The sequence below is a fragment of the Bacillus sp. YC2 genome (assembly GCF_019891195.1).
Classification (GTDB): domain Bacteria; phylum Bacillota; class Bacilli; order Bacillales; family Bacillaceae; genus Bacillus.
Genome location: NZ_JAHXDO010000016.1, coordinates 1 through 54,831 on the forward strand (window position 1 = coordinate 1; position 54,831 = coordinate 54,831).

Below are 54,831 nucleotides of genomic sequence, written 5' to 3' on the forward strand. Positions count from 1 at the left end.
TTGCTTCTTTTATGTCAACAACTTTTTTCATGTTGTTTTTGAAGCATTTTGTTGTCAGCTGTTCATCAGCGACGAATAATAATATACCATGCTTTCTCTTTATAAAGCAAGTATTTTTTCTTCATTTTTTTTAAAAGCCGTAAATCGTTATATTCATCAGTACAGCTACATACGATGTAAGCAAGCATGGACAAGATAAGGAGGCGTCATCAGTGAACCACTTCTATGTGTGGCATATTAAACGGATCAAACAGTTACTCATTATTGTCATCGCCGCATTTGCAGCAGCCAGCTTTTTTTATATACAGCGAGCCGTCCCTCTTCCCGTATTTTTAACTGCTAACGGTCCGAAGGCGATTTCTAAAGGCGAAACAACAGCCCGCGAAGTCGCACTTACATTTGATATAAGCTGGGGTGACGAGAAGGCCGTCCCGATTTTAAACGCATTAAAAGCAAACGGCATTAAAAACGCCACTTTTTTTCTGTCGGCATCTTGGGCGGAACGGCATCCTGATACTGTAGAACGCATTATAAAAGACGGGCATCAAATCGGAAGCATGGGATATGCGTATAAGAACTATGTCAATTTAGAGGATCAGGAAATAAAAAGAGATATCCTCCGCGCTCAGACAGCTTTTAAAAAATTAGGAGTAAAAGACGTGCACTTATTGCGCCCGCCTACCGGACAATTTAATAAAAAAGTCCTCACCATTGCTCAGCAGTACCGTTATACAGTTGTTCATTACAGCATTAACTCGCAGGACTGGACGAATCCCGGCCCTGATAAAATCATTGAAAATGTAAACAGCAAAATAAAAGGCGGCGACATCGTTCTCCTGCACGCCTCTGATTCCGCGACACAAACGGAAGAAGCATTACCCGCTATTATCCGCGAGTTAAAGGAAAAGGGATTAAAAAATGTGACAGTCGGTAATCTTATCGCAAATACCGACGTCAAATCTTCAGAGGTGAAATAGCTACCTCCGGGCAAACTTCGGGAGCATTAATAATTGGAATGCATTGCAGCCCATCAGCGGAATCAGCATTAAATAGAGCCAGTCCTCATTATTCACTCTTAAAGCAGGAACCCATTCAAGCGCCGTAATGACCACCATTAAAAACAATGATGAAACAAATGTATTTTTCGAGGACTGCTTTTGTTTTATATACGCCGTCATTAAACCAACCGCAAGCAGCGCCAGCGGCAGCCATACGAATCCTGCAATCGAATCATCCCGCTCGCCGAAAAATAAAAATCTGACATACATTAAATCAAAAGCAACAAACAGAATGATGAACAGCTGAAGCAAGTTCCATAGCGAGCTTGACCTTAGGATCTCCAATGCGAAACGGTGCACCGTTAAAAATACGAAGAAACCCATTTGGCTGATCACACTAAAGATCATCCCCACTCCAATAAACCAAATCAGAACGGAGAAAATCTGACCGGCTTCAAAATTCAAAAAGAACCCCTTATATTCTCCCCATTTCAGCGCAAATCCCACGACGCTTGTAATAAGAGCGCCAACAGCTAAAATCGAAAAGAAAAATCGAACGAGCCCGCGGCTTTTCATCTCTTATTCATCCCCCTGACAATCGCGTTCAGCGATATTTTGTTATGTATAAATCCATTCCGATGAATCATATTAAAAGTAAGAACAAGTATGGAAAGGAGCTTATGCATGTCAAAAGCCAAAACGCTATTGATAAGCTGTTTTGTTGTGTTATCTGTAACAGCTTGTGCTCCAAAAGACCAAGCAGCGGATATGGATTATGACCAAACTAAAAAAATGGTTGTCGATATATTAAAAACTGATGATGGAAAAAAAGCAATTAAGGAAATATTGAATGATGATGCGATGAATGAGGCATTGGTGATTGATCAGAATGCAATCAAAAGTACAATAGAGAAAACCCTCACCTCTAAAAAAGGCGCAGAGTTTTGGAAAACCATCTTTGAAGACTCAAAATTTGCGGAAAGCTTTGCTAAAACATTGCAGCCTGAGCATGAAAAAATTATCAAAAAACTGATGAAGGATCCCGATTACCAGAAAAGTTTCATGCAGATCATGCAAGACCCCGGAATGGACAAAAAATACAACGAACTGGCTAAAAGCCAAAAATTCCGCAGCTATTTAGAAGAAGTCATCACAGAGACCCTTTCCAGCCCGCTTTTCAAAAAACAATTCGAAGATGAATTGAAAAAAGCAGCTTCAAGCTCTGGAAAAGAAAGCCAATAAAAGACCGGGACCACATGATCCCGGTCCCCTTTTTACTGATCAGCAGCTGTTTTTTCAATCACTTTCTGAGCGATGCCCATATAAATGTCGCCGATCGGGTGGCTTCTGTCATACACAGACGGTGCAAACTGGTCTTTATCCCAATCAGGCTGTTTTAACGGAATTCGGCCGAGCAGCGGCACATTCAATTCCTCCGCCAGCTTATCTCCTCCGCCTTGGCCAAAGACATATTCTTTTTCACCGGTTTTTGCACTTTCGTAGTACGCCATATTTTCAATGACCCCTACAACTTCGTGATCCGTTTTGATTGCCATTGAACCTGCTCTGGCTGCTACAAATGCAGCTGTAGGATGCGGCGTTGATACGATAATCTCCTTACAGCTAGGAAGCATCGTATGAACGTCCAGCGCAACATCTCCCGTGCCAGGAGGCAAGTCAAGAACGATATAATCTGCGTCTCCCCAATCAACCTCATGAAAGAAATTGTTCAGCATCTTGCCGAGCATCGGGCCTCTCCAGACAACCGGGGCGTTTTCTTCCACGAAAAATCCCATCGACATAACCTTTACTCCAAACCTTTCGACAGGGAGAAGTTTTTCTCCTTCCACTGTCGGACGAACCGTGATGCCCATCATATCAGGCACACTGAAGCCATATATATCAGCATCAATCAATCCGACTTTTTTGCCGAGCCGCGCAAGAGAAATTGCCAAGTTGACAGATACGGTGGATTTGCCGACACCGCCTTTTCCGCTCGCTACCGCAAGAAAGACCGGCGGATGGTCTCTATTCAGCAGAGTTTTGCTTTCAGCTGCCGGCTGGCTGAATTTCGCCAATATTTCCTGCGGCAATTCTTCAAACCGAAGTCCGACAGTTTCTGCTCCCGCTTCTTTAAGAACGGACACGATTTCCTGCTGAATATTCATTTGTTCAGCCGTCCCCGTTTTAGCCAATGCGACTTTCACACTGACGTGCCGTTTTTCCTGCTTTACCTTTACTTCCTTAACAGCATCCAATTCTCCCAGAGGTCTATGAAGAAAAGGTTCGCGCATTTTTCCGACTAGATTTCTTACTTCATCTTCTCTTATCATCGAACCCTCACCCTTTGTGTATTCGTTTACAAATGGTATTATACCATATATTAAATGCAGAATCGGCGAAAAACCCTCCTTACTCCGGAGGGTCTCCTTTCTCTGTAAAGTATCTCAATACGCCTTTATACACAGAGGATGCGATTTTATCCTGGTATTTAGGCTGGCCGAGCTTCTTGGCTTCTCCAGGATTGGATAAAAATCCGACCTCCACGAGCGCTCCCGGCTTTGTCACATTTTGCATTAGATAAATGCCGTGTATCCGTTTGGCCTTCCTTGTCGTATTCTCCAAATTGATTCTCAGCTCGTCTTGGATATATTTTGCCACTTTTTCATTTTCTTCGTATTTTCCATAGTAAAAACTTTGCGCTCCGCTCCATTTCGGCGACGGTATAGCATTTAGATGAATGCTGACGTAAAGCTCTGCCTCTGAATGGTTGATGAGTTCTACGCGTTTTCTCAGATCTTCCGCTTTGCGTCTGCTGTACCCTTTCATTCCTTCAGGGGCTAAGTCTGTATCAGTTTCTCTCGTCATCACGACCAGTGCACCCTGTTCCTGCAAATAGTCCCTTACCCTTGATGCCACCTCCAGCGTAATATCCTTTTCCAGCTTATTTCCTCCCACCGCGCCTCCATCCGGTCCGCCGTGTCCCGGATCAAGATAAATGATTTTCCCGCTCAGCGGCAGGCTCCACGGCCTCCAGGAATCATCATTATGAAATTGAAATCGAAATAAAAACAATAATATGATAAAGCCAAGTAAAAAACCGAGCCATTTCAGCTTTTTTCTCATACCTTTCCCTCCCGCTTGTCCCCGTTATTAATAAATATGGGACAGGGGCAGAAATTATGATTACCTCATGCGGAGCTTACATTGTTTTTCTCTTTCCAGAAATCCTTCCGTCCACCAGCTTTTAATAAATCGGCATGACGCTTCGTATATCTCCCTTTGTTCAATGGATGAGTACTGTTCATGCGTCCAACTGCAAAGATATTCAAAAAAGTCGAAACTCAATTCTTCTTCTTCCTTTGCGGACCGGGCATTAGCCCTTTGCATAGACTCCCCATAATAACCGAAGACGCCGAATCGGCCGCCTAATAAATACGCTTCAATCGCAAAATCAATGCATCCCTCACTCAGAATTCCTTTTTCGTCCTGCAGAAAGGGAAATAACGGGGTCAGACACGCTTTAACGGATTGGATAATTTTTGTAAGGGAAAGTTCCTTGAGTAAATTCTTCTCAAACTCAAAATCCTTCTGCCGTTTCACATCTAAAAAAGATAATACCTCTGCCATTGCCATGCACGCTCCTTTTTACTGTTATTTTGAAGTAAAAAGGAAAAAGCATGCTTTGTTGATAGTGGAAATGCTCCCAAATGAAGGAGTTTCATGATAAATAAAAGAATAAAGAGCAGAGGTGATGGTTATGAAAAAGCTGTTTCAATACAATTGGACGGTGCGGGATGAGTGGTTTAGGGTATGTGAGAAGCTGAGCCTAGAAGAGCTGACGAAACCGCGGACAGGCGGAATGGGGAGCATCTTGCGGACCTTGTTTCATATCATCGACGTCGAGCTCAGCTGGGCGCGTGCAATTTTAGGTAAAGATGATGTTTTACCCGTTGATTCTGATTTTACAAGCATTGAGGATCTCAGAAAGCTTTCTGAACAATATCGGGAGGATGTCATTGATGCAGTCTCCGGCAGAGGAGTTGATCTCGTTAAGCCGGGTTGGATGAACCAAACCTTTTCTAAAGAAGATATTCTCCGCCACATTCTTGCGCATGAAATTCACCATATGGGACAGCTGTCGGTTTGGGCCAGAGAAATCGGGATAGAGCCGGTTTCAGCTAATGTGATCAGCCGCCCGCGTCAGAAAGCCGCAAAAAAACAGCATCTCTGAAGGGATGCTGTTTTTTATAACTTTATGCTTCTTGTCACGGAATACGTATTAATGTATTCATCCAATACAAAACCGCCCTTGTCCTCATAAAATCCGGAAACCATGAAGCCCGCATCAATTTGGCCCTTTATTTGATCTTCTAACGAATGTCCGAATTCAAGCGCTTCTTTATTTTCAATAAGTTCCTTTACCTTTTCCTCTGTTAAATCCTTTTCGTCAGCAAATGGAATGGAATACTTTACTTTTAACACACCTTCCTGCTCCAGATCCATATCGAATAAAAACACGACAGGATTCACAAATCCGGAAACCAAAGTGCCGCCTTTTTTCAGCACACGATAGGCTTCTTTCCAGACAGGAAGGATATCATCAATAAAGCAATTTGATACCGGATGCACGATAAAATCAAATGTCTCATCATCAAAACAGCTAAGATCATTCATGCTGCCTTTCACAGTCCGGAGAGTCAGCCCCTCCCGCTCAGCGACCTTCCTGTCCTGTGCAAGCTGTTTTTCCGAATTATCGAATACGGTGACATCAGCTCCCGCAGCAGCCAGCACCGGGCCTTGCTGTCCTCCTCCTGAAGCGAGACAAAGAACTTTCAAACCATCTGGAGAAGGGAACCACTCCCTCGGAACATCCTTTCCGGGAGTCATTCTGATGCTCCAATTGCCCTTTTTTGCATTTTCAATAATACGTGAGTCAACAGCAACCGTCCATTCATTGCCCAATTCCACTTTTTTATCCCATGCCTTGCTGTTATGTATGACTAACTTATTCATTTATAACTGCGCTCCTTACTCTTAATGAATAGGGTATAACAAACAATTCTAGAAGAACGTTGAATACCCTTTAACAAATGAAAAAAATATACAAAAAAGCCACAACAATGAAGTTGTGGCTTTTGATTCCAAAACGATTAACGTTTTGAGAATTGAGGTGCGCGACGAGCGCCTTTAAGACCGTATTTTTTACGTTCTTTCATTCTTGAATCACGAGTAAGAAGTCCAGCGCGTTTAAGCGTCAAACGGTACTCCGGATCTGCTTCAAGAAGCGCACGAGCGATACCGTGACGGATAGCGCCAGATTGTCCGGCGAAGCCGCCGCCTTTAACGTTTACTAAAACATCATAGCTTCCAGCTGTTTCAGTAAGTGTTAACGGTTGTTTAATATCTTCGATTAATGCTTCAGATGGAATGAAATCAGTGATTTCACGATTATTAACGACGATACGGCCTTCTCCTGGAACTAAGCGAACACGCGCTACAGAGCTTTTACGACGGCCAGTACCGTAATATTGAACCTGTGCCAAATTGGTAACCTCCCTTTTAATTAACCGCGAAGTTCGTAAACTTCAGGCTGTTGTGCTTGGTGTGGATGCTCAGAACCACGGTATACGTTCAATTTCTTGAACATTTGACGACCTAGAGAACCTTTTGGAAGCATGCCTTTGATAGCAAGCTCAAGCATTTTCTCAGGGTAGTTTGTACGCATTTCAAGAGCAGTTCTTGATTTCAGACCGCCTGGGTGCATAGTGTGACGGTAGTAGATTTTATCAGTTAACTTTTTACCAGTTAACTCGATTTTTTCAGCGTTGATGATGATCACATGATCTCCAGTATCAACGTGCGGTGTGTAAGTCGGTTTGTGTTTTCCGCGAAGGATAGATGCAACTTCTGTAGAAAGACGTCCTAAAGTCTTGCCTGCTGCATCAACAACTAACCACTTGCGTTCAATAGTACTTGCGTTAGCCATAGGTGTTGTACGCATTTAATTCCCTCCTAAATGATCTGTCATTTTTTCATAAACTTCTGTTACGTTCTATTTCACAACACAATAAGTTCCGGGGCTTATCGTGGGGTTGAAATACATACCATATGATATCTTATAACTTTATGCAGACTCTGTCAAGAAAATGTTACACCTGGTTTAGTTGTCATAGCAAACGCTCCATAAATACAGCCCGTGTCCCGGTGCGGTGCGCCCTGCGGCTTCACGATTCTTCGCTTCCAGCATCGCTTTTACATCCTCAGGAGAAAATTTCCCAGCTCCTGTTTCCAGTAAAGTTCCGGCAATAATTCTGACCATATTATAGAGAAACCCGTTTCCCGCGATCCTCATTTGCAGGCCGTCCTCCGTTTCGGTCCAGTCCAGCTCATAAATTGTCCTGACTTTATCCTGAACCGCAGTGTCAGCCGCGCAAAAGCTTGTAAAATCATGTGTTCCTATGAGATAGCCCGAAGCCTCTCTCATTTTCTGCACATTGAGCTGATATGCAAAATGGTAAGCGTAATGCCGTTTAAATACGTCCGGGTGTTTCTCCGTATATACAAAGTAGCGATATTCCTTTTGGACTGCGCTAAATCGTGCATGGAACCCATCATCCGTAATTTCTGCTGTTTTGACGGCAATATCATCAGGAAGCAGTGCATTCAGCGCAAACGGCCATTTCTCAGCCGGAATAGACAGCGGCGTATCAAAATGAATGACCTGTCCTGCTGCGTGAACATCGCTGTCCGTCCGCCCTGACGAGACAACAGGCACTCTGTCTTCTGATTTGTGAATGACGGCCAGCGCCTTTTCGAGTTCATTCTGAACGGTCCGTTTTCCGGGCTGAATCTGATATCCGTTAAATAAATGACCGTCATAAGCAATGGTACATTTCATTCTCATACAGCAGCACCTCTAACTTCTTAAGAAAAACAATAAAGCGGCTAATACAATAAGGATCAGGATCGCTCCGGTATCCTTTCCGCTCCAGACAAGCTTTCTGTATTTCGTTCGTCCTTCGCCGCCCTGATATCCTCTCGCCTCCATGGCAACCGCGAGCTCTTCCGCGCGTTTAAAGGCGCTGACAAAAAGTGGGACGAGCAGCGGAACAACCGCTTTTATCCTGTCTTTCACAGGACCGCTGGTAAAGTCTGCTCCCCTCGCCATTTGCGCCTTCATGATCTTATCTGTTTCTTCCATCAGCGTCGGGATAAACCGCAATGAAATCGACATCATCAGAGCGAGCTCGTGAACGGGAAGCTTTACCTTTTTAAAAGGGTTCAGCAGCCGTTCCATACCGTCAGTGATTTCGATCGGCGTCGTTGTTAACGTCAGCAGCGTAGTCATGAAAATGAGGTAAACAAAACGGAGAGAAATAAAGATCCCCTGAACAAGTCCTCCCTCATATACTTTAAACCAGCCAAACTGAACAAGCACAGGCCCTTCATGCGTCATGAAAATATGCAGTAAAAACGTAAACGCCACAATCCAGATAATCGGTTTAAGCCCCTTCAGCAAAAATCCGAACGGCACACGTGTTAAAGCGATAACTCCGAAAGTAAATAAACCAAGCAAGGCATAGGTCTGCACATTATTTGCCAAGAAAACGATACATACAAACAGAAAAATGCTGACAAGTTTTGTTCTCGGATCCAGGCGGTGAATAAGCGATGATCCGGGAACATACTTACCGATAATCATGCTATCCATCATTGGTCTTTTTCCTCCTGAAAGAGAGCCTTAATTTCAGCAGCAGCATCTTGAAGCGTCAGCATGGGCTCCTTAAATGCTATTCCCAGCGAGGCCTCCAGCCGTCTCTGAAATTTGATCGTTTCCGGGAGATCCAGACCCATCTCAGCCATTTCTTCATCATTGGCAAACAAATCACGCGGACTTCCCGTCGCTTTAATGGTTCCTTTATGCATGACGATCATCTCGTCAGCGTAGCGGGCCGCGTCCTCCATACTATGGGTAACGAGGACGGTTGTCAGATTGCCTCGCTGATGAAGCTCATAAAACATGTCCATAATCTCCTGGCGCCCTCTCGGATCAAGACCTGCCGTCGGCTCGTCCAAAACCAGAACTTCCGGTTCCATCGCGAGAACGCCGGCGATCGCCACTCTGCGCATCTGCCCTCCGCTCAATTCAAACGGAGACCGATCCAAGATCTCAGCAGGAAGACCCACAAGCTGCAGCATCTCTTTTGCCTTCCGTTCAGCCGCCTCTTTTTTGACCCCGAAATTAATAGGGCCGAACGAGATATCCTTCAGCACGGTTTCCTCAAACAGCTGATGTTCGGGGAATTGGAAAACGATTCCGACTTTTTTCCGCAAGGCCTTAAGATCTTTATTCTTTTTACCGGCTTCCAGAGTCGTTCCGCCAAGCTCCAGCTGTCCTTTTGTAGGTCTCAGCAAACCGTTTAAATGCTGCAGAAGCGTTGATTTACCTGACCCTGTATGGCCGATGACGGCAACATAGCTGCCCTCTTTGATCACAGCATTGATATCATACAGAGCAAGACGTTCAAACGGCGTCTTGATTTGGTAGCGATGTTCTACATCTTTGATTTTAATGTCCACAGCTCATTCACCAGCCCTTCCTGAGTCAGATGGTTTTCTTTCAAAGCCAGTCCGCTTTCTTTCAAAAGCAGGCTGAGCTGGAATGAGAAAGGCAAATCAAGACCGATTCGAACCAAGTCTTCATTTAATTGAAAAATCTCTTCAGGCGAGCCCTCGGCATACTTTCTGCCGCCATTCATAACAATGATTCTGTCCGCCTTTGCGGCTTCATTCAGGTCGTGTGTAATCGAAATGACAGTGGCCATGCCCTGATCCTTTAAGCTCCTTACAGTATCAAGGACTTCTTCTCTCCCAACCGGGTCAAGCATTGATGTCGCTTCATCCAAGATCACAATATCAGGACGCGCAGCAATAACTCCCGCGATCGCAACTCTTTGTTTTTGGCCTCCGGAGAGATGGTGCGGCTCTTGATCAAGAAAATCCTGCATATTTACTTGTTTGACTGCCCAGTCTACTCTCTCAATCATTTCTTCCCGCGGGACACCATTGTTTTCTAAACCAAAAGCCACATCATCGCGAACCGTTGTTCCGACAAATTGGTTATCGGGATTTTGAAAGACCATCCCTATCTTTTTTCGGACATCCCATACGGAATCCTCCGTCAGTTTGATGCCGCCGACCTGGATGTCTCCTGCCTCAGGCAGAATCAAGCCGTTCAGCGCCCGGGCCAGTGTCGATTTACCTGAACCGTTATGACCTACGATGGCAAGCCATTCTCCTTCATATACCTGCAAAGATACACCGTCAAGCGCCGGCCTTTCTGCGTCTTTGCGGTAGCGGAATATGATGTCCTTTACTGATATGAGCTGTTTTTGATCCATGGGTGCCTGACCTCCTCTCAGCTATAGCTCTGCTTTTCTATCTCTTTATAAAAAGTTGTTGTATCTAAAAAAAGGGCATAGATCCAGTTAGAAACTGTCCCGCCCTTCTTTAGATACACAAAAATATGTGATTAAACCAATTCGATGATTGCCATTGGTGCACCGTCACCACGGCGAGGACCAAGCTTCATAATACGTGTGTATCCGCCTTGGCGCTCCTCATAACGAGTTGCAATGTCAGAGAATAATTTTTGAAGTGCATCTTGGTTATTTTCTTCATTAGCAACCTCGTTGCGAATGTATGCAGCTGCTTGACGACGAGCATGCAAGTCACCGCGCTTACCAAGAGTGATCATCTTTTCAACAACAGAGCGAAGTTCTTTCGCACGTGTTTCAGTTGTTTCAATTCTTTCGTTGATGATCAAATCTGTTGTAAGATCACGAAGCATAGCTTTACGCTGTGAACTCGTACGTCCTAGTTTTCTGTATGACATGTGATGTCCCCTCCTTTAATGGAATGCTGTTTCTAAATAAAAAACACACGAAAATCCTAGTTCACATGGAAACTAGTCAATCGTCTTTGCGAAGGCCGAGTCCAAGTTCTTCTAGTTTCGCTTTCACTTCTTCAAGTGATTTGCGTCCCAGGTTGCGAACTTTCATCATATCTTCTTCCGTCTTGTTCGCAAGTTCTTGAACCGTGTTAATGCCCGCACGCTTCAAGCAGTTGTAAGAACGGACAGAAAGATCGAGTTCCTCAATCGTCATTTCAAGAACTTTTTCTTTTTGATCCTCTTCTTTTTCAACCATGATTTCAGCATGCTGAGCTTCGTCAGTTAAACCAACGAATATATTAAGGTGTTCAGTTAAAATCTTTGAACCGAGTGCAATTGCTTCCTTCGGTCCAGTGCTTCCGTCAGTCCAAACATCAAGTGTAAGTTTGTCATAGTTTGCAACCTGGCCTACACGAGTGTTTTCTACTTGATAAGATAAACGAGAAACTGGCGTAAAGATTGAATCGATCGGAATCACGCCGATTGGCTGATCGTCTCTTTTGTTTGAATCAGCAGGCGTATACCCACGTCCTCTTTGAGCGGTAAGGCGAACTCGGAAACTCGCATTCTCACCAAGAGTCGCGATATGAAGATCCGGATTCAGGATTTCAACATCACTATCGTGTGTAATATCAGCTGCTGTTACAGTTCCTTCGCCCTGTACATCAATTTCAAGCGTCTTCTCTTCATCAGAGTAGATTTTCAATGCAAGCTTTTTAATGTGCAAGATAATCGTTGTAACATCTTCCACAACGCCTTCGATTGTCGAGAATTCGTGCAGTACACCATCTATCTGGATCGATGTTACAGCGGCACCAGGGAGTGAGGATAAGAGGATACGACGTAAGGAGTTACCCAGAGTTGTACCATATCCACGCTCAAGCGGCTCTACGACAAACTTACCAAATTTGGCATCGTCGCTGATTTCAACCGTTTCGATTTTTGGTTTTTCAATCTCGATCATTACTTAAAACCCTCCTTCAAAACGTCGAAACCTCGAATAGAATCATATGAGATTCCATCCGAAATTCCCCATTGTTTAGTCCCGTATGTGCTCAGGCAACGAGTCGGTGCATTCGTTTCATAAATAACTGTATCATAACCCATTATTGACAGGGACACAAAATCTATACAAACAAATTACACGCGGCGACGTTTAGGTGGACGGCATCCATTATGAGGAACAGGAGTTACGTCTCTGATAGCTGTAACTTCAAGTCCGGCAGCTTGTAGAGCGCGGATTGCAGCTTCACGGCCAGAACCTGGTCCTTTAACAGTTACTTCAAGAGTTTTAAGTCCGTGTTCGATTGAACCTTTAGCAGCAGTTTCAGCAGCCATTTGCGCAGCGAAAGGAGTAGATTTACGAGAACCTCTGAATCCTAGAGCACCGGCACTTGACCAAGAAATAGCATTACCATGAGTATCAGTGATCGTAACGATCGTGTTGTTGAAAGTTGAACGAATATGAGCAATTCCAGCCTCAATATTCTTTTTCACGCGGCGTTTACGCGTGTTTTGTTTACGAGCAGCAGCCATTGTTTAGGTACCTCCCTTACTTATTTTTTCTTGTTAGCTACAGTACGACGCGGACCTTTACGAGTACGCGCGTTGTTTTTAGAGTTTTGTCCGCGAACAGGTAAGCCGCGACGATGACGGATTCCGCGGTAGCTTCCGATTTCGATCAGACGCTTAATGTTAAGAGAAACTTCACGGCGAAGGTCACCTTCTACTTTCAGTTTGTCAATAACATCACGGATTTTACCAAGTTCTTCTTCAGTAAGATCACGCACACGAGTATCTTCTGAAACACCAGCCTCTTTCAAGACTTGCTGAGCCGTTGTGCGGCCAATTCCGAAGACATATGTTAAAGAAATAACAACACGTTTGTCACGTGGGATATCTACACCAGCAATACGAGCCATTCTCTGGGCACCTCCTTATTAATTATCCTTGTTTTTGTTTATGCTTTGGATTTTCACAGATCACCATTACTTTGCCTTTTCTGCGAATAACTTTACATTTTTCGCAGATTGGTTTAACTGATGGTCTCACTTTCATGTGTTTCCAACCTCCTTCAGTTTCCGGAGTGCTTTATTTGTAACGGTACGTAATCCTGCCACGAGTTAAGTCATATGGAGATAATTCTACCGTAACTTTGTCTCCAGGTAAAATGCGAATGAAGTGCATGCGGATTTTACCAGATACGTGAGCCAAAACCGTATGGCCGTTTTCAAGTTCAACTTTGAACATCGCGTTCGGCAACGTTTCGACTATCGTACCTTCCACTTCAATTACATCGTCTTTCGCCATTCAAGTGTTCTCCCTTCTTCAAATCAGTAACTTGCTCTCTGACAAATTTCAAAAGAGAAAATCTCAGTTATCCGTTTGTCACACGCCCTGTTTCGTTTATACTGTTCTGAACTTCCGGAGATACGCAATCATAAAGGGTTAATGATTGATATTCGTTTTCTAAGGAGAATGAAATGTACGCTTTTCTCCGTCTGCTATTAGTACATGCGATGAATACTCATTCCAATGACAGCAGCTAGCTGGTTTTTCTTCCGACCAATTGTAAACGTACAATCTGCCCCGGTGCGGAGAGAAAAACATGTGTCACGGAAATCCTTTCATCACCTAGACTTTTGTCAGTATATCAAAACCCGTTTCCGTAATCGCAATCGTGTGTTCAAAATGAGCACACTTTTTCCCATCTACCGTTACAACCGTCCAGTTATCAGCCAATGTTTTCACATAACGGCTGCCAGCGTTAACCATCGGTTCTATAGCGAGAACCATACCAGGCTTCAGCCTAGGTCCTTTGTTTGGCGGACCGTAATGAGGAATTTGCGGATCCTCATGCAAGTCTTGACCAACACCATGTCCGACATACTCCCTAACAACTGAAAACTGCTCATTTTCGACATACGTTTGTATTGCGTGGGAAATATTCGACAAACGTTCACCTGGTTTTGCTTCCCTCAAGCCTTTATATAAAGACTCCTCTGTCACTTCCAGCAGTCGTTTATCATCATCACTGATGTTTCCTACCGGATAAGTCCAAGCAGAGTCACCATGATAACCATTTAATTTAGCACCGATATCAATACTGATAATATCACCGTCACGCAAAACCCGTTTACCGGGAATTCCGTGAACGAGTTCTTCATTAACTGATACACAGATGCTCCCGCGAAACCCATTATACCCCTTAAAAGATGGGATTGCACCCTGCTTCTGAATAAAACGTTCGGCAATTTGATCCAATTCTTTTGTCGAGATTCCTGGTTTAATGTGCTTTTTCATCTCTTCATGAGTCAAAGCCACGATTCGCCCTGCTTCCCGCATGATACCAAGCTCGCGAGGGGTCTTACAGATAATCATTTGCTCAATCCTCCAAGAAGCTCCTTCACATCTTTGTAAACGTCTTTGATGTCCTGCTGGCCATTGACGTTGACAAGATACCCTTTCTCAGAATAGAAATCGAGTAAAGGCTGAGTTTGCTTCATGTTGACCTCAAGCCGTTTTGAGACGGTTTCCTCATTATCATCTGCCCGTTGATAAAGGTCTCCTCCGTCTTTATCACAAATACCCGGCGTTTTCGGCGGATTAAAAACTAAATGATAGGTTGTGCCGCAAACACTGCAAATTCTGCGTCCAGTCAAACGTTCCATTAAAGAGTCTTTATCTACTTTAATGTTAATGACATAATCAATCGGTTTGCCGTATTCCTCAAGAATTGCTTCAAGAGCTTCAGCTTGAGCGACTGTTCGCGGAAATCCGTCCAGAAGAAAACCTCTTTCACAATCATCTTTGCCAAGTCTTTCTTTGACAATGCCGATTGTGACTTCGTCAGGTACGAGCTCTCCCTTATCAATATAAGATTTTGCTTCGAGTCCGAGTGGCGTTTCTTCTTTCATAGCAGCACGGAACATATCTCCTGTTGAGATATGAGGTATCCCATAATCCTCAACAATTCGTTCTCCCTGTGTGCCTTTGCCGGCTCCAGGAAGTCCCATTAAGACTAAGTTCATTTCGGATTTCCCCCGTCCTCTCTTATTTAGAGGAATGGATAAAACCAGTTCCTCTAATTTTTCATAAATCCTCGGTAATTACGTTTCACCAACTGGCTCTCCAGCTGCTTCATTGTCTCCAAGGCTACCCCGACGACAATTAACAATGATGTTCCGCCAATTTGTGCACTTTGAGGCAATCCAGCGAATTGAATGAAAAAGATAGGAAGAATGGAAATCACGGCTAAGAATATAGAACCCACAAACGTAAGTCGATACAAAATGCTCGTAATTCTATCTTGAGTCATTTTCCCTGGACGAACCCCCGGGATATAGCCACCTTGTTTTTTAAGGTTATCAGCCATTTGTTCAGGATTTACCTGCACAAAAGCATAGAAGTACGTAAAGGCAATAATTAAGACGACATAAACCGTCATACCCACCGGATGTGTGTTGTCAAAGTTGGCTTGAATCCACTTTGTCACATCGTTTGTTCCGAAAAATGACGCGATTGTCCGCGGCGTTATAAGAAACGCTACCGCAAAGATTACCGGAATAACCCCTGCCGGATTCACTTTAAGCGGAAGGTGTGTTGACTGGCCTCCGCCAGCAGGTGAACGACCTGTGCCTTTTGCATATTGAATAGCGATTTTACGGACGGCTTGCTGAATGAAAATAACTCCAACAATAACGGCCAGGATCGCAATCACCAATAAAGCGATTTTCACAATATGAATAAACAGCTGATCGCTGCTGCCGACAAATTGAGTCTCATAAATTTGCCCAACAGTTTTCGGAATACTAGCCACAATCCCCGCGAAGATGATGATCGAAATTCCGTTACCTACTCCATTAGAAGTAATTTGTTCTCCAAGCCACATTAAAAAAGCAGTTCCGCCAGTGAGTACTAAAGCAATAATCAGATATGTCGATATGCCGGATTTTTCAATCAGCATACCGTTCGCCAAGTTATTAAACCCGTATGACATACCCAACGCCTGGATAAATCCAAGCACAATTGTAAAATATCTCGTGAACTGAGCTAATTTACGGCGGCCTACTTCACCTTGCTTAGACCACTCGGTAAACTTCGGCACCACATCCATCTGAAGCAGCTGAATGATGATGGAAGAAGTGATGTAAGGAGTAATTCCCATCGCGAAAATGGAGAATTGATAAAGCGCACCGCCGCCAAATGTATTAAGGAGATCAAAAACTCCCATTGAACTCTGTGTCTGTAACGCCTGAGCGTTAACATAAGGCACAGGGATAAACGCACCTATGCGAAAGACGATAAGCATGAGTAATGTAAATATGATTTTATTCCGAATATCACTCACACGCATAAAGTTGGAGATTGTCTTAAACAAGTTAGATCACCTCAGCTGTACCGCCAGCAGCTTCAACAGCTTCTTTCGCAGAAGCAGAGAATTTATTGGCTTTTACAGTTAATTTTTTCTCTAATTTACCGTTGCCAAGAATCTTTACTCCTGCTTTAAGTTTGCTAATAACACCAGTCTCAAGAAGAAGTTCAGGAGTGACTTCCGTTCCTTCCGCAAAACCGTTCAATTTGTCTACGTTCACTACAGCGTATTCCTTACGGTTGATGTTTGTAAAACCGCGTTTAGGAAGACGTTGGAATAAAGGCATTTGTCCCCCCTCGAATCCTGGGCGTACACCGCCGCCAGAACGAGCGTTTTGACCTTTGTGACCTTTACCAGCTGTTTTACCGTTACCAGAACCAATACCACGACCTACGCGATTGCGCGTTTTACGTGAACCTTCTGAAGGCTTTAATTCATGAAGTTTCATTAGGACACCTCCTTAGCCTATAGTTTATTTTTATTGTTCTTTAACAGAAACTAGATGAGATACTTTATTAATCATACCGCGGATCGCAGCGTTATCTTCGTGAACAACAGTTTGGTTTGTTTTCTTTAAACCTAATGTTCTCACAGTAACGCGCTGATCTTCCGGACGACCGATTACACTGCGTTTGAGGGTAATTTCTAATTTAGCCATTAATGTTCCCTCCTTATCCTAACAGTTCTTCTACTGATTTTCCACGAAGCTTCGCAACATCTTCTGCACGTTTAAGCTCACTTAAACCTTGAAGTGTTGCACGGATCATGTTGATCGGTGTGTTAGAACCTAAAGACTTAGAAAGGATATCAGCTACGCCAGCAAGCTCAAGTACCGCACGTACAGGGCCTCCAGCGATAACTCCAGTACCTTCAGAAGCAGGTTTCAACAAGATATTGCCTGCACCGAAACGTCCGATGATTTCGTGTGGAATCGTAGTTCCAACCATTGGTACTTCAATCAAATTCTTTTTCGCATCTTCAACAGCTTTGCGGATTGCTTCAGGTACTTCTTGTGCTTTACCAGTACCGAAACCTACGTGACCGTTTTTGTCACCGACAACGACTAGAGCTGCGAAACGGAAACGACGACCACCTTTAACAACTTTCGCTACGCGGTTAACCGTAACTAAGCGTTCTTCTAACTCTAATTTGCTTGGGTCAATACGACGCATAATCATGTGTCCCTCCTTTTTTTATTAAAATTTCAGTCCGGCTTCACGAGCTGCATCGGCCAGAGCTTTTACACGTCCATGGTATAAGTATCCGCCGCGGTCAAATACTACGTCAGAAACGCCTTTTTCAACAGCGCGTTTCGCAACCAGTTCACCGACTTTAGCAGCAGCAGCGCTGTCTCCAGTGCTTTCCACGTTCAAATCTTTATCGAGAGTAGACGCACTAACAAGTGTAACGCCGTTTGCATCATCGATGATTTGAGCATAAATGTGTTTGTTTGAACGGAACACATTCAGACGAGGTCTTTCAGCTGTGCCTGAAAGTTTAGCACGAACACGAGCATGTCTTTTTTGACGAGCAGCATTTTTGCTAGTTTTCGTAATCATCTAAGGTCACTCCTTTCTTCACTTTAAGCGGTCTTACTTAGCAGATTTACCTTCTTTACGGCGAACAACTTCACCTTCGTAGCGAATTCCTTTACCTTTGTAAGGCTCTGGAGAACGTACAGCGCGGATGTTAGCAGCGATTGCTCCTACGCGTTCTTTGTCTGTACCTTTTACCACTACTTTTGTTTGAGAAGGAACTTCGATTTCGATGCCCTCTTCAGGAACGATTTCAACCGGGTGAGAGTATCCAACGTTTAAAACAAGTTTGTTACCGGATTTAGCCGCACGATAACCGACACCGACTAATTCCAAACCTCTTTCAAATCCTTTAGATACGCCTTCAACCATGTTTCCAAGCAGACTGCGAGTCGTACCATGCAAAGCACGGTGCTCCTTATGATCAGAAGGACGAGCGACTGTAAGCACGTTGTCCTCAATTTTAATTTCCATATCAGGATGGAATGTACGAGTTAATTCTCCTTTTGGTCCTTTCACAGCTACAGTGTTGCCAGCGTTCAGCGTTACTGTAACTTCTGAAGGGATCTCAAGCAGTTTCTTACCTACACGAGACATACTAAAACACCTCCATTCTTGTTAAACTTCTTACCAAACATATGCTAGTACTTCTCCACCAGCTTGTTTCGCACGGGCTTCTTTGTCCGTTAAAACACCTTGTGATGTAGAAATAATCGCGATTCCAAGACCGTTAAGTACGCGAGGTACTTCATTTGATTTAGCGTATACACGCAAACCTGGTTTGCTGATTCTTTTAAGACCAGTGATAACGCGCTCGTTGTTTTGTCCGTATTTCAAGAAAACGCGGATGATGCCTTGTTTGCTGTCTTCTACGAACTCTACGTCACGAATGAAACCTTCACGCTTTAAAATGTCAGCAATTTCTCTTTTCAATTTAGAAGCAGGAATTTCAAGCTTCTCATGACGTACCATGTTTGCATTACGAATACGAGTCAGCATATCTGCAATTGGATCTGTCATAACCATTATATAATTACCTCCTTCCCTTTCTTGGGGATTACCAGCTGGCTTTTTTCACGCCAGGAATTTGTCCTTTATATGCAAGCTCACGGAAACAAATACGGCAAAGTTTAAATTTACGAATGACTGAGTGCGGACGTCCGCAGCGTTCACAGCGAGTGTACTCTTGCACTTTAAACTTTGGTGTACGTTGTTGTTTCGCAATCATTGACTTTTTAGCCACGATTTCGCCTCCCTTTCATTGATTATTTCTGGAACGGCATACCTACTTGAGTTAATAGCTCACGAGCCTCTTCGTCAGAGTTAGCAGTCGTTACGATAACGATGTCCATTCCGCGAACCTTTGTTACTTTATCGTAGTCAATTTCAGGGAAGATTAACTGTTCTTTAATACCAAGAGTGTAGTTGCCGCGACCGTCGAAAGATTTCTTAGAAATCCCGCGGAAGTCACGCACACGCGGTAAAGATACAGAAATAAGTTTATCAAGGAAATCATACATGCGCTCTCCGCGAAGAGTTACTTTCGCACCGATAGGCATTCCCTCACGAAGACGGAATCCAGCAATTGATTTCTTCGCACGAGTAACGACAGGTTTTTGACCTGCGATAAACGTTAATTCTTCAACAGCACTGTCGATTGCTTTCGCGTTTTGAACAGCATCACCAACACCCATGTTGATTACGATTTTTTCGATTTTTGGCACCTGCATAACAGAGTCGTAGTTGAACTTCGTCATTAAAGCAGGTGAAATTTCTTTATTGTACTTTTCTTTAAGGCGGTTCATGAGATAGACCTCCCTTCCTTTAAATACTATTTATCTAAGACTTGCCCAGATTTTTTTGCTACACGAACTTTTTTGCCATCTTCCACTTTGTATCCTACGCGAGTCACTTCACCTGTTTTAGGATCGAGCGGCATAACGTTTGATACATGAATTGGCGCCTCTTGATTAGAAATACCGCCTTGAGGGTTTGCTTGAGTCGGTTTAGAGTGTTTCTTCACCATGTTCACACCTTCAACTAAAACGCGGTCCTTTTTAGGGAAAGCAGCAAGGATCGTACCTTGTTTGCCTTTATCTTTACCAGAGATAACCATTACTTTATCGCCTTTTTTCACATGCATCCTGATCGCACCTCCTTGACTAAGGCATTTATTTCATTAGATAACTTCTGGAGCTAGAGAAACAATTTTCATGAAGTTGTTTTCACGTAATTCACGAGCAACCGGTCCGAAGATACGAGTTCCACGCGGGCTCTTGTCGTCACGGATGATAACACATGCATTCTCATCGAAGCTGATGTATGATCCGTCAGTTCTGCGTGCTCCGCTTTTTGTGCGAACGATAACAGCTTTTACGACTTCACCTTTTTTGACAACGCCTCCTGGTGTTGCTTGTTTAACCGTGCAAACAATTACATCACCAATGTTAGCCGTTTTGCGCCCAGAACCGCCAAGAACTTTAATAGTCAGTACTTCACGTGCACCAGAGTTGTCAGCTACTTTTAAACGAGTCTCTTGTTGAATCATTTTTTGTTACCTCCCTTCGGAAAAAGAATTCCGAACTTTATTAGATAATAACAGCTTCTTCGACAACTTCTACTAGACGAAAACGTTTAGTCGCAGATAATGGACGAGTTTCCATGATCTTTACGATGTCTCCGATTTTAGCTTGATTATTTTCATCATGTGCTTTTAATTTCTTTGAGTATTTTACGCGTTTACCGTAAATAGGGTCTTTCTTGTATGTTTCAACAACAACAGTGATGGTTTTATCCATTTTGTCTGAAACAACACGACCTTGGTAAACTTTGCGTTGGTTACGTTCGCTCATGCTCACGACCTCCCCTCAGTGATTATTTGTTAGCAGCAATTTCTCTTTCACGAATCACAGTTTTCATGCGCGCGATAGCTTTGCGCACTTCACGAATGCGAGCAGTGTTTTCAAGTTGTCCTGTCGCTAATTGAAAGCGAAGATTGAAAAGTTCTTCTTTAAGAGACTTTACTTTTTGTTCAATTTCAGCAGTGGTAAGGTCACGAATTTCATTAGCTTTCATTTGATTCACCACCAATTTCTTCACGTTTTACGAACTTCGTTTTAATTGGCAATTTGTGAGATGCAAGACGAAGAGCTTCACGAGCTACCTCTTCAGACACACCAGAAATTTCAAATAAAACTTTGCCCGGTTTTACAACAGCTACCCAGCCTTCAGGAGCCCCTTTACCGGAACCCATCCGTACCTCAAGCGGTTTAGCAGTGTAAGGTTTTGAAGGGAAAATTTTAATCCAAACTTTACCGCCACGTTTCATGTAACGAGTCATCGCAATACGTGCAGCTTCGATTTGGCGGTTAGTGATCCAAGATGCTTCAAGAGCCTGGATACCGAACTCACCAAAATGTACTTCAGTACCGCCTTTAGCGCGACCGCGCATTTTCCCGCGATGCTCTCTGCGATATTTAACGCGTTTTGGTAATAACATATTATTTTCCTCCTTCCTCAGTTTTCTTCTTAGTAGGAAGAACCTCTCCACGATAGATCCAGACTTTTACACCGAGCTTACCGTAAGTTGTGTCAGCTTCAGATGTTGCATAGTCAATGTCAGCACGCAATGTGTGCAATGGAACAGTTCCTTCACTGTAGTATTCAGAACGAGCGATGTCAGCTCCGCCAAGACGTCCGGAAACCATTGTTTTCACACCTTGTGCTCCAGCACGCATTGTGCGTTGGATTTGTTGTTTCTGCGCACGGCGGAAAGAAATACGGTTTTCTAGTTGACGAGCGATGTTGTCAGCTACTAGCTGAGCATCAAGATCAGCTCTTTTGATTTCAAGAATGTTAATGTGTACACGCTTGCCAGTAAGGCTGTTAAGGGCTTTACGAAGTGCTTCAACTTCAGATCCGCCTTTACCGATTACCATACCAGGCTTAGCAGTGTGGATCGTAATGTTAACGCGGTTTGCTGCACGCTCGATTTCTACTTTAGAAACAGAAGCGTCAGAAAGGCGTTTGCTAATGTATTCACGAATTTTTAAATCTTCGTGCAGGAAGTCAGCGTAATCTTTACCAGCGTACCACTTAGATTCCCAATCACGAATGACTCCGATACGAAGACCGACTGGATTTACCTTTTGACCCACTACTTATCCCTCCTTCTTTTCTGATACAACGATTGTAATGTGGCTCGTACGTTTGTTGATTTGGCTAGCACGTCCCATAGCACGCGGGCGGAATCTTTTTAACGTTGGGCCTTCGTCAACAAATGCTTGAGAAATAACCAGATTGTTAGCGTCCATTTCATAGTTGTGCTCAGCATTTGCGATAGCAGATTTTAAAACTTTTTCGATGATTGGAGAAGCAGCTCTCGGAGTTAAGTTCAAGATAGATACTGCTTCGCCTACTTGCTTACCTCGAATCAGGTCCATTACTAGACGTGCTTTACGAGGAGCAATACGGACTGTTCTTGCAACAGCTTTAGCTTGCATTTAAAAGCCTCCTCTCTTAGCGTCTTGTTTTTTTATCGTCACTAGCGTGGCCTTTGTACGTACGAGTTGGAGCGAATTCACCCAACTTGTGGCCTACCATATCTTCAGAAATGAATACAGGCACGTGTTTACGTCCGTCATAGACTGCGATTGTGTGACCGATAAATTGTGGGAAAATAGTTGAACGGCGAGACCAAGTTTTTACAACTTGTTTCTTGTCCGTTTCATTTAATTTCTCGATTTTTGTCATCAAGTGTCCATCGACAAATGGTCCTTTTTTCAAGCTGCGAGCCATTTTGGAACCTCCCTTCGTGATTGCACTACGGTCCGATATGAACCGTAGACAACCCCGTTATTTATTTTTACGACGACGTACGATAAATTTATCAGATTTGCTCTTTTTCTTACGTGTCTTGAATCCAAGAGTCGGTTTGCCCCATGGAGACATTGGTGATTTACGTCCGATTGGCGCGCGTCCTTCACCACCACCGTGCGGGTGATCGTTAGGGTTCATTACAGAACCGCGGACTGTAGGGCGGATGCCTTTCCAGCGTGAGCGTCCTGCTTTACCAATGTTGATAAGTTCGTGCTGTTCGTTACCTACTTGACCGATAGAAGCGCGGCAAGCAGAAAGGATCATGCGAACTTCACCAGAGTTAAGACGTACAAGAACGTATTTACCTTCTTTACCAAGAACCTGAGCAGATGTACCAGCAGAACGTACAAGCTGTCCGCCTTTACCAGGTTTTAATTCAATGTTATGCACAACTGTACCAACAGGGATGTTGATAAGCGGAAGTGCGTTACCTACTTTGATGTCAGCTTCTGGGCCAGACATGATTTCAGTACCTACTTGAATTCCTTTAGGAGCAAGAATGTAACGCTTTTCTCCGTCTACATAGTTGATTAGTGCGATGTTAGCTGAACGGTTTGGATCGTATTCAACTGTAGCAACGCGTCCAGGTATACCATCTTTATCGCGTTTGAAGTCGATAACACGGTATTGACGTTTGTGTCCGCCACCTTGGTGACGTACAGTCAATTTACCTTGGTTGTTACGTCCGCCTTTTTTGTGAAGGGGAGCAAGCAAGGATTTTTCCGGCTGGTCAGTCGTGATTTCAGCAAAATCTGAAGTTGTCATGCCACGACGTCCGTTAGAGGTCGGTTTATACTTTTTAATCGCCATTTTGAATTTCCCTCCTTCTTTTTACAGATAATTAAGCTTCAAAAATTTCGATTTCTTTGCTGTCTGCAGTAAGTTTTACGATCGCTTTTCTGCGACGGCTAGTCATACCAGTATAGCGGCCGACACGTTTTGATTTCCCTTTGTAGTTCATGATGTTGACTTTGTCAACTTTCACTCCAAAGATACTTTCAACCGCATCTTTCACTTCTGTTTTATTAGCTCTTACATCAACTTCAAAAGTATATTTTTTTTCAGTCATTAAATCAGCAGAACGTTCAGTAATGACGGGGCGCTTAAGAACATCACGAGGATCTTTCATTATGCAAGCACCTCCTCTACTTTTTCAACCGCAGCTTTCGTAATCAGAAGCTTCTCGTGGTTGACAACGTCTAGCACGTTGATTCCGTTAGCTTGAACAACAGTAACTCCAGGGATATTACGAGCAGAAAGAGATACTGCTTCGTTTGCATCCGCAGTTACGATTAAAGCTTTTTTCTCAACAGACAATCCTTTAAGGACAGCTGCCATTTCTTTCGTTTTAACCGTATCAAGAGTAAGATCTTCAAGAACAATGATGTTGTTGTCATTCACTTTAGAAGACAATACTGATTTGATTGCCAAGCGGCGAACTTTTTTAGGTAATTTATAAGAATAGCTGCGTGGTGTTGGGCCGAATACGACACCACCTCCGCGCCATTGCGGTGAACGGATAGAACCTTGACGGGCACGACCTGTACCTTTTTGACGCCATGGTTTACGACCTCCGCCGCGTACTTCAGAACGATTTTTTACTTTATGAGATCCTTGACGTAAGGAAGCTCTTTGCATAAGAATAGCGTCGAATACTACGCTCTCATTTGGCTCAATTCCAAATACAGAAGCGTTTAATTCGATATCACCAGCAGTAGAACCGTTTTGGTTGTATAATGCTACTTTTGGCATGATCAATTTCCTCCTTTCCTAAGAGACTTATTTAGATTTAACAGCACTTTTCACAGTGATTAAAGCTTTTCTCGCACCAGGTACGTTACCTTTAATCAAAAGAAGATTGCGCTCAGCATCTACTTTTACGATTTCAAGGTTTTGGACAGTGATTTGATCTCCGCCCATGCGTCCAGGTAATAGTTTACCTTTGAATACACGGTTAGGATCTACAGGTCCCATTGAACCAGGACGACGGTGGTAGCGTGAACCGTGAGACATAGGTCCGCGAGATTGTCCGTGGCGCTTGATTGCACCTTGGAAACCTTTACCTTTAGATACTCCTGTTACATCTACGATTTCTCCTGCAGAGAAAATTTCAACCTTGACTTCCTGACCAACTTCATACGCATCCATTTCCACTCCGCGTAATTCTTTAACGAAGCGCTTAGGAGCAGTTTCCGCTTTTGCAACGTGGCCTTTTTCCGGTTTGTTTGAAAGCTTTTCGCGCTTATCATCAAAACCAAGCTGAATGGCTTCGTAGCCGTCGTTTTCAGCTGTTTTCTTTTGAAGAACAACGTTTGGAGCTGCTTCAATAACAGTTACCGGGATAAGATCACCGTTTTCTGCGAATACTTGCGTCATACCAATTTTTCTTCCTAAGATTCCTTTGGTCATTCGTCACACCTCCTATTAAGATCATTCTATATTTTTGAATTAAAGTTTGATTTCGATATCGACACCAGATGGTAAATCTAATCGCATGAGAGCATCAACAGTTTGTGGTGTTGGGTTCACAATGTCGATTAAACGTTTATGTGTACGCATTTCAAATTGCTCACGAGAATCTTTGTATTTGTGCACCGCACGAAGGATTGTGTAAACTGATTTTTCAGTTGGCAACGGAATCGGACCAGATACGCTGGCACCAGAACGTTTTGCCGTTTCAACAATCTTCTCTGCAGATTGATCAAGGATTCTATGATCATATGCTTTTAAACGAATACGAATTTTTTGTTTTGCCATTATTTTCCCTCCTTTTCGCCTACATCACGTTAGACAGTTCTCCGTGAGAAAAACCTGATCACCTTGCCATGGCAAAGCGGCCGGGTGTGTCAGCAACCTCTCACTTCATCGCAGTCAAAGACCAACATACACTATTATACAGAAAATAGACGCATGTTGCAAGGTTTATTTGAATAACCTTGTGGTTTTCACACTTTGATTATTATACAGGTGTTAACGCTAATAATCAAGGATATGCCGTTTTCTTGTCAGAGATGGAATGTTGCGAAGCCGCTGAGAACCTCGGCAAATAAGTCCGGCTCTTCCAAATGAGGAGAGTGGGCCGAGTTTTCAAACCAAAACCATTCTTTATAAGGCGCTTCCACCTGTTTATAAAAATCGTGCGATATGCTTCCAGGAACGGTCAGGTCAAACCGCCCTGATATAAAACAACAAGGTACTTTAATAGAAGAAACTGATTCTTCGGCATCAAACCGGAATAGTTCATCCCACAGATGTTTCAGACTGAACATTTGTCCGCGGGCAGCTAAAAGGCTCCCCCTTACGCCATATGGTTCACCAAACAGCATGCGGCTGCCCACTTTGAGCACGGCCGACCGTTTATGGGTAAAGCCTCCCCCCTTCATTTCAATGGCAAACAGAAATAATGCCTGCTTCAGCTGTCCCTTCCAAGGAGGAGGGCCGATAAACCGAAGCAGCTTGTCCAGCATCCGATAGTTGTTTTCGCGGCTCCACTTTGTAAGCAGCCGGTAAGCTTCCATTTCTTCTTTTTGAATATTTACCACCTGACTGATGCCAATATACGCGTGATACAGATCAGGCCTCAGTTCTAAGATGTTAAGCGCCAGGACTGAGCCCCACGAATATCCGGCGACATATACTTTCTGTTTACCGAACTGTTTGCAGAGACGCTCCGTCAGTTCAATAGCGTCGGCATTCATTTGTGCCATGGTCATGGTTGAGCCGGGTATTTCTCTTGAATATGAGAGTCCCGCCCCTCTCTGATCCCAGTTCACTACAGTGAAATGCTTTTCCAGCTCGTTCTGGTATCTCCTTGCGTAGCCGATTTGCGGAGTTCCCGGCCCGCCATGCAGAAACAAAAGCAGTGGATTCTTCTTGTTATCGCCGTTGATCATGATTGTTTGTTCGCTATCGTTTATTTTCAATTGTTGTAAAAGTGAAATACGATCGTTCTTGCAATAATTATCACTCATGACTTTGCTCCTAAAATTTGTATAACTTTCATTATACAATGATTTATCTAAGAAACAAAAAAACGAGGCCCCATATGGGACCTCGTTATTAATGAACGAGTCGATTATTCAGTGATTGTAGAAACAACGCCTGAACCAACAGTACGTCCGCCTTCACGAATAGAGAAACGAGTTCCTTCTTCGATAGCGATTGTTGAGATAAGTTCAACGGTCATTTCAGTGTTATCTCCAGGCATAACCATTTCTACGCCTTCTGGAAGATGGATGATACCAGTTACGTCAGTTGTACGGAAGTAGAACTGAGGACGGTAGTTAGAGAAGAATGGAGTATGACGTCCACCCTCTTCTTTAGAAAGAACGTAAACTTCAGCTTTGAATTTGCTGTGTGGAGTGATTGTACCTGGTTTAGCAAGTACTTGTCCACGTTGGATATCTTCACGAGCTACACCGCGAAGAAGGGCACCGATGTTGTCACCAGCTTCAGCGTAGTCAAGAAGCTTACGGAACATTTCAACACCTGTAACAGTTGTTTTGCTGTTTTCTTCTTGAAGACCGATGATTTCAACTTCGTCACCGACTTTAACTTGTCCGCGTTCTACACGGCCAGTAGCAACTGTACCACGACCAGTGATTGAGAATACGTCCTCAACTGGCATCATGAATGGTTTTTCAGTGTCGCGTTCTGGAGTTGGGATGTACTCGTCAACTGCAGCCATAAGTTCAAGAATTTTTTCTTCGTACTCAGCATCTCCTTCAAGAGCTTTAAGAGCAGAACCTTTAACAACTGGTACATCATCACCAGGGAAGTCATATTCGCTAAGAAGATCGCGAACTTCCATTTCAACAAGTTCAAGAAGCTCTTCGTCGTCTACCATGTCGCATTTGTTAAGGAATACAACGATGTAAGGTACACCAACGTTTTTAGAAAGAAGGATATGCTCACGAGTTTGCGGCATTGGGCCATCAGCAGCAGATACTACAAGGATAGCTCCGTCCATTTGCGCAGCACCAGTGATCATGTTTTTAACATAGTCAGCGTGTCCTGGGCAGTCTACGTGTGCATAGTGACGAGTGTCAGTTTCGTACTCAACGTGTGCAGTAGAGATTGTGATACCGCGCTCACGTTCTTCTGGAGCACCATCAATTTGATCGTACGCCATAGCTGTACCTTTACCAGATTTCTTATGAAGTACTGTTGAGATAGCAGCAGTTAATGTTGTTTTACCATGGTCAACGTGTCCAATTGTACCGATATTGGCATGTGATTTGGAACGGTCGAATTTTTCTTTAGCCATTCTAAAATCCTCCTTAAGAGCTTTTAATTAGTGATGTATAGAGTGATAGAAAGTGAAAGCAAGCTTTCACTCCCTCATCTTACAATAGTAGTTATACTTGAGTTAAGTGGCAAAATCAATTATTCGCCTTTATTTTTTTTGATAATTTCTTCAGAGATGCTCTTCGGCACTTCTTCGTAGTGATCCATGTACATAGTGAACGTACCGCGACCTTGCGTGTTAGAACGAAGGGCAGTAGCGTAACCGAACATTTCAGCAAGAGGAACCATCGCACGCACTACTTGTGCGTTACCGCGAGCTTCCATACCTTCTACGCGTCCGCGGCGAGATGTAACATCACCCATGATGTCTCCCATGTATTCTTCAGGAATAACCACTTCAACTTTCATGATTGGTTCAAGAAGAACAGGGTTACATTTGCTGACTGCATTTTTCAATGCCATAGAAGCAGCGACTTTAAACGCCATTTCGTTTGAGTCAACATCATGGTAAGATCCATCAAAAAGTTTCGCCTTGATGTCGATTAGCGGGAATCCAGCTAGGACACCATTTTCAAGAGAGTCTTCAAGACCTGCTTGTACGGCTGGGATGTATTCACGAGGAACAACACCACCGACGATTGCGTTTTCGAATTCAAAGCCAGCGCCTTCTTCGTTCGGTTCGAATTCGATCCATACGTGACCGAACTGACCGCGTCCGCCTGACTGACGTACGAATTTACCTTCAACTTTTGCACCGGTACGGAATGTCTCACGGTATGCAACTTGAGGAGCACCAACGTTAGCTTCAACTTTGAATTCACGCTTCATACGATCAACAATGATATCAAGGTGAAGCTCACCCATACCAGAGATGATTGTTTGACCCGTTTCAGGGTTTGTTTGAGTACGGAATGTAGGATCTTCTTCAGCAAGTTTTGCTAAAGCGATACCCATTTTATCTTGGTCAGCTTTTGATTTAGGCTCAATCGCTACGTCGATAACAGGCTCTGGGAATTCCATTGATTCAAGGATTACAAGATCCTTTTCATCACATAGAGTATCACCAGTAGAAGTATCTTTTAGACCTACAGCAGCTGCAATGTCTCCTGCGTATACAGTAGAAATCTCTTCACGGCTGTTAGCGTGCATTTGAAGGATACGTCCTACGCGCTCACGCTTGCCTTTAGTAGAGTTTTTAACATATGAACCGGAATCAAGTGTTCCGGAATATACGCGGAAGAATGTCAGCTTACCGACATATGGGTCAGTCATAACTTTAAATGCAAGCGCCGAGAACGGCTCTTCATCAGAAGAATGACGAATAATTTCTTCATCAGTGTCAGGACGCACACCTTTGATTGCAGCAACGTCAGTCGGTGCAGGAAGGTAGTCAAGAACTGCATCAAGTACAAGCTGAACACCTTTGTTTTTGAAAGCAGAACCGACAAGTACAGGGTAGAATTCAACATTCAGTGTACCTTTACGGATAGCAGCTTTCAGTTCAGGAATAGAAATTTCTTCACCTTCAAGGTACTTTTCCATAAGCTCTTCATCAAGCTCAGCTACAGCTTCAATCAGGCTGTTGCGAAGCTCTTCAGCTTGCTCTTTGTACTCTTCAGGGATTTCTTTCGCATCAGAACGAGTTCCGAGGTCATCTTCATAGAAATACGCAACGTTTTCTACTAAGTCGATGATACCTTCGAAGTTGTCTTCAGCACCGATCGGCAATTGGATTGCATGAGCGTTAGCTTGAAGACGGTCTCTTAAAGTTCCTACAGAGTAAAGGAAGTCTGCGCCGATTTTGTCCATTTTGTTGACAAATACAACACGCGGTACTCCGTAAGTTGTAGCTTGGCGCCATACTGTTTCTGTTTGAGGCTCAACGCCTGATTGTGCATCAAGCACGGCAACCGCACCATCAAGTACACGAAGTGAACGTTCAACTTCAACTGTGAAGTCTACGTGTCCCGGTGTATCGATGATGTTTACACGGTAACCTTTCCACTGTGCAGTTGTAGCTGCGGAAGTGATCGTGATACCGCGTTCTTGTTCCTGCTCCATCCAGTCCATTTGCGAAGCTCCTTCGTGAGTTTCGCCAATTTTGTGGATACGGCCTGTGTAGAACAAGATCCGTTCTGTAGTTGTCGTTTTACCGGCATCGATGTGAGCCATGATCCCGATATTACGAGTTTTTTCTAAGGAGAACTCTCTTGCCATTGGGTAATTTCTCCTTCCTTATTAGGAAATTGTGTTTTTTAAATATAAGAATCCTACCAGCGGTAGTGAGCAAACGCTTTGTTCGCTTCTGCCATCTTGTGAGTGTCTTCACGTTTCTTAACGGCAGCACCAGTGTTGTTAGCTGCATCAAGAATTTCGTTAGCCAGGCGCTCTTCCATTGTTTTTTCTCCGCGAAGACGCGCATAGTTAACCAACCAGCGAAGACCAAGAGTTGTACGGCGTTCTGGACGAACTTCTACAGGCACTTGGTAGTTAGCTCCACCTACACGGCGTGCTTTAACTTCAAGTACAGGCATGATGTTTTTCAATGCTTGTTCGAAAACCTCCATTGCATCATTGCCAGTGCGTTCTTTAATGATATCGAATGACTTGTATAGGATTGTTTGAGACTTACCTTTTTTACCGTCGATCATCATTTTGTTGATAAGACGGGATACAAGCTTAGAGTTGTATAACGGATCAGGTAAAACGTCTCTTTTTGCTACAGGACCTTTACGTGGCATCTGAATATCCTCCCTTCATTAATTTTAATGATTTATTATTTTATTACTTTGCTTTAGGGCGTTTTGTTCCGTATTTAGAACGGCCTTGCGCACGGTTTTCTACTCCGGCAGTATCAAGCGCACCACGAACGATGTGGTAGCGTACCCCCGGTAAGTCTTTTACACGTCCGCCGCGGATAAGTACAACGCTGTGCTCTTGCAGGTTGTGACCGATACCAGGAATGTAAGCAGTAACCTCGATTCCGTTAGTTAAACGAACACGAGCATATTTACGAAGTGCTGAGTTCGGTTTTTTCGGTGTCATTGTACCGACACGAGTACATACCCCGCGTTTTTGTGGAGAAGATACGTTAGTGTGCTCTTTTTTAAAGCTGTTGTATCCTTTGTTTAGTGCAGGTGACTTAGAGTTTTCAACTTTGCTCACGCGTCCCTTACGAATTAGCTGATTAATTGTAGGCATATTGTGTTCCTCCCTTCATTACGTTTTATAACCCACATACCCAGGTGGTTCATCATTAGGCAAAAAACAATGTCTTTACACAAGAATAATTTCTTACGTAAAAACAAAAAAGTACGCTATAACATAATGGCAACAGCTGCTGCTCCCACTTCAATTCCGCAGGCTTTGCCGAGCTTTTTCATGGATTCGACCATACAGACGGCGACACTTTGGTTCTTCGCAAGCTGAATAACGCCTGCCGTAAGAACTGAGTCCGCGTCTTTTGCCACGACGACTTCCTTTACTGAACCTCGTTTTAGAGCTTTCACTGTTTGCTTCGTACCAATAATAATTGATTTGGCCTGTGATACTTTATCATAAGACATAAACATATCCTCCAAAGTAACAGGTTTTATTTCGAGCACCTTGGTTATATTATCACTCTGCGAGACGGATGTCAACATCGTATGACATTTTTTAGTGCAGTCCGTCACCAGAATCATAACAAGACTGCGGAAAAGCTGTCGAAACAGCTTTTCCTGCAGCAGTTTTCAACTATTCAACCGGAACCATATCTTCAGACGGCTGAACGTTAGATACAGGTTTTACTTTTCTATAATTCATCATACCGGTACCGGCCGGAACCAGTTTACCGATAATAACATTTTCTTTCAGGCCGAGAAGTTCATCGCGCTTGCCTTTAATTGCAGCGTCTGTAAGAACACGGGTTGTTTCTTGGAATGACGCGGCAGACAAGAATGAATCTGTCTCAAGAGAAGCTTTTGTGATACCAAGAAGGACAGGACGGCCTGTAGCAGGTCGATTGCCTTTAAGCAGCACTTTTTTGTTCGCTTCTGTGAATTGGTGAATGTCAAGCAATGTGCCAGGAAGCACATCAGTGTCTCCGGCATCGATCACACGGACTTTGCGAAGCATTTGGCGAACCATTACTTCAACGTGTTTATCGCCGATTTCAACACCCTGCATACGGTAAACCTTTTGAACCTCATGAAGAAGATACTCTTGAACCGTTGTCAGGTCAGTGACTTTAAGAAGCTCTTTCGGATCGATAGAACCTTCAGTCAGTACTTGACCGCGAGTAATTTGATCTCCTTCCGCTACTTTTAAGCGAGAGTTGTAAGGTGCCGTATATGAACGTGTTTCAACAGCGCCTTGAACAACGATTTCCTGCTGTTTATCGCGGACTTCGTTGATTTCGGCAATTGTACCGTCAATTTCAGAAATCGTTGCTTGACCTTTCGGATTACGCGCTTCGAAAAGCTCTTGAATACGCGGAAGACCTTGTGTGATATCGTCTCCGGCAACCCCGCCTGTATGGAACGTACGCATCGTTAACTGTGTACCAGGCTCACCGATTGATTGGGCAGCGATAATACCGACTGCTTCTCCGACTTCAACATCGGTTCCGGTCGCAAGATTTCGGCCGTAGCATCGTTTACATACACCATGAGGCGTATTACATGTGAAGGCAGAACGAATCCACACTTCTTCAATGCCGGCTTCAACGATTTCAAGCGCCTTATCCTCATCGATCAATTCATTTTCGTTAATGAGCACAGCACCCGTTTCAGGATGTTTGATCTGCTTTCTGGAAAAACGGCCGATTAGACGCTCTTCCAGGTGCTCAATGATTTCCGTGCCTTCTCTGAGCGGTTTAGCAAGAATACCGCGGTCAGTTCCGCAATCTGTTTCACGAATGATAACATCTTGCGCAACATCAACAAGACGGCGTGTAAGGTAACCTGAGTCAGCTGTTTTCAGGGCGGTATCGGCAAGACCTTTACGCGCACCGTGAGTGGAGATAAAGTACTCCAATACTGTCAGACCTTCACGGAAACTTGATTTGATCGGCAACTCAATGATTCGTCCAGCCGGGTTGGCCATCAGACCGCGCATACCCGCAAGCTGTGTAAAGTTAGATGCGTTACCACGGGCTCCTGAATCACTCATCATGTAGATCGGGTTGACTTCGTCTAATGATTTCATCAGTTTGCCTTGGATGACGTCTTTGGCTGAACTCCAAATTGAGATGACTCTCTCGTAGCGTTCTTCTTCGGTGATTAAACCGCGTCTGAACTGTTTCATGACATTGTCAACTTTGCTTTGTGCTTCTTCAAGAATTTCTTGTTTATCATCGAGAACGACGATATCAGAAACCCCTACTGTGATACCGGCTTTCGTTGAATATCTGAAACCGAGGTTTTTCATGCGGTCAAGCATTTTAGACGTTTCCGTGATGTGGAATCGTTTAAAGATTTCCGCGATGATTTTACCCAGAATACCTTTTTTAAACGGTGCATTGATTGGCTGCTCTGCAATCACAGCTTTTACGTCCGCACCTTTATCTAAGAAGAAACGGTCAGGTGTTTTCTCTTCAATGTTGCTCTTCGATGGCTCATTCATGTAAGGGAATGACTCAGGAAGAATTTCATTGAAAACGAGTTTACCGACTGTTGTGATTAACAGTTTGGAACGCTGTTCATCAGTAAATGTCACATTCTTCAGGGAGTTCGCCGCAACGGCCACTCTCGTATGAAGGTGGACATATCCGTTTTGATAAGCAAGAAGCGCTTCGTCTGTATTCTTGAATACCATACCTTCACCGACTGCTCCGGCACGCTCAAGCGTCAGGTAGTAGTTTCCTAATACCATATCCTGAGACGGCGTTACAACCGGTTTACCATCTTTAGGGTTCAAGATGTTTTGCGCTGCAAGCATCAGAATGCGCGCCTCAGCTTGAGCCTCTGCTGATAAAGGTACGTGAACCGCCATTTGGTCACCGTCAAAGTCAGCGTTATAGGCTGTACATACGAGCGGGTGAAGACGGATTGCGCGTCCTTCTACAAGCGTCGGTTCGAAAGCCTGAATACCTAATCTGTGAAGCGTAGGGGCACGGTTCAATAAGACCGGATGCTCCTTAATGACAGATTCAAGCACATCCCAAACTTCAGGCTGTACGCGCTCGATTTTGCGTTTCGCGCTCTTAATGTTGTGAGCAAGGCCTTTTTCAACAAGCTCTTTCATGACGAAAGGCTTGAAGAGCTCAAGCGCCATTTCCTTCGGTAATCCGCACTGATACATTTTCAAATGCGGTCCTACTACGATAACAGAACGTCCGGAGTAGTCTACACGTTTACCGAGAAGGTTCTGACGGAAGCGTCCTTGTTTCCCTTTCAGCATATGAGAAAGAGATTTTAACGGACGGTTACCCGGACCTGTTACAGGACGGCCGCGGCGTCCGTTGTCAATCAGAGCATCGACAGCTTCCTGAAGCATACGTTTTTCGTTCTGAACGATGATGCTCGGCGCGCCGAGATCCAACAGACGTTTTAAACGATTGTTACGGTTGATGACACGACGGTAAAGGTCGTTCAGGTCAGACGTTGCGAAACGTCCGCCATCAAGCTGAACCATCGGTCTTAACTCAGGAGGAATAACCGGAAGCACATCAAGAATCATCCAAGACGGCTTGTTTCCTGAATTACGGAAGGCTTCCAATACTTCAAGGCGTTTGATCGCACGTGTGCGTCGCTGTCCTTGAGATGTTTTCAGCTCTTCTTTTAACATATCAACTTCTTTGACAAGGTCGATGTCTTGAAGAAGTTTATTAATAGCTTCCGCACCCATAGAGGCTTGGAATTTGCTGCCGTATTTATCAAGATACGCACGGTATTCCTTCTCAGATAAAAGCTGTTTCTTTTCAAGCGGTGTATTAGCCGGATCGGTTACGACGTAAGAAGCAAAGTAAATCACTTCTTCTAACGCACGCGGTGACATATCCAATACAAGGCCCATACGGCTCGGAATACCTTTGAAATACCAAATGTGAGAAACCGGGGCAGCCAGTTCAATATGCCCCATTCTCTCACGACGGACTTTAGCCCGCGTTACTTCAACTCCGCAACGGTCACAAACTACGCCTTTATAACGAACTCGCTTGTACTTGCCGCAATGACATTCCCAGTCCTTTGTCGGTCCGAAAATGCGTTCGCAGAACAGGCCGTCCTTTTCAGGCTTTAACGTACGATAGTTTATCGTTTCAGGCTTTTTCACTTCACCAAAAGACCATGAACGGATTTTATCCGGTGAAGCAAGACCGATGTTCATATACTCAAAATTGTTCACATCCAGCAAGGGGCCTACCTCCCTTTTTATCTTCGGATTAACCGATGTCACTTGCTTTATCAATCAGAGACTATTCTTTTGTTACTACATCACGTTCAACGTCGGGAGATGCTGCTTCTTCCGGCACTTCATCACCTGATAATGCAAGACCGTCAGCTTGTTTACCATCTTCCTCGTCTTCTAGATCTCTCATTTCTATCTCTTCTTCATCGCCTGACAGGATTTTCACATCCATACCTAAGCTTTGAAGCTCTTTGATTAATACTTTGAATGATTCCGGAACACCAGGTTCTGGAACATTATCGCCTTTCACGATGGCTTCGTATGTTTTCACACGTCCAACCACGTCATCGGACTTCACGGTCAGGATTTCTTGCAGCGTGTAAGCCGCACCGTAAGCTTCAAGCGCCCAAACCTCCATCTCACCAAAACGCTGTCCTCCGAATTGAGCTTTACCTCCAAGAGGCTGCTGCGTAACAAGTGAGTAAGGTCCTGTAGAACGGGCATGAAGTTTATCATCAACCATGTGAGCAAGTTTGATCATGTACATGATTCCGACAGATACGCGGTTGTCGAACGGTTCTCCCGTACGGCCGTCATAAAGGACTGTCTTAGCGTCTCTTGACATGCCTGCTTCTTCAAGCGTTTCCCATACATCTTCTTCACGCGCGCCGTCAAATACAGGTGACGCGATGTGAATGCCGAGGTAACGGGCAGCCATACCCATGTGAAGCTCTAATACCTGCCCGATGTTCATACGTGAAGGTACGCCCAGCGGGTTAAGCATGATATCGATCGGCGTGCCGTCAGGAAGGTAAGGCATATCTTCTTCAGGAAGAATCTTAGAGATAACCCCTTTGTTTCCGTGACGCCCGGCCATTTTATCTCCTTCAGAAATTTTACGTTTCTGAACGATATATACGCGTACAAGCTGGTTCACACCAGGAGGAAGTTCGTCTCCGTCTTCACGGTTAAAGACTTTTACGTCGTGGATAATTCCGCCGCCGCCGTGAGGCACACGCAGAGAAGTATCACGAACCTCGCGGGCTTTTTCTCCAAAGATCGCATGAAGAAGGCGTTCTTCCGCAGTAAGCTCAGTTACACCCTTAGGCGTTACTTTACCGACGAGAAGATCTCCGTCATTGACTTCCGCACCGATACGGATAATTCCGCGGTCATCAAGGTTGCGAAGCGCGTCTTCTCCGACGTTTGGAATATCGCGTGTGATTTCTTCAGGTCCAAGCTTTGTATCACGTGCTTCTGATTCATATTCTTCAATGTGAATGGATGTATACACATCATCTTTCACAAGGCGTTCACTCATGATGATGGCATCCTCATAGTTGTAGCCATCCCATGTCATAAAGCCGACCATTACGTTGCGGCCGAGAGCAAGCTCCCCAAGCTCCATAGAAGGACCGTCAGCAAGGATTTCTCCTTTGACTACTTCATCGCCGACACTTACGATCGGACGCTGGTTGTAGCACGTACCTTGGTTGGAGCGGACAAATTTCAGCAGGCTGTATTTATCCAGGTTGCCTTTTACTTTTTGGCCGTCAATTTCTTCGTAGCGGCGCACCCATACGTTTTTCGCTTCTACACGTTCAACGATACCAGGATGTTTACAAATAACAGCTGCCCCAGAGTCTTTACCGGATACATATTCCATACCCGTTCCGACAATCGGCGCTTCCGGCTGCATCAAAGGCACAGCCTGACGCTGCATGTTCGCTCCCATGAGGGCACGGTTTGAGTCATCGTTTTCCAAGAAAGGAATACATGCTGTCGCAGCAGATACAACCTGTTTAGGAGATACGTCCATGTAATCCACGCGGTTGCGGGGAACAACGGTGTTCTCCCCTCTGAAACGGGCAACAATGCTGTCATCAATGAATGAACCGTCATCGCTCAATTTTGCGTTTGCTTGAGCTACGACATAGTTATCTTCTTCATCGGCAGTCAAGTAATCAATTCTAGGCGTTACTTTACCTGTTTCAGGGTCGACACGGCGGTATGGCGTCTCAATGAAACCAAAGCGGTTTACTTTCGCAAATGATGACAATGAGTTAATCAAACCGATGTTCGGGCCCTCAGGCGTTTCAATCGGACACATACGGCCGTAGTGAGAGTAGTGTACGTCACGCACTTCCATTCCGGCACGTTCACGAGTCAATCCGCCCGGTCCTAAAGCTGACAGACGGCGCTTATGAGTTAACTCAGCAAGCGGGTTCGTCTGGTCCATGAATTGAGAAAGCTGTGAGCTTCCGAAAAACTCTTTAATGGACGCGATAACAGGTCTGATGTTAATCAGCTGCTGCGGCGTGATTGTATTCGTGTCTTGAATGGACATTCTTTCACGAACGACACGTTCCATCCGGCTTAAACCGATACGGAATTGGTTTTGTAAGAGCTCGCCTACAGAACGCAGACGGCGGTTTCCGAGATGGTCGATATCATCTGTGTCGCCTACTCCGTGCAGAAGGTTGAAGAAGTAGCTGATAGAAGAAATAATATCAGCAGGCGTAATATTTTTAATCGCCTCTTCAATGTAAGCATTGCCGATCACATTGATCGTCTGCTCTCCTTCTTGATCAGTAGGAGCAAAGATTTTAATGGATTGAAGCATCACTTCATCCTCGACTACGCCGCCGTTAGGATAAAGCTTTCTGAAGCCTATTCCATTTTCTAAGTATGGCAGGACTTTATCTAATGTTCTTCTGTCAAGAATCTGCCCTTTTTCAGCGAGAATTTCACCGGTTTCAGGATCCACCAGCGTTTCTGCAAGCCGCTGGTTAAACAAACGGTTCTTGATATGAAGCTTTTTGTTAATTTTATAGCGTCCTACATTCGCAAGATCGTAACGCTTCGGATCAAAGAAACGGGAATCCAGTAAGCTTTTTGCGTTTTCTACAGTAGGAGGCTCTCCCGGACGAAGGCGCTCATAGATTTCAAGAAGCGCTTTATCACTGTTTTCAGTGTTGTCTTTATCAAGCGTGTTGCGGAGATATTCGTTCTCGCCAATGAGATCGAGAATCTCTTGATCGGAACCGAAGCCGAGAGCACGCAAAAGAACCGTAACCGGCAACTTACGTGTGCGATCAATGCGGACATACACAACATCTTTCGCATCAGTTTCGTATTCTAACCATGCGCCACGGTTTGGAATGACAGTAGCGGTAAAACCTTTTTTACCGTTTTTGTCTACTTTACCACTGAAATATACACTTGGAGACCGAACAAGCTGAGATACGATAACACGTTCTGCACCGTTGATGATAAAAGTACCTGTATCTGTCATAATAGGGAAATCACCCATGAAGACATCCTGGTCTTTTACCTCTCCAGTTTCTTTGTTAATTAAACGAACCTTCACTCTTAGCGGAGCTGAGTAAGTCACATCACGTTCTTTTGATTCTTCTACAGGATACTTAGGATCTCCTAAACTGTAGTCAATGAACTCAAGAGAGAGGTTACCAGTGAAATCCTCAATTGGCGATATGTCTTGAAACATCTCTCTAAGACCCTCATCAAGAAACCACTGATAAGAAGAGGTTTGAATTTCAATGAGATTTGGTAATTCTAACACTTCGCTAATGCGAGCATAGCTTCTGCGCTGGCGGTGTCGTCCATACTGAACTAGTTGACCTGTCAACTGATTCACCCCTCAAATCATGCGTATTATATGTGTAATAAGCATTCCTTACAATGAAGAAATACTTTTACAAGACAAAAGAAAAAAGGGTTTCTAATTAAGAAAACCACATCCATAAACAAATACCGATTTTATTAGCATTTCCATGTTTGTATAATTTATACATGCACTTTGATTATTCAGCATATCATGCAAAATATATACATTGGCATTTTACAATATTAACATAGCCAAAAATTCAAGTCAAACTTTTTTTGCTTTTATGATATAATAGCCTTTCTTTTTTTGAACGACAGAAACTTCGTCAAAAAGTTCCTTCAGTTTTTCAATGGCAGAAGGCCCGCCCTGTTTTTTCTGTATGACGATCCACAATTCACCTGAAGTCCTTAAATGTTCAGCGCTCTTTTCAAAAATGGCATGGACAACTTTTTTTCCGGCGCGGATTGGGGGGTTTGTAATAATAGAAGCAAATGTTTGAGCAGAATCAATATTTGAAAATAAATCACTCTGATAAATACGTACGTTATTTATTTCGTTTTTTTCTGCATTTTCATTTGATAGCTCTACGGCTCTTTCATTCACATCAACCATGTGGACTGTCCGGTCTGTAAATTCACCTGCAAGTGATAAACCGATCGGGCCGTAACCGCACCCTACATCCAGAAAGTCGCCATCCGTTTCCGGCTCTTGGAACGCTTCAATTAAGACACGTGATCCGAAGTCAACTTCCTTTTTTGAGAAAACGCCGCTGTCACTTGTGAATGTATACGATTTATTTCGCAGTGTAAATGACCATGTTTGCTTATTGCTTTGAACTGAAGGTTTTTCTGAATAATAGTGTTCACTCATTATTAGAACCTCCTCATATCATTTCGCTTAAAGAAAAGCAAAGAAAAAGCCCGCCTCATAAAAGCGAGCTTCCCCTACAGGCAAGTGAAGATTACTTAACTTCTACAGAAGCGCCAACTTCTTCAAGTTTAGCTTTAAGCTCTTCAGCTTCTTCTTTCGCAATACCTTCTTTAAGTGGTTTTGGAGTGTTGTCAACAAGTTCTTTAGCTTCTTTCAAGCCAAGACCAGTGATTTCACGTACAACTTTGATAACTTTGATTTTTTGTCCGCCTGCACCAGCAAGGATTAGGTCGAATTCGCTTTGCTCTTCAGCAGCGCCGCCAGCAGCAGCTCCGCCAGCTACAGCTACAGGAGCAGCAGCAGTTACGCCAAATTCTTCTTCGATTGCTTTTACTAGGTCGTTCAATTCAAGTACAGTTGCTTCTTTAACGGAAGCAATGATTTCTTCGATATTTAAAGCCATTTGTAATTCCTCCATTTGTTTTTATTTTAGATAAAAATCAGATTAAGCGCCTTGTTCTTCCTTTTGATCTGCAACTGCTTTAGCTGCAAGAGCAAGGTTGCGAACTGGAGCTTGAAGTACGCTAAGCAACATAGAAAGCAAGCCTTCGCGTGATGGAAGTTCAGCAAGAGCTTTCACTTCTTCAACAGAAGAAACTTTACCTTCGATAACGCCCGCTTTGATTTCCAAAGCTTCGTGTTTTTTCGCAAACTCGTTAAGAACTTTTGCCGGAGCGACAACATCTTCAGTACTAAATGCGATCGCATTCGGTCCAGTTAAGACATCATTCAAACCATCAAGTTCAGCTTGTTCAACCGCACGGCGAGTCATTGTGTTTTTGTACACTTTGAACTCAACGTTAGCTTCGCGAAGCTGTTTACGGAGTTCAGTTACTTCAGAAACGCTAAGTCCGCGGTAATCAACGACGATCGTTGATTTGCTTTCTTTCAGTTTAGAAGCAATCTCTTCAACAACAACTTTTTTTGTTTCAATTGCGCTGCTCATGGTTACACCTCCTGTAGATTTTGTGTAACACTTATACCGCTAGGTGATCACGACTGTGACGACGATTTCATATAAAAAGCCTCCATGTGACATGGAGGCTGTATATACAAGCATACGTAACGTAATAGCTGTGATATATATACACCTCGGCAGGATATTAAGCCTTTAACGGCCCCTGCTGTCTACGGTATAAATGACATATTATATTTTACAACATTTTAAATCATATCAGAATGCTGATGTAAAGTCAAATATTATTTTACGTTGAAAGTAGAAGCGTCTACTTTGACACCAGGGCCCATAGTAGAAGTAACAGCAACGTTTTTCACGTAAACACCTTTAGCCGCAGCCGGTTTTGCTTTCAGGATTGTTTCATACATTGTTGTGAAGTTCTCAACAAGTTTTTCATCCTCGAAAGAAACTTTTCCGATTGGAACGTGGATGTTTCCTGCTTTATCAACGCGGTATTCAACTTTACCAGCTTTGATTTCGCCGATTGCTTTTTCCACTTCAAAAGTAACAGTTCCTGTTTTAGGGTTTGGCATAAGACCTTTTGGTCCAAGCACACGTCCGATTTTACCGACTTCACCCATCATGTCAGGAGTCGCAACGATTACATCGAAATCGAACCAACCTTGTTGGATTTTCGTGATGTAATCAGAATCGCCAACGTAATCTGCACCGGCAGCTTCAGCTTCTTTTGCTTTTTCGCCTTTAGCGAATACAAGCACGCGCTGAGTTTTACCAGTTCCGTTAGGAAGAACTACAGCTCCGCGGATTTGTTGGTCGTTTTTACGAGGGTCAACCCCTAAACGAAAAGCAACTTCAACTGTAGCGTCGAATTTAGCTGTATTCGTTTTTTTAGTAAGCGCCACTGCTTCAGCGACGTCGTAAGCTTTCGCACGATCTACAAGCTTCGCAGCTTCAACGTACTTTTTACCTTTTTTAGCCATTTTAAAATTTCCTCCTTATGTGGTTATAGCGGAATAACCTCCCACGAATAAGGGTTGCGAACTTGTGAAAACTCGCAACCCGACAAGAAACAAATTAATCCTCGATAACAATACCCATACTGCGGGCAGTACCTTCAACCATGCGCATTGCCGCTTCAACGTCTGCTGCGTTTAAGTCAGGCATTTTCGTTTCAGCGATTTCGCGTACTTTATCGCGCTTAACGGTTGCCACTTTATTACGGTTTGGTTCACCAGAACCAGACTCAATTCCAGCTGCTTTTTTAAGCAATACTGCAGCAGGCGGAGTTTTTGTAATAAATGTAAATGAACGGTCTTCGTAAACCGAAATTTCAACAGGAATGATTAAACCAGCTTGGTCAGCTGTACGAGCGTTAAACTCCTTACAGAATCCCATGATATTTACACCGGCTTGACCTAGTGCAGGTCCAACTGGCGGCGCTGGGTTAGCTTTTCCAGCAGGAATTTGCAATTTTACAACTTTTACTACTTTTTTAGCCACGAGACACACCTCCTTAAGTCCGTGATGTGGTAATAGGGTAAACCCTCCCACTCAAGGTTTCATTCTTTATATGAATGACGAAATATCAAGCTAGCTGCCTTGGATTAGTCCAAGACGTACCTTTGCTATATTATCATTAATGTATATCAATTTCAAGTTTTTTCACATTACAATTTGTCGATCTGGGTAAATTCCAGCTCAACCGGCGTTTCCCGGCCGAACATGTTCACAAATACCTTCACTTTGCTCTTATCATAATCAATCTCTTCGATAGATCCGGTAAAGTTGGCAAATGGTCCGTCTATGACTTTGACTGTCTCTTTCAATTCAAAATCAATGTCGGTTTTCCGTTCATCCATTCCCATCCGTTTCAAAATGGTTTCCGCTTCGCCCGGTAAAAGAGGAGTCGGCTTTGAGCCTGATCCAGCTGATCCGACGAATCCGGTAACGCCCGGCGTGTTGCGGACCACATACCAGGAATCATCGGTCATGACGATTTCAACAAGCACGTAGCCAGGGAATACTTTCTTTTTAACTACCTTTTTCTTACCGTTCTTAATATCCGTTTCTTCTTCTTCAGGAACGACTACGCGGAAAATTTTATCTTGCATTCCCATCGATTCCACACGTTTTTCAAGGTTTGCTTTTACTTTGTTTTCATAACCGGAATACGTATGAACAACATACCAATTCTTTTCCATTCTATCAGGACTATGCAGTCCTTCCCTCCCCGCATTTAAAAAATGAGTGTAAAACAAAAAATAGGCACAGAGCCTATGAATCCTTTTTTCAACACAATAAAAAACCCGCTGAACGGGTTTTGGCAAACGATATTATGATCTATTATAGCACGTATTGCTGATCATTATTCAACTATTAAACGAATTAATTGAGAAATTCCTGTATCAAGGAGGGCAAAAAAGATAATAAAAAAGATAACTGTTGAAATAACCGTGATCGTATAACGCGTTAACTCTTTACCTTTAGGCCAGCTAACCTTTTTCATTTCTTTCCCAACATCTTTAAAGAAACTCATCATACGCATGTAAAAGACCTCCACAATTTAAAAAGCGAGAACACTATTTTGTTTCTAAATGAGCTGTATGTGAATTGCAAGTGCTGCAGTATTTCTTAACTTCTAACCGCTCAGCCGCTGATGCAGAGCTTTTCATTGTCGTATAATTACGATTTCCGCATGTTTTGCATGCCAGCGTAATCTTTTTTCTCATGTCGTTACACCTTTTCCTAAATAAACATTCATTTATCTTATTAAAATATCACAGACAGAAAAATTCTGTCAATATCACATAGAAACCAGCTATAAACTGATTTCCCTTATTTCTAAATACTTCTCAAGCTTGCGCTTTACGCGCTGCAAGGCATTATCGATTGATTTTACGTGCCGGTTTAAATCATCGGAAATCTCTTGGTAACTTCTTCCGTCAAGATACAAAACAAGCACCTTTCTCTCGAGATCGCTTAGCAACTCTCCCATTTTCATTTCAATATCATCAAATTCTTCTTGATTAATAATCATTTCTTCAGGATTTAACGTTTTTGCGCCCGAAATGACGTCAAGCAGCGTTCGGTCTGATTCTTCATCAAAAATAGGCTTGTCTAAAGAAACATAGGAATTTAAAGGAATGTGTTTCTGGCGAGTAGCTGTCTTTATTGCGGTAATAATCTGGCGGGTAATGCACAATTCTGCAAAAGCTTTGAATGAAGTAAGCTTGTCCTCTCTAAAGTCCCGGATAGACTTATATAAGCCTATCATCCCTTCCTGTACAATATCTTCCCTGTCCGCCCCTATTAAAAAATAGGATCTGGCTTTTGCCCGTACAAAATTACGGTACTTCGTAATCAAGTAATCTAACGCATCACTATCCCCAACATGAACCTTTTCAATGACCTGCTCGTCCTCCAACTGGCAAAACTGCACTTTGTTGAATTTTCCCTTGTTGTTCTGTAGATTCACTGCGATCCCCCCGGCGCACGTAGATAGAAATATTATACATTAATGGGCGAAAAAGCGTCAACCTAATCCAGGTCGCCCCGCCGCCACTTTTCAAACGTTTTCAAAACCTCTTCGGACAGCTCGATTTTACCCGGGGGTTTTTCGGAAGTGATTTTAGAAACCCGCCTTTGAATGCGGCGTTCAATGGCATTCACTTCCCGCAGCAGCTCCCGGGCGGACTTTCGCAGAGCCCCTTGTCCGAAAATCGCCCATTGCTCGGTGTAATCAGAGGTGGCGACGTGAATCTGTGTCGCGATGTTATTCAGCGCTTGGGCGAGCTTTTCGATCCGCTCATCCGCCGTCTCGTTCTCCCTCGTAAAAATGACTTCGACCCTGTAATTGGTTTGCTTTTTCTCTATCCCTTTTACAAGATGCGCATCAAAAACAACAATGACTCTGATTCCTGTATATGACTGATATTCTGCCATTTTCTGAATCAGTACATCTCTCGCTTCTTCAAAACTGTTCGCTTTTAAATCCTTTAGCTGCGGCCAGGCTCCTATCATGTTGTATCCGTCTACTAATAGGATGTCCATCTGTCTTTATTCTCCCAAAGGATTGCGTTTCCTATAGACTTCATACATCAGAAGGCCGGCCGCTACCGATGCATTCAGTGACGTTACTTTTCCCGCCATCGGAAGTTTGATGAGGAAATCGCATTTCTCTTTTACAAGGCGGCCCATTCCTTTGCCCTCGCTTCCAATGACTAAGGCCAAAGGCATCTTGCCGTCCATTGCGCGGTAATCCTCCCGCGCAGACGCATCTGTGCCGACGACCCAAACGCCCCGCTCCTTCATTTCATCAAGCGTCCGGGCAAGGTTTGTGACCTTAACGACCGGGATATGCTCAATGGCTCCCGTTGACGCTTTTGCAACCGTCGCAGTAAGGCCGACTGCTCTGCGTTTCGGAATGACGATGCCGTGCGCGCCCACCGCGTCGGCCGTTCTCATAATGGAGCCGAGATTATGAGGGTCTTCCAGTTCATCCAATATGAGAAAGAAAGGCTGTTCATTTCTTTCTTCCGCTCTTTTATATAAATCGTCTAATTCCGCATACTCATAAGCCGCGACCTGAGCGACGACTCCCTGATGCTGTCCTTCCACCATCTGGTCGAGCTTTTTTCTCGGAACAAATTGAATGGTGATGCCTTGTTTTTTCGCAAGCTCAATGACTTGCTGGGCTTGTCCTTTTACTGTGTTTTCCGCCATCCATAATTTATACAGCTTCCGGTCTGACTTTAATGTCTCAATGACCGCATTTTTTCCTATGACGTAATCATGTTGCTGACTCATTTGTTTTCCTCCCTGACGTCCCGGCTTTTATAGCTTCAGCAATCAGCTGATTCAGTCTTTCTTCTTTTTTCTCAAGAAAAAGATATCCGAGTAAAGCCTCAAAAGCCGTACTATAGCGGTACGTCTGTACATCTGTGTTTTTAGGCGTCGTTCCCGATTTGGCATTTCTGCCCCTTCTCAGTACGGCTTCCTCTTCTTCTGTAAAGAAGGATTCCTCTTGAAGATGAAAAAGAATATCCGCCTGGGATTTTGCCGATACAATACGGCTTGCCTTCTTATGAAGGTCATTCGGCTTCGTATAGCCCTGCTTAAGCAGGTGATGCCTGACGTATATTTCAAAAATGGCATCACCCATATAAGCAAGCGCAAGACCGTTTAACTGCTTTGAATCTTTGACTTGATCAAATTGAAGCATCAGCTTACTCTCCCCGCTTCCAGCGAGTTCCCTGAGCCGTATCTTCAAGAATGATATTCATGCTTTTCAGCTGATCGCGGATTTGGTCTGATAAGGCAAAATCGCGATTGCGGCGGGCTTCATTTCTTTTCTCAATCAAGTCTTCAATCTCTTGATCGACAAGCTCTTCTCCGCCCAGCGTAAGCCCCAGTACAGAGCCGATTCTGTCAAACATATTGATAAAGGCTTTGATGACACGGTCAGCCGTATGGTCTTCCTGCAAGTAGTAATTGGCATGCTTCGCTAAATCGAACCAAACGGAGATCGCATTTGCCGTATTAAAATCATCATCCATCGCTTCTTCAAATGCAGTGCGGTGCTCCTCGATTTTAGCGAGCCACTCATCATCATTTTCAGTCAGATTCGTGCTGCTGTTCAAACGATGGTTTAAATTGCTGTAAGCTGTCTTCAGGCGGTTAAACGCGTTTTTCGTTTTTTCAAGCAGCTCTTCCGAATAGTTGATGGGATGGCGGTAATGCACGGACAGCATGAAAAATCTCAGCAGCTGCGGATCATATTTTTTAATGATATCGTGCACCAGAACAAAGTTCCCGAGCGATTTTGACATTTTTTCATTATCTATATTGATATAACCGTTGTGAAGCCAGTATTTTGCGAATGTCTTGCCTGTTAATGCTTCAGATTGCGCAATTTCATTTTCGTGGTGAGGGAATGTGAGGTCCTGTCCCCCGGCGTGAATATCTATCTCGTCACCCAAATACTTCTTCACCATCGCAGAGCATTCAATATGCCAGCCCGGCCGTCCTTTTCCCCAAGGGCTATCCCATGAAATTTCTCCATCTTTGGCAGCCTTCCAAAGCGCAAAGTCCAAGGCGTCCTCTTTTTTCTCACCAACGCGGATACGGGCGCCTGATCTGAGCTCATCTATTGATTGCTGAGAAAGCTTTCCGTAACCCTCAAACGCTCTTGTTTTGAAATAAACGTCGCCTTCTGATTCATAGGCGTAGCCTTTTTTAATCAGCTCGCTGATAAAATCAATGATGGCATCCATATTCTCCATTACTCGCGGATGAAGATCGGCTTTTCGGCATCCAAGCGCGCCCACGTCTTCAAAGTAGGCTTTAATGAACCGCTCAGAAACGGTCGGGACGTCCTCACCAAGCTCATTCGCGGCCTTGATCAGTTTGTCATCAACATCGGTGAAGTTTGACACATATTGAACGTCATACCCTTTATATTCTAAATAGTTGCGGACCGTATCGTACACAATAGCCGGACGGGCATTTCCAATGTGAATATAGTTGTATACAGTCGGGCCGCACACATACATTTTCACTTTGCCCTCCTCAAGGGGCACGAACGTTTCCTTTTTCCTTGTCAGTGTATTATAAAGTGTAATGGTCATTTTTGGTTTATCCTTTCTTTTTTATCTTCCAGTTCAGCATGCAGCTCAAGAATCTGCTGCTCCAATGCTTTAAATCGGTCAGCCACCGGATCGGGCAAGTCTTGATGATTGAGGTCGCGCTTTATCTTTCTTCCGTTTTGAATCACGACCTTCCCCGGTATGCCCACGACGGTTGAATAGTCAGGGACATCACGCAGGACAACGGAGCCGGCGCCTATTTTAGAGCCTTGGCCGACAGTAATGGAGCCAAGCACCTTCGCCCCCGTTGCGATTAAGGCGTCGTCTTTAATGGTCGGATGCCGCTTTCCCTTTTCTTTTCCCGTCCCCCCGAGAGTGACACCTTGGAAAACCGTGACATTATTGCCGATTTCACAAGTTTCCCCAATGACTACACCCATGCCGTGGTCAATGAAAAATTTTCTCCCGATGGTCGCGCCTGGGTGGATTTCAATACCGGTAAAGAAACGGGCGATTTGTGATATAAGGCGTGCAAGGAAGTAGAATCTCCTTTTATATAAAGCATGTGCAATCCGATGCGCCCATATAGCATGTAAACCAGAATAAGTTAAAATGACTTCAAAATAGCTTCTTGCTGCAGGATCTTGATCGAACACTGTATCTATGTCTTCTTTAAGCATTTTAAAAAACACATGCTTCCCCCCATTCTCTCCCCGCTCCAGTCATCCTTTTTCAGCTAATAAAAAAACGCCTCTGCATGTAAACATGACAGAGACGCTTTCACCGCGCGGTTCCACTCTGTTTGGAAAACAAATGGCTGTTTTCCCAACTCAGCCGGTAACGGCGGCGGCCGCCTTTAAATACTGATTTCCGCAGAAATGTTCTTCAAAGGTCTTAAGGGCGCACTTCTAAAACATGACACATGAATCTCTCTCAGCCGATGAAGATTCTTTCTGTAATGGTCATTTGTTTTATACTCTTCCCTGTCAACAATCGTATATTAAATGCTTTTCAGGCGTTTCACAGCAGTTTCTCTGCCGATCAGCTCAATGGCCTGCGGAAGCTCCGGACCGTGGGTCTGGCCTGTAACCGCAACACGAATCGGCATGAACAGCTTTTTGCCTTTGTGCCCAGTTTCTTTCTGCACTGCTTTAATTGAGGCTTTAATCTGCTCCGGCGTAAATTCTTCAAGCTCTTCCAGCTTTGCGGCAAATACGCTGAGCACTTCAGGAACCTGTTCTTCTTCCAGAACAGTCTTTGCCTCTTGATTATACTCGATCTCTTCCTTAAAGAACAAATCAGTCAGCTCGACGATTTCAGCGCCGTAGCTTAATTGTTCATGATAAAGAGAAATTAACTTGCGCACCCACTCCTGCTCTTTTGCAGAAAGCTCAGTGCCGACTTTACCGGCCTTTTGCAAGTGCGGAAGCGTCAGCCCGACAACTTGATCAAGATCCAGCGCTTTTACGTATTGGTTGTTGACCCATTTCAGTTTATGCATATCAAACAGAGCCGGTGACTTCGATAAACGATTCACATCAAAAATTTCAATAAATTGTTCCTTAGTGAAAAGTTCTTCTTCACCGACAGGCGACCACCCGAGAAGACCGATAAAGTTAAACAGCGCTTCAGGCAGATAGCCCAGCTCTTCGTACTGCTCAATAAACTGAATGATCGATTCATCACGTTTACTTAGTTTTTTGCGGCTTTCATTCACGATAAGCGTCATATGGCCGAAGACAGGAATATCCCAGCCGAAAGCCTGGAAGATCATAATCTGTTTCGGTGTATTTGAAATATGGTCCTCGCCGCGGAGCACGTGCGTCATTTTCATTAAGTAATCATCGATCGCTACTGCAAAATTATACGTCGGTGTTCCGTCTTTTTTAACGATAACAAAGTCGCCGATGCCGTCTGATTCAAAAGAGATCTCGCCTTTTACGATATCGTCAAAAGCAATGATTTTCCCTTCCGGCACACGGAAACGGATGCTCGGCTGTCTGCCTTCGGCTAAAAACTTCTCCTGCTCTTCTTGAGTCAGGTTTCTGTGTTTGCCGGAGTAGCGCGGCATTTCTCCACGGGCAATTTGTTCTTCACGCTCTTTCTCAAGCTCTTCTTCCGTACAGAAACATTTATAAGCAAGCCCTTTTTCAAGAAGCTCTTCATAGTATACTTTGTAAATATCGTTACGTTCAGACTGGCGGTACGGGCCGTATTCTCCGCCGACGTCCACACTCTCATCCCAGTCCATACCCAGCCATTTTAAGTAATTAAGCTGACTTTGCTCTCCGCCTTCAATATTCCGCTTTTTGTCGGTGTCCTCAATGCGGATAATAAATTTCCCGCCTTGGCTGCGGGCAAATAAATAGTTAAAAAGCGCCGTTCTGGCGTTACCGATATGCAAATGTCCGGTCGGACTCGGTGCATAACGAACACGTACTTCATTTCCCATGTTCAAATACTTCCTTTCATCTCGTCTGTAGCCTCAAGCCGAATATATGTATCTATTCTACCACCAAATAGACCGGGCATCAAAGCAATGATCAGGCTTTTTGGATCAGTACAGTCGCCTGTGCCGCAATTCCCTCCGCTCTGCCTGTAAACCCGAGCTTTTCTGTTGTCGTTGCTTTTACGTTAATCTGGGAGACGTCTGCCTCAAGGCCTTCCGCTATTCTTTTTCTCATATCATCAATATGCGGGGCCATTTTCGGTTTTTGCGCAATAATCGTGCAGTCTAAATTTCCAAGCACATAACCTTTTTCTTTTACGATGTTCCAGACATGCTGAAGCAGCTTGAATGAATCTGCATCCTTAAACTCAGGATCAGTATCCGGAAAATGCTTGCCGATGTCCCCTTCGCCTACAGCTCCGAGACACGCGTCAGCCACTGTATGCAGCAAAACATCAGCATCGGAATGCCCGAGCAGCCCTTTTTCATACGGAATTTCAATTCCGCCGATGATAAGAGGGCGGCCCTCCGTTAACTGATGTACGTCAAATCCTTGTCCGATTCTAAACATTATGATTCCCACTTTCCGCTTTCATGATTGCTTCCGCTGATATTAGATCATCAGGCGTTGTCAGCTTTATATTGGTATAGCCGCCTTCCACGACATGCACTGAACAGCCGTCAAGCCGCTCGACGAGGCTGGCGTCATCAGTACCTAAAAACCCTCTGCTTTCTGCTTCTATATGCGCCTTCTTTAATAAAGAAAGACGAAAAGCTTGCGGCGTTTGGACGGCCCACAAGCTTGAACGGTCAAAGGTCTCCACAACTTGGGAGCCTTCAACCCGCTTTATCGTGTCTTTCACAGGAACAGCCAGGACAGCCGCTCCCGTCTGCTCTGCTGTTTCAACGAGCTTATCAATATGTTCGTGTGTGACAAACGGGCGCGCCCCGTCATGAACAAGGACAACAGACTCTTTGTTGATCGCTTTCAGCCCTTCATAAACGCTGTGCTGACGCTCTTGCCCTCCAGCGACAAGCTCGATCTCCGTTCCGATCGGAAACCGAGCAAGCAGCTGATGAAAATCCTCCCGCTCACTCTCATTTATCGCCAGAATGATTTTTTTGCATGGACGGTGGCTTTCAAATACCCGTAATGTGTGAATGATAACGGGCGTTCCTTTTAAGCTGATCAATAGCTTATTTTTCCCAGCCTTCATCCGTTTCCCTTGTCCGGCGGCCGGGATGACTACAACATACTCCATCATTTTCTCCCTCTAAAGAGCCTTCTCCAACAGCTTAGGCTTGGCAAAAATCATTCGTCCCGCCGCTGTCTGCAGTACGCTGGTTACGAGCACATCAATATGCTTCCCTATATAATTACGGCCCTCTTCAACGACAATCATCGTGCCGTCATCTAAGTAAGCCACACCCTGATTATGCTCTTTCCCGTCCTTAATCACTTGCACGTTCATCTCTTCACCCGGAAGCACAACCGGCTTCACTGCGTTTGCAAGGTCATTAATATTCAGTACTGCAACCTTCTGAAGCTCACATACTTTATTTAAGTTAAAATCATTCGTTACCACGACGCCGGATGTCAGCTTCGCAAGTTTGACAAGCTTACTGTCAACCTCTTGAATGTCTTCAAAGTCACCCTCATAAATTTCGACCGTTATATCCAGCTCTTTCTGAATACGATTCAAAATATCGAGGCCGCGGCGTCCTCTATTGCGTTTTAATACATCTGAAGAATCGGCGATATGCTGTAATTCCTCAAGCACAAACTGAGGAATGACAATGACTCCCTCTAAGAAGCCGGTCTGGCAAATATCTGCAATTCTCCCATCAATAATAACACTTGTATCCAAGATTTTCAGCCTTTTATCCTGCTCTTCCTGCTCCTCGTCACCACTTCCTTTTTTCTTCTGCATTCTTGAAGAAATGGAGAACAGGGTGATGAGCTCATCCTTTTTCTTAAATCCGACCTGGAAGCCTAAATAACCGAGAAAGAAAGCTAAAAAGACCGGAATGATGGTGCTGAATATGCGGTACGGTATATTGTCAAGCGGAATCACGTTTACAATGAGATATGCGATGATAAGTCCAAAAACCAATCCGAGACTTCCAAATAACAGATCCGGCACCGGGGCTCTCAGCAAAGAATCTTCAATCCATTTTACCCAATTAATCACATATTCTGTTGTCCACATACTGATGAGAAAAAAGATAATAGCACCAATTGCCGCAGACGTATATGCGTTTGTTATCAAAGGTATGTCCTGTATATTTGACAGTACAAACAATTCAGGTATTAAAAAGATACCAACAACGCCGCCAACAATAATGAAGAACGCCTGAACTATTCGTTTTAACATACCTCCACCTCCTTTTAAAAAACATTTTTTTATGAAGGCTGTCGAAGCCTACAAATATCAGAATAAACAAAAACTAACAATAATATACCCGTATTCACACAGGTTTAACCGAAACTCAAAGCTGTCTGTCGATATAATGTTTCTCTTGCAGACGTTTTAAGCCTTTTTTAATTTTTTGGGCCCGCACCTCGCCTATACCCTCAACATCATCCAGTTCTTCAGCGCTGGCTTCCGTAATACTAGGCAAAAATCCAAACGCCTCTACTACATTTTCAACAATCGGCATCGGCAGACGCGGTATTTTATTCAGCAGCCTGTACCCTCTCGGCAGCACATAATCATCGAGATTAGTAGAGGCCGGGTATCCGAGCAGCTTAAACAAAATGGAATCATCAAGCAGATCATAGCTGGACATATCCTGAAGCTCTTTTAATAGCACAAATGGGTCCTTAATTTTTTCTTTTACATAATCCTTGATGAAAAGAGCCGCTTCTTCCTCCATATCCGTAATCAGCTCGATCACCTGCAAGCGGATTAAATGGCCTTCCGTTCCAAGCTCTTTAATATACATATTGATTTCATTTTTAATACGAAGCACCATTTCATAACGATGCATGACAGACAGCACGTCACTGAACGTCACAAGCTCCTCAAACTCTAAAGCGTTTAAAGCCGTGATCGTTTTGTCTAAAATGGTTTTATATTTCTCAAGCGTTTGAATGGCTTGATTTGCTTTTGTTAAAATGAAACCGATATCCTTTAGTGTATACTTCATGTTTTCCTGATATAACGTAATGACGTTTCTCCGTTCAGAGATCGCGATGACCAGACAGCCCGTCTGCTTTGCTACACGTTCTGCCGTACGGTGTCTCATTCCTGTTTCTGAAGAAGAAATTGTCGCCTCCGGCATGAGCTGCGTATTCGCATACAGGATTTTCTGGCCGGAATCGCTTAAAATAATGGCTCCGTCCATTTTTGCCAGCTCGTATAAATGAGCGGGCGCGAATGATGTATTAATATGAAAGCCTCCATCCACTACTTCCTTTACTTTATCGTTGTATCCGACAACAATCAGGCCGCCTGTGTTTGCCCGCAGAACATTTTCTATCCCGGCTCTGAGCGGTGTTCCCGGTGCGACAAACTGCAAGATTGCAGACAGGTCAAGCTCTTGTTTCGCCCCTTTTTTCTCTTTTTCCATCTATTATGATCCTCCTAATGAAGTACGAAGCGCTTCGGCAACATTTGCTACTCCGACAACCTCAATCCCTTTTGGTTTTGTCCATCCGTCTAGATTCGCCTCAGGTATTACCATGCGCTTGAAGCCAAGCTTTGCTGCTTCTTTTACGCGCTGTTCTATTCTTGATACCCTGCGGACTTCTCCTGTCAGACCAACTTCACCGATAAAGCAATCTGCAGGATTCGGCGGTGTATCTCTAAAGCTTGAAGCGATGCTGACGGCCACGGCCAAGTCAATTGCCGGTTCATCCAGCTTCACGCCGCCGGCGACTTTTAAGTATGCATCTTGATTTTGAAGCAAGAGACCCACTCTCTTCTCCAGCACAGCCATTAATAAGGACACCCTGTTATGATCAATCCCTGTAGCCATGCGGCGCGGGTTTCCAAAACTGGTCGGTGAAATCAGCGCCTGGATTTCGACCAAAATCGGCCTCGTTCCTTCCATAGACGCTACGATACTGGAACCCGAAGCTCCGGCAGACCGCTCTTCTAAGAAAATCTCAGACGGGTTCAAAACTTCCGTAAGCCCCTCTTCCCGCATTTCAAAGATGCCCATTTCATTTGTTGAACCGAAACGGTTTTTGACAGCCCGCAAAATACGGAATGTATGATGACGTTCTCCTTCAAAGTATAGAACGGTGTCAACCATATGCTCAAGCAATCTCGGCCCTGCGATAGATCCTTCTTTCGTTACATGTCCCACGATAAAAATGGGTATGCTGTTTGTCTTCGCGATTTTCATCAATTCAGCGGTACACTCTCTTACTTGTGATACGCTGCCGGGTGCCGACGTAATATCGCTTTGATAAACGGTTTGAATGGAATCAACGACAACAAATGCAGGTTTCATCTCTTGTATAGCAGACGAAATATACTCCATATCGGTTTCAGATAAAACATGTAACGATTGGCTGTTGATCCCAAGCCTGTCAGCGCGAAGCTTCGTTTGTTTCACAGATTCTTCACCAGAAATGTAAAGCACGCTGCCTGCTGTGTCTGCTAACTGAGCGGATACTTGAAGAAGGAGTGTTGATTTTCCGATCCCGGGGTCGCCTCCGATTAACACAAGCGAACCTTTCACAACGCCGCCGCCAAGCACTCTGTTGAATTCGCCGAGCTTGGTTTGAACGCGGGGTTCTTCAGATGTTTCAATTGATGTAATAGGTGATGGTTTTTGTACGGTTTGAACTGAGTGTGAGAAGGCTGCCCGCCGATTCGCCGGCGCTTTTTTTATGGTCTCTTCCACCATTGTATTCCAAGCTCCGCAGCCGGGGCACTTTCCCATCCATTTCGCGGACTCATACCCGCATGAATGGCAGATGAATTTAGTTTTTGATTTAGCCATATATGATGTAAAACCTCTTCCTTATCAAATATTTCTCTATATAACAAAG

The 54,831-nt window shown here is 44.0% G+C and carries 72 protein-coding genes and 2 other annotated features; of the genes, 3 read left to right on the forward strand and 69 right to left on the reverse strand.

What is annotated here, in order from left to right:
* Positions 1-212 precede the first annotated feature (212 nt).
* A complete protein-coding gene (gene pdaB / locus KY305_RS18085; RefSeq protein WP_223063712.1) occupies positions 213-977 on the forward strand; it encodes a polysaccharide deacetylase family sporulation protein PdaB in 765 nt (254 codons plus the stop codon).
* Here the strand turns inward: pdaB and kbaA are convergent, their stop codons facing one another.
* Positions 978-1,574 carry a KinB-signaling pathway activation protein gene (gene kbaA / locus KY305_RS18090; protein WP_214803938.1) on the reverse strand — a complete coding sequence of 199 codons (597 nt, stop codon included), beginning with the start codon at positions 1,572-1,574 and terminating at the stop codon, positions 978-980.
* 108 nt (positions 1,575-1,682) lie between these two features.
* Between kbaA and gerD the strand changes: the two genes are divergently transcribed.
* A complete protein-coding gene (gene gerD, locus KY305_RS18095; RefSeq protein ID WP_214803936.1) occupies positions 1,683-2,240 on the forward strand; it encodes a spore germination lipoprotein GerD in 558 nt (185 codons plus the stop codon).
* A gap of 32 nt (positions 2,241-2,272) precedes the next feature.
* Here the strand turns inward: gerD and KY305_RS18100 are convergent, their stop codons facing one another.
* The 3 genes from KY305_RS18100 to KY305_RS18110 form a co-directional block, all read right to left on the reverse strand.
* Positions 2,273-3,331, reverse strand: a complete 1,059-nt coding sequence (locus tag KY305_RS18100) for an Mrp/NBP35 family ATP-binding protein (RefSeq protein ID WP_223063713.1) — start codon at positions 3,329-3,331, stop codon at positions 2,273-2,275.
* A 79-nt stretch (positions 3,332-3,410) separates the two neighbouring features.
* Entirely contained in the window at positions 3,411-4,124 is a 714-nt protein-coding gene (gene cwlD / locus KY305_RS18105) for an N-acetylmuramoyl-L-alanine amidase CwlD (protein WP_223063714.1), read from the reverse strand.
* Between the two features lie 60 nt (positions 4,125-4,184).
* Positions 4,185-4,628: a DUF2521 family protein gene (locus tag KY305_RS18110; RefSeq protein WP_223063715.1), complete on the reverse strand. Its 444-nt coding sequence runs from the start codon at positions 4,626-4,628 to the stop codon at positions 4,185-4,187.
* Between the two features lie 130 nt (positions 4,629-4,758).
* Between KY305_RS18110 and KY305_RS18115 the strand changes: the two genes are divergently transcribed.
* A complete protein-coding gene (locus KY305_RS18115) occupies positions 4,759-5,232 on the forward strand; it encodes a DinB family protein (RefSeq protein WP_223063716.1) in 474 nt (157 codons plus the stop codon).
* A gap of 14 nt (positions 5,233-5,246) precedes the next feature.
* Here KY305_RS18115 and KY305_RS18120 read toward each other — a convergent pair whose 3' ends face one another.
* The 65 genes from KY305_RS18120 to radA all read right to left on the reverse strand — a co-directional run bounded on the left by KY305_RS18120 (position 5,247) and on the right by radA (position 54,782).
* Positions 5,247-6,014, reverse strand: a complete 768-nt coding sequence (locus tag KY305_RS18120) for a class I SAM-dependent methyltransferase (RefSeq protein WP_223063717.1) — start codon at positions 6,012-6,014, stop codon at positions 5,247-5,249.
* A gap of 137 nt (positions 6,015-6,151) precedes the next feature.
* Positions 6,152-6,544, reverse strand: coding sequence for a 30S ribosomal protein S9 (rpsI, locus tag KY305_RS18125; RefSeq protein WP_061521269.1), 393 nt, complete (start codon positions 6,542-6,544; stop codon positions 6,152-6,154).
* A gap of 20 nt (positions 6,545-6,564) precedes the next feature.
* Entirely contained in the window at positions 6,565-7,002 is a 438-nt protein-coding gene (rplM, locus tag KY305_RS18130; RefSeq protein ID WP_013350824.1) for a 50S ribosomal protein L13, read from the reverse strand.
* Positions 7,003-7,161: 159 nt separating this feature from the next.
* Complete coding sequence (gene truA / locus KY305_RS18135; RefSeq protein WP_223063718.1) at positions 7,162-7,905, reverse strand: tRNA pseudouridine(38-40) synthase TruA; 744 nt, start codon at positions 7,903-7,905, stop codon at positions 7,162-7,164.
* Positions 7,906-7,917: 12 nt separating this feature from the next.
* Complete coding sequence (locus KY305_RS18140; RefSeq protein WP_223063719.1) at positions 7,918-8,715, reverse strand: energy-coupling factor transporter transmembrane component T family protein; 798 nt, start codon at positions 8,713-8,715, stop codon at positions 7,918-7,920.
* Positions 8,712-9,581, reverse strand: a complete 870-nt coding sequence (locus tag KY305_RS18145; RefSeq protein WP_223063720.1) for an energy-coupling factor ABC transporter ATP-binding protein — start codon at positions 9,579-9,581, stop codon at positions 8,712-8,714. The genes KY305_RS18140 and KY305_RS18145 overlap by 4 nt, the downstream gene beginning before the upstream one ends.
* A complete protein-coding gene (locus KY305_RS18150; protein WP_223063721.1) occupies positions 9,557-10,402 on the reverse strand; it encodes an energy-coupling factor ABC transporter ATP-binding protein in 846 nt (281 codons plus the stop codon). The genes KY305_RS18145 and KY305_RS18150 overlap by 25 nt, the downstream gene beginning before the upstream one ends.
* A 131-nt stretch (positions 10,403-10,533) precedes the next feature.
* Positions 10,534-10,896, reverse strand: a complete 363-nt coding sequence (gene rplQ / locus KY305_RS18155) for a 50S ribosomal protein L17 (protein WP_003156550.1) — start codon at positions 10,894-10,896, stop codon at positions 10,534-10,536.
* Positions 10,897-10,972: 76 nt separating this feature from the next.
* Positions 10,973-11,917: a DNA-directed RNA polymerase subunit alpha gene (locus KY305_RS18160; protein ID WP_003156549.1), complete on the reverse strand. Its 945-nt coding sequence runs from the start codon at positions 11,915-11,917 to the stop codon at positions 10,973-10,975.
* Between the two features lie 176 nt (positions 11,918-12,093).
* On the reverse strand, positions 12,094-12,489 hold the full coding sequence (gene rpsK / locus KY305_RS18165) for a 30S ribosomal protein S11 (RefSeq protein ID WP_223063722.1): 396 nt from the start codon (positions 12,487-12,489) through the stop codon (positions 12,094-12,096).
* A gap of 20 nt (positions 12,490-12,509) precedes the next feature.
* A complete protein-coding gene (rpsM, locus tag KY305_RS18170; RefSeq protein ID WP_003156545.1) occupies positions 12,510-12,875 on the reverse strand; it encodes a 30S ribosomal protein S13 in 366 nt (121 codons plus the stop codon).
* 22 nt (positions 12,876-12,897) lie between these two features.
* Entirely contained in the window at positions 12,898-13,011 is a 114-nt protein-coding gene (gene rpmJ, locus KY305_RS18175; RefSeq protein WP_003156543.1) for a 50S ribosomal protein L36, read from the reverse strand.
* A gap of 33 nt (positions 13,012-13,044) precedes the next feature.
* Positions 13,045-13,263: a translation initiation factor IF-1 gene (infA, locus tag KY305_RS18180; protein ID WP_003156508.1), complete on the reverse strand. Its 219-nt coding sequence runs from the start codon at positions 13,261-13,263 to the stop codon at positions 13,045-13,047.
* 324 nt (positions 13,264-13,587) lie between these two features.
* On the reverse strand, positions 13,588-14,334 hold the full coding sequence (gene map / locus KY305_RS18185; RefSeq protein WP_223063723.1) for a type I methionyl aminopeptidase: 747 nt from the start codon (positions 14,332-14,334) through the stop codon (positions 13,588-13,590).
* A complete protein-coding gene (locus KY305_RS18190) occupies positions 14,331-14,984 on the reverse strand; it encodes an adenylate kinase (RefSeq protein WP_214803914.1) in 654 nt (217 codons plus the stop codon). The genes map and KY305_RS18190 overlap by 4 nt, the downstream gene beginning before the upstream one ends.
* A 53-nt stretch (positions 14,985-15,037) precedes the next feature.
* Positions 15,038-16,333, reverse strand: a complete 1,296-nt coding sequence (gene secY, locus KY305_RS18195) for a preprotein translocase subunit SecY (RefSeq protein WP_214803912.1) — start codon at positions 16,331-16,333, stop codon at positions 15,038-15,040.
* A gap of 1 nt (position 16,334) precedes the next feature.
* Positions 16,335-16,775, reverse strand: coding sequence for a 50S ribosomal protein L15 (gene rplO / locus KY305_RS18200; protein WP_061521278.1), 441 nt, complete (start codon positions 16,773-16,775; stop codon positions 16,335-16,337).
* Between the two features lie 30 nt (positions 16,776-16,805).
* Entirely contained in the window at positions 16,806-16,985 is a 180-nt protein-coding gene (gene rpmD / locus KY305_RS18205; RefSeq protein ID WP_003156497.1) for a 50S ribosomal protein L30, read from the reverse strand.
* Positions 16,986-16,998: 13 nt separating this feature from the next.
* The gene (rpsE, locus tag KY305_RS18210) at positions 16,999-17,499 is read right to left on the reverse strand and encodes a 30S ribosomal protein S5 (protein ID WP_003328273.1); all 501 of its coding nucleotides are present in this window, start codon (positions 17,497-17,499) and stop codon (positions 16,999-17,001) included.
* Between the two features lie 24 nt (positions 17,500-17,523).
* Positions 17,524-17,886, reverse strand: coding sequence for a 50S ribosomal protein L18 (gene rplR / locus KY305_RS18215; protein WP_061521279.1), 363 nt, complete (start codon positions 17,884-17,886; stop codon positions 17,524-17,526).
* Positions 17,887-17,919: 33 nt separating this feature from the next.
* Positions 17,920-18,459: a 50S ribosomal protein L6 gene (gene rplF / locus KY305_RS18220; RefSeq protein ID WP_214803910.1), complete on the reverse strand. Its 540-nt coding sequence runs from the start codon at positions 18,457-18,459 to the stop codon at positions 17,920-17,922.
* Between the two features lie 30 nt (positions 18,460-18,489).
* On the reverse strand, positions 18,490-18,888 hold the full coding sequence (gene rpsH / locus KY305_RS18225) for a 30S ribosomal protein S8 (protein WP_003156489.1): 399 nt from the start codon (positions 18,886-18,888) through the stop codon (positions 18,490-18,492).
* A gap of 31 nt (positions 18,889-18,919) precedes the next feature.
* Complete coding sequence (gene rpsN / locus KY305_RS18230; protein ID WP_003156488.1) at positions 18,920-19,105, reverse strand: 30S ribosomal protein S14; 186 nt, start codon at positions 19,103-19,105, stop codon at positions 18,920-18,922.
* A gap of 22 nt (positions 19,106-19,127) precedes the next feature.
* Positions 19,128-19,667, reverse strand: coding sequence for a 50S ribosomal protein L5 (rplE, locus tag KY305_RS18235; RefSeq protein ID WP_003156487.1), 540 nt, complete (start codon positions 19,665-19,667; stop codon positions 19,128-19,130).
* A 26-nt stretch (positions 19,668-19,693) separates the two neighbouring features.
* On the reverse strand, positions 19,694-20,005 hold the full coding sequence (gene rplX, locus KY305_RS18240) for a 50S ribosomal protein L24 (RefSeq protein ID WP_003156486.1): 312 nt from the start codon (positions 20,003-20,005) through the stop codon (positions 19,694-19,696).
* 36 nt (positions 20,006-20,041) lie between these two features.
* Positions 20,042-20,410 carry a 50S ribosomal protein L14 gene (gene rplN / locus KY305_RS18245; protein WP_017695830.1) on the reverse strand — a complete coding sequence of 123 codons (369 nt, stop codon included), beginning with the start codon at positions 20,408-20,410 and terminating at the stop codon, positions 20,042-20,044.
* A 40-nt stretch (positions 20,411-20,450) separates the two neighbouring features.
* Positions 20,451-20,714 (reverse strand): 30S ribosomal protein S17, encoded by a 264-nt coding sequence (gene rpsQ, locus KY305_RS18250; RefSeq protein WP_016935900.1) that lies wholly within the window; start codon positions 20,712-20,714, stop codon positions 20,451-20,453.
* Positions 20,715-20,736: 22 nt separating this feature from the next.
* Positions 20,737-20,937, reverse strand: a complete 201-nt coding sequence (gene rpmC / locus KY305_RS18255; RefSeq protein ID WP_003156482.1) for a 50S ribosomal protein L29 — start codon at positions 20,935-20,937, stop codon at positions 20,737-20,739.
* Positions 20,927-21,361 (reverse strand): 50S ribosomal protein L16, encoded by a 435-nt coding sequence (gene rplP, locus KY305_RS18260; protein WP_003225801.1) that lies wholly within the window; start codon positions 21,359-21,361, stop codon positions 20,927-20,929. The genes rpmC and rplP overlap by 11 nt, the downstream gene beginning before the upstream one ends.
* A gap of 1 nt (position 21,362) precedes the next feature.
* Entirely contained in the window at positions 21,363-22,019 is a 657-nt protein-coding gene (rpsC, locus tag KY305_RS18265) for a 30S ribosomal protein S3 (RefSeq protein ID WP_003328281.1), read from the reverse strand.
* 3 nt (positions 22,020-22,022) lie between these two features.
* On the reverse strand, positions 22,023-22,364 hold the full coding sequence (rplV, locus tag KY305_RS18270) for a 50S ribosomal protein L22 (RefSeq protein ID WP_003156475.1): 342 nt from the start codon (positions 22,362-22,364) through the stop codon (positions 22,023-22,025).
* A gap of 16 nt (positions 22,365-22,380) precedes the next feature.
* A complete protein-coding gene (gene rpsS, locus KY305_RS18275; protein WP_003156472.1) occupies positions 22,381-22,659 on the reverse strand; it encodes a 30S ribosomal protein S19 in 279 nt (92 codons plus the stop codon).
* Positions 22,660-22,716: 57 nt separating this feature from the next.
* Positions 22,717-23,550, reverse strand: coding sequence for a 50S ribosomal protein L2 (rplB, locus tag KY305_RS18280; protein ID WP_061521283.1), 834 nt, complete (start codon positions 23,548-23,550; stop codon positions 22,717-22,719).
* 31 nt (positions 23,551-23,581) lie between these two features.
* Entirely contained in the window at positions 23,582-23,869 is a 288-nt protein-coding gene (gene rplW / locus KY305_RS18285; RefSeq protein ID WP_003156467.1) for a 50S ribosomal protein L23, read from the reverse strand.
* Positions 23,869-24,492: a 50S ribosomal protein L4 gene (rplD, locus tag KY305_RS18290; RefSeq protein ID WP_003156466.1), complete on the reverse strand. Its 624-nt coding sequence runs from the start codon at positions 24,490-24,492 to the stop codon at positions 23,869-23,871. The genes rplW and rplD overlap by 1 nt, the downstream gene beginning before the upstream one ends.
* Positions 24,493-24,519: 27 nt before the next feature.
* Positions 24,520-25,149, reverse strand: coding sequence for a 50S ribosomal protein L3 (rplC, locus tag KY305_RS18295; protein ID WP_061521284.1), 630 nt, complete (start codon positions 25,147-25,149; stop codon positions 24,520-24,522).
* Positions 25,150-25,188: 39 nt separating this feature from the next.
* The gene (rpsJ, locus tag KY305_RS18300) at positions 25,189-25,497 is read right to left on the reverse strand and encodes a 30S ribosomal protein S10 (protein ID WP_003156464.1); all 309 of its coding nucleotides are present in this window, start codon (positions 25,495-25,497) and stop codon (positions 25,189-25,191) included.
* A gap of 248 nt (positions 25,498-25,745) precedes the next feature.
* Positions 25,746-26,711 (reverse strand): alpha/beta fold hydrolase, encoded by a 966-nt coding sequence (locus tag KY305_RS18305; RefSeq protein WP_223063724.1) that lies wholly within the window; start codon positions 26,709-26,711, stop codon positions 25,746-25,748.
* A 104-nt stretch (positions 26,712-26,815) separates the two neighbouring features.
* Positions 26,816-28,006, reverse strand: a complete 1,191-nt coding sequence (tuf, locus tag KY305_RS18310; protein WP_223063725.1) for an elongation factor Tu — start codon at positions 28,004-28,006, stop codon at positions 26,816-26,818.
* A 119-nt stretch (positions 28,007-28,125) separates the two neighbouring features.
* The gene (gene fusA / locus KY305_RS18315) at positions 28,126-30,204 is read right to left on the reverse strand and encodes an elongation factor G (protein WP_223063726.1); all 2,079 of its coding nucleotides are present in this window, start codon (positions 30,202-30,204) and stop codon (positions 28,126-28,128) included.
* A gap of 53 nt (positions 30,205-30,257) precedes the next feature.
* Complete coding sequence (rpsG, locus tag KY305_RS18320) at positions 30,258-30,728, reverse strand: 30S ribosomal protein S7 (RefSeq protein ID WP_003156447.1); 471 nt, start codon at positions 30,726-30,728, stop codon at positions 30,258-30,260.
* Between the two features lie 43 nt (positions 30,729-30,771).
* Entirely contained in the window at positions 30,772-31,188 is a 417-nt protein-coding gene (rpsL, locus tag KY305_RS18325) for a 30S ribosomal protein S12 (RefSeq protein WP_003156445.1), read from the reverse strand.
* A 116-nt stretch (positions 31,189-31,304) separates the two neighbouring features.
* Entirely contained in the window at positions 31,305-31,553 is a 249-nt protein-coding gene (locus KY305_RS18330) for a 50S ribosomal protein L7ae-like protein (RefSeq protein ID WP_223063727.1), read from the reverse strand.
* Between the two features lie 169 nt (positions 31,554-31,722).
* A complete protein-coding gene (gene rpoC, locus KY305_RS18335; RefSeq protein WP_223063728.1) occupies positions 31,723-35,322 on the reverse strand; it encodes a DNA-directed RNA polymerase subunit beta' in 3,600 nt (1,199 codons plus the stop codon).
* Between the two features lie 61 nt (positions 35,323-35,383).
* Positions 35,384-38,965 carry a DNA-directed RNA polymerase subunit beta gene (rpoB, locus tag KY305_RS18340; RefSeq protein ID WP_223063729.1) on the reverse strand — a complete coding sequence of 1,194 codons (3,582 nt, stop codon included), beginning with the start codon at positions 38,963-38,965 and terminating at the stop codon, positions 35,384-35,386.
* Between the two features lie 243 nt (positions 38,966-39,208).
* The gene (locus tag KY305_RS18345) at positions 39,209-39,814 is read right to left on the reverse strand and encodes a class I SAM-dependent methyltransferase (RefSeq protein ID WP_214803887.1); all 606 of its coding nucleotides are present in this window, start codon (positions 39,812-39,814) and stop codon (positions 39,209-39,211) included.
* 91 nt (positions 39,815-39,905) lie between these two features.
* Positions 39,906-40,277: a 50S ribosomal protein L7/L12 gene (rplL, locus tag KY305_RS18350; protein WP_061521292.1), complete on the reverse strand. Its 372-nt coding sequence runs from the start codon at positions 40,275-40,277 to the stop codon at positions 39,906-39,908.
* A gap of 42 nt (positions 40,278-40,319) precedes the next feature.
* Entirely contained in the window at positions 40,320-40,820 is a 501-nt protein-coding gene (gene rplJ / locus KY305_RS18355; RefSeq protein WP_223063730.1) for a 50S ribosomal protein L10, read from the reverse strand.
* Positions 40,821-40,883: 63 nt separating this feature from the next.
* Positions 40,884-41,026 (reverse strand) — a sequence feature (ribosomal protein L10 leader region).
* A 48-nt stretch (positions 41,027-41,074) separates the two neighbouring features.
* Positions 41,075-41,773: a 50S ribosomal protein L1 gene (gene rplA / locus KY305_RS18360; protein WP_061521294.1), complete on the reverse strand. Its 699-nt coding sequence runs from the start codon at positions 41,771-41,773 to the stop codon at positions 41,075-41,077.
* Positions 41,774-41,867: 94 nt separating this feature from the next.
* Positions 41,868-42,293, reverse strand: coding sequence for a 50S ribosomal protein L11 (rplK, locus tag KY305_RS18365; protein WP_003156430.1), 426 nt, complete (start codon positions 42,291-42,293; stop codon positions 41,868-41,870).
* A gap of 167 nt (positions 42,294-42,460) precedes the next feature.
* Complete coding sequence (gene nusG / locus KY305_RS18370) at positions 42,461-42,994, reverse strand: transcription termination/antitermination protein NusG (RefSeq protein WP_003225764.1); 534 nt, start codon at positions 42,992-42,994, stop codon at positions 42,461-42,463.
* Between the two features lie 164 nt (positions 42,995-43,158).
* Complete coding sequence (gene secE / locus KY305_RS18375; protein WP_061521295.1) at positions 43,159-43,338, reverse strand: preprotein translocase subunit SecE; 180 nt, start codon at positions 43,336-43,338, stop codon at positions 43,159-43,161.
* Positions 43,339-43,372: 34 nt separating this feature from the next.
* Positions 43,373-43,522, reverse strand: coding sequence for a 50S ribosomal protein L33 (gene rpmG / locus KY305_RS18380; RefSeq protein WP_003156421.1), 150 nt, complete (start codon positions 43,520-43,522; stop codon positions 43,373-43,375).
* Positions 43,523-43,611: 89 nt separating this feature from the next.
* Positions 43,612-44,268, reverse strand: coding sequence for an RNA polymerase sporulation sigma factor SigH (gene sigH / locus KY305_RS18385; protein ID WP_061521296.1), 657 nt, complete (start codon positions 44,266-44,268; stop codon positions 43,612-43,614).
* 62 nt (positions 44,269-44,330) lie between these two features.
* Positions 44,331-44,843: a ribosome-dependent mRNA decay endonuclease Rae1/YacP gene (gene rae1 / locus KY305_RS18390; protein WP_223063731.1), complete on the reverse strand. Its 513-nt coding sequence runs from the start codon at positions 44,841-44,843 to the stop codon at positions 44,331-44,333.
* A 6-nt stretch (positions 44,844-44,849) separates the two neighbouring features.
* Positions 44,850-45,599 (reverse strand): 23S rRNA (guanosine(2251)-2'-O)-methyltransferase RlmB, encoded by a 750-nt coding sequence (gene rlmB, locus KY305_RS18395; RefSeq protein ID WP_223063732.1) that lies wholly within the window; start codon positions 45,597-45,599, stop codon positions 44,850-44,852.
* Positions 45,583-46,014, reverse strand: a complete 432-nt coding sequence (locus tag KY305_RS18400) for a Mini-ribonuclease 3 (protein ID WP_214803878.1) — start codon at positions 46,012-46,014, stop codon at positions 45,583-45,585. Before KY305_RS18400 ends, rlmB begins: the two co-directional genes overlap by 17 nt.
* A gap of 4 nt (positions 46,015-46,018) precedes the next feature.
* Entirely contained in the window at positions 46,019-47,419 is a 1,401-nt protein-coding gene (cysS, locus tag KY305_RS18405) for a cysteine--tRNA ligase (RefSeq protein ID WP_214803876.1), read from the reverse strand.
* Positions 47,416-48,069 carry a serine O-acetyltransferase gene (gene cysE / locus KY305_RS18410; RefSeq protein WP_223063733.1) on the reverse strand — a complete coding sequence of 218 codons (654 nt, stop codon included), beginning with the start codon at positions 48,067-48,069 and terminating at the stop codon, positions 47,416-47,418. Before cysE ends, cysS begins: the two co-directional genes overlap by 4 nt.
* 75 nt (positions 48,070-48,144) lie before the next feature.
* Positions 48,145-48,376, reverse strand: a binding site (T-box leader).
* Between the two features lies 1 nt (position 48,377).
* Entirely contained in the window at positions 48,378-49,829 is a 1,452-nt protein-coding gene (gltX, locus tag KY305_RS18415; RefSeq protein WP_214803872.1) for a glutamate--tRNA ligase, read from the reverse strand.
* A gap of 91 nt (positions 49,830-49,920) precedes the next feature.
* Complete coding sequence (gene ispF, locus KY305_RS18420; RefSeq protein WP_214803871.1) at positions 49,921-50,397, reverse strand: 2-C-methyl-D-erythritol 2,4-cyclodiphosphate synthase; 477 nt, start codon at positions 50,395-50,397, stop codon at positions 49,921-49,923.
* Positions 50,390-51,088: a 2-C-methyl-D-erythritol 4-phosphate cytidylyltransferase gene (gene ispD / locus KY305_RS18425; protein WP_223063739.1), complete on the reverse strand. Its 699-nt coding sequence runs from the start codon at positions 51,086-51,088 to the stop codon at positions 50,390-50,392. Before ispD ends, ispF begins: the two co-directional genes overlap by 8 nt.
* 12 nt (positions 51,089-51,100) lie before the next feature.
* Positions 51,101-52,201 (reverse strand): PIN/TRAM domain-containing protein, encoded by a 1,101-nt coding sequence (locus tag KY305_RS18430; protein ID WP_223063734.1) that lies wholly within the window; start codon positions 52,199-52,201, stop codon positions 51,101-51,103.
* 115 nt (positions 52,202-52,316) lie between these two features.
* Positions 52,317-53,399: a DNA integrity scanning diadenylate cyclase DisA gene (gene disA, locus KY305_RS18435; protein WP_223063735.1), complete on the reverse strand. Its 1,083-nt coding sequence runs from the start codon at positions 53,397-53,399 to the stop codon at positions 52,317-52,319.
* 3 nt (positions 53,400-53,402) lie between these two features.
* A complete protein-coding gene (gene radA, locus KY305_RS18440) occupies positions 53,403-54,782 on the reverse strand; it encodes a DNA repair protein RadA (RefSeq protein ID WP_223063736.1) in 1,380 nt (459 codons plus the stop codon).
* Positions 54,783-54,831 lie beyond the last annotated feature (49 nt).

What these genes read in the sequence shown, in the direction of transcription:
- kbaA (WP_214803938.1), bottom strand. Translation starts at nt 1,574, where the DNA reads ATGAAAAGCCGCGGGCTCGTTCGATTTTTCTTTTCGATTTTAGCTGTT.
- gerD (WP_214803936.1), top strand. Translation starts at nt 1,683, where the DNA reads ATGTCAAAAGCCAAAACGCTATTGATAAGCTGTTTTGTTGTGTTATCT.
- KY305_RS18100 (WP_223063713.1), bottom strand. Translation starts at nt 3,331, where the DNA reads ATGATAAGAGAAGATGAAGTAAGAAATCTAGTCGGAAAAATGCGCGAA.
- cwlD (WP_223063714.1), bottom strand. Translation starts at nt 4,124, where the DNA reads ATGAGAAAAAAGCTGAAATGGCTCGGTTTTTTACTTGGCTTTATCATA.
- KY305_RS18110 (WP_223063715.1), bottom strand. Translation starts at nt 4,628, where the DNA reads ATGGCAGAGGTATTATCTTTTTTAGATGTGAAACGGCAGAAGGATTTT.
- KY305_RS18115 (WP_223063716.1), top strand. Translation starts at nt 4,759, where the DNA reads ATGAAAAAGCTGTTTCAATACAATTGGACGGTGCGGGATGAGTGGTTT.
- KY305_RS18120 (WP_223063717.1), bottom strand. Translation starts at nt 6,014, where the DNA reads ATGAATAAGTTAGTCATACATAACAGCAAGGCATGGGATAAAAAAGTG.
- rplM (WP_013350824.1), bottom strand. Translation starts at nt 7,002, where the DNA reads ATGCGTACAACACCTATGGCTAACGCAAGTACTATTGAACGCAAGTGG.
- truA (WP_223063718.1), bottom strand. Translation starts at nt 7,905, where the DNA reads ATGAGAATGAAATGTACCATTGCTTATGACGGTCATTTATTTAACGGA.
- KY305_RS18140 (WP_223063719.1), bottom strand. Translation starts at nt 8,715, where the DNA reads ATGATGGATAGCATGATTATCGGTAAGTATGTTCCCGGATCATCGCTT.
- KY305_RS18150 (WP_223063721.1), bottom strand. Translation starts at nt 10,402, where the DNA reads ATGGATCAAAAACAGCTCATATCAGTAAAGGACATCATATTCCGCTAC.
- rplQ (WP_003156550.1), bottom strand. Translation starts at nt 10,896, where the DNA reads ATGTCATACAGAAAACTAGGACGTACGAGTTCACAGCGTAAAGCTATG.
- KY305_RS18160 (WP_003156549.1), bottom strand. Translation starts at nt 11,917, where the DNA reads ATGATCGAGATTGAAAAACCAAAAATCGAAACGGTTGAAATCAGCGAC.
- rpsK (WP_223063722.1), bottom strand. Translation starts at nt 12,489, where the DNA reads ATGGCTGCTGCTCGTAAACAAAACACGCGTAAACGCCGCGTGAAAAAG.
- rpsM (WP_003156545.1), bottom strand. Translation starts at nt 12,875, where the DNA reads ATGGCTCGTATTGCTGGTGTAGATATCCCACGTGACAAACGTGTTGTT.
- rpmJ (WP_003156543.1), bottom strand. Translation starts at nt 13,011, where the DNA reads ATGAAAGTGAGACCATCAGTTAAACCAATCTGCGAAAAATGTAAAGTT.
- infA (WP_003156508.1), bottom strand. Translation starts at nt 13,263, where the DNA reads ATGGCGAAAGACGATGTAATTGAAGTGGAAGGTACGATAGTCGAAACG.
- map (WP_223063723.1), bottom strand. Translation starts at nt 14,334, where the DNA reads ATGATTATCTGTAAGACCCCTCGCGAGCTTGGTATCATGCGGGAAGCA.
- KY305_RS18190 (WP_214803914.1), bottom strand. Translation starts at nt 14,984, where the DNA reads ATGAACTTAGTCTTAATGGGACTTCCTGGAGCCGGCAAAGGCACACAG.
- rplO (WP_061521278.1), bottom strand. Translation starts at nt 16,775, where the DNA reads ATGAAACTTCATGAATTAAAGCCTTCAGAAGGTTCACGTAAAACGCGC.
- rpmD (WP_003156497.1), bottom strand. Translation starts at nt 16,985, where the DNA reads ATGGCTAAATTAGAAATTACCCTCAAACGCAGTGTAATCGGTCGTCCG.
- rpsE (WP_003328273.1), bottom strand. Translation starts at nt 17,499, where the DNA reads ATGCGTCGTATTGACCCAAGCAAATTAGAGTTAGAAGAACGCTTAGTT.
- rplR (WP_061521279.1), bottom strand. Translation starts at nt 17,886, where the DNA reads ATGATTACGAAAACTAGCAAAAATGCTGCTCGTCAAAAAAGACATGCT.
- rplF (WP_214803910.1), bottom strand. Translation starts at nt 18,459, where the DNA reads ATGTCTCGTGTAGGTAAGAAACTGCTTGAGATCCCTTCAGAAGTTACA.
- rpsH (WP_003156489.1), bottom strand. Translation starts at nt 18,888, where the DNA reads ATGGTTATGACAGATCCAATTGCAGATATGCTGACTCGTATTCGTAAT.
- rplE (WP_003156487.1), bottom strand. Translation starts at nt 19,667, where the DNA reads ATGAACCGCCTTAAAGAAAAGTACAATAAAGAAATTTCACCTGCTTTA.
- rplX (WP_003156486.1), bottom strand. Translation starts at nt 20,005, where the DNA reads ATGCATGTGAAAAAAGGCGATAAAGTAATGGTTATCTCTGGTAAAGAT.
- rplN (WP_017695830.1), bottom strand. Translation starts at nt 20,410, where the DNA reads ATGATTCAACAAGAGACTCGTTTAAAAGTAGCTGACAACTCTGGTGCA.
- rpsQ (WP_016935900.1), bottom strand. Translation starts at nt 20,714, where the DNA reads ATGAGCGAACGTAACCAACGCAAAGTTTACCAAGGTCGTGTTGTTTCA.
- rpmC (WP_003156482.1), bottom strand. Translation starts at nt 20,937, where the DNA reads ATGAAAGCTAATGAAATTCGTGACCTTACCACTGCTGAAATTGAACAA.
- rplP (WP_003225801.1), bottom strand. Translation starts at nt 21,361, where the DNA reads ATGTTATTACCAAAACGCGTTAAATATCGCAGAGAGCATCGCGGGAAA.
- rplV (WP_003156475.1), bottom strand. Translation starts at nt 22,364, where the DNA reads ATGCAAGCTAAAGCTGTTGCAAGAACAGTCCGTATTGCTCCTCGTAAA.
- rpsS (WP_003156472.1), bottom strand. Translation starts at nt 22,659, where the DNA reads ATGGCTCGCAGCTTGAAAAAAGGACCATTTGTCGATGGACACTTGATG.
- rplB (WP_061521283.1), bottom strand. Translation starts at nt 23,550, where the DNA reads ATGGCGATTAAAAAGTATAAACCGACCTCTAACGGACGTCGTGGCATG.
- rplW (WP_003156467.1), bottom strand. Translation starts at nt 23,869, where the DNA reads ATGAAAGATCCTCGTGATGTTCTTAAGCGCCCCGTCATTACTGAACGT.
- rplD (WP_003156466.1), bottom strand. Translation starts at nt 24,492, where the DNA reads ATGCCAAAAGTAGCATTATACAACCAAAACGGTTCTACTGCTGGTGAT.
- rplC (WP_061521284.1), bottom strand. Translation starts at nt 25,149, where the DNA reads ATGACCAAAGGAATCTTAGGAAGAAAAATTGGTATGACGCAAGTATTC.
- rpsJ (WP_003156464.1), bottom strand. Translation starts at nt 25,497, where the DNA reads ATGGCAAAACAAAAAATTCGTATTCGTTTAAAAGCATATGATCATAGA.
- KY305_RS18305 (WP_223063724.1), bottom strand. Translation starts at nt 26,711, where the DNA reads ATGAGTGATAATTATTGCAAGAACGATCGTATTTCACTTTTACAACAA.
- tuf (WP_223063725.1), bottom strand. Translation starts at nt 28,006, where the DNA reads ATGGCTAAAGAAAAATTCGACCGTTCCAAATCACATGCCAATATCGGT.
- fusA (WP_223063726.1), bottom strand. Translation starts at nt 30,204, where the DNA reads ATGGCAAGAGAGTTCTCCTTAGAAAAAACTCGTAATATCGGGATCATG.
- rpsG (WP_003156447.1), bottom strand. Translation starts at nt 30,728, where the DNA reads ATGCCACGTAAAGGTCCTGTAGCAAAAAGAGACGTTTTACCTGATCCG.
- rpsL (WP_003156445.1), bottom strand. Translation starts at nt 31,188, where the DNA reads ATGCCTACAATTAATCAGCTAATTCGTAAGGGACGCGTGAGCAAAGTT.
- KY305_RS18330 (WP_223063727.1), bottom strand. Translation starts at nt 31,553, where the DNA reads ATGTCTTATGATAAAGTATCACAGGCCAAATCAATTATTATTGGTACG.
- KY305_RS18345 (WP_214803887.1), bottom strand. Translation starts at nt 39,814, where the DNA reads ATGAGTGAACACTATTATTCAGAAAAACCTTCAGTTCAAAGCAATAAG.
- rplL (WP_061521292.1), bottom strand. Translation starts at nt 40,277, where the DNA reads ATGGCTTTAAATATCGAAGAAATCATTGCTTCCGTTAAAGAAGCAACT.
- rplJ (WP_223063730.1), bottom strand. Translation starts at nt 40,820, where the DNA reads ATGAGCAGCGCAATTGAAACAAAAAAAGTTGTTGTTGAAGAGATTGCT.
- rplA (WP_061521294.1), bottom strand. Translation starts at nt 41,773, where the DNA reads ATGGCTAAAAAAGGTAAAAAGTACGTTGAAGCTGCGAAGCTTGTAGAT.
- nusG (WP_003225764.1), bottom strand. Translation starts at nt 42,994, where the DNA reads ATGGAAAAGAATTGGTATGTTGTTCATACGTATTCCGGTTATGAAAAC.
- secE (WP_061521295.1), bottom strand. Translation starts at nt 43,338, where the DNA reads ATGCGTATGATGAGTTTCTTTAAAGATGTTGGGAAAGAAATGAAAAAG.
- rpmG (WP_003156421.1), bottom strand. Translation starts at nt 43,522, where the DNA reads ATGAGAAAAAAGATTACGCTGGCATGCAAAACATGCGGAAATCGTAAT.
- rae1 (WP_223063731.1), bottom strand. Translation starts at nt 44,843, where the DNA reads ATGGACATCCTATTAGTAGACGGATACAACATGATAGGAGCCTGGCCG.
- rlmB (WP_223063732.1), bottom strand. Translation starts at nt 45,599, where the DNA reads ATGAGTCAGCAACATGATTACGTCATAGGAAAAAATGCGGTCATTGAG.
- KY305_RS18400 (WP_214803878.1), bottom strand. Translation starts at nt 46,014, where the DNA reads ATGCTTCAATTTGATCAAGTCAAAGATTCAAAGCAGTTAAACGGTCTT.
- cysS (WP_214803876.1), bottom strand. Translation starts at nt 47,419, where the DNA reads ATGACCATTACACTTTATAATACACTGACAAGGAAAAAGGAAACGTTC.
- gltX (WP_214803872.1), bottom strand. Translation starts at nt 49,829, where the DNA reads ATGGGAAATGAAGTACGTGTTCGTTATGCACCGAGTCCGACCGGACAT.
- ispF (WP_214803871.1), bottom strand. Translation starts at nt 50,397, where the DNA reads ATGTTTAGAATCGGACAAGGATTTGACGTACATCAGTTAACGGAGGGC.
- ispD (WP_223063739.1), bottom strand. Translation starts at nt 51,088, where the DNA reads ATGGAGTATGTTGTAGTCATCCCGGCCGCCGGACAAGGGAAACGGATG.
- KY305_RS18430 (WP_223063734.1), bottom strand. Translation starts at nt 52,201, where the DNA reads ATGTTAAAACGAATAGTTCAGGCGTTCTTCATTATTGTTGGCGGCGTT.
- disA (WP_223063735.1), bottom strand. Translation starts at nt 53,399, where the DNA reads ATGGAAAAAGAGAAAAAAGGGGCGAAACAAGAGCTTGACCTGTCTGCA.
- radA (WP_223063736.1), bottom strand. Translation starts at nt 54,782, where the DNA reads ATGGCTAAATCAAAAACTAAATTCATCTGCCATTCATGCGGGTATGAG.